This is a genomic window from Natronomonas salinimetallica, assembly GCF_013839515.1.
In the GTDB taxonomy this organism is placed as follows: Archaea; Halobacteriota; Halobacteria; order Halobacteriales; family Haloarculaceae; genus Natronomonas.
In genome coordinates, this window is record NZ_JACDNQ010000016.1 from 1 (window position 1) to 57072 (window position 57072).

Annotated in this window: 56 protein-coding genes and 1 tRNA gene (1 of these 57 only partly in view); 26 read left to right on the plus strand and 31 right to left on the minus strand. The window is 66.7% G+C overall.

Annotation, left to right across the window (positions count from 1 at the left end; genetic code table 11):
* Positions 1-258 precede the first annotated feature (258 nt).
* The 5 genes from HZR14_RS11945 (at position 259) to HZR14_RS11965 (ending at position 6811) form a co-directional block, all read left to right on the plus strand.
* A complete protein-coding gene (locus tag HZR14_RS11945; protein WP_181693100.1) occupies positions 259-726 on the plus strand; it encodes a pyridoxamine 5'-phosphate oxidase family protein in 468 nt (155 codons plus the stop codon).
* Between the two features lie 203 nt (positions 727-929).
* Positions 930-2135 carry a DUF418 domain-containing protein gene (locus HZR14_RS11950; protein ID WP_181693101.1) on the plus strand — a complete coding sequence of 402 codons (1206 nt, stop codon included), beginning with the start codon at positions 930-932 and terminating at the stop codon, positions 2133-2135.
* Between the two features lie 452 nt (positions 2136-2587).
* Positions 2588-3694 carry a sensor histidine kinase gene (locus HZR14_RS11955; protein WP_181693102.1) on the plus strand — a complete coding sequence of 369 codons (1107 nt, stop codon included), beginning with the start codon at positions 2588-2590 and terminating at the stop codon, positions 3692-3694.
* 132 nt (positions 3695-3826) lie between these two features.
* Positions 3827-4717, plus strand: a complete 891-nt coding sequence (locus HZR14_RS11960) for an NAD(P)H-binding protein (RefSeq protein ID WP_181693103.1) — start codon at positions 3827-3829, stop codon at positions 4715-4717.
* A 225-nt stretch (positions 4718-4942) separates the two neighbouring features.
* A complete protein-coding gene (locus HZR14_RS11965) occupies positions 4943-6811 on the plus strand; it encodes an ATP-binding protein (protein ID WP_181693104.1) in 1869 nt (622 codons plus the stop codon).
* Positions 6812-7015: 204 nt separating this feature from the next.
* Here the strand turns inward: HZR14_RS11965 and HZR14_RS11970 are convergent, their stop codons facing one another.
* Complete coding sequence (locus HZR14_RS11970; protein ID WP_181693105.1) at positions 7016-7978, minus strand: KaiC domain-containing protein; 963 nt, start codon at positions 7976-7978, stop codon at positions 7016-7018.
* A 225-nt stretch (positions 7979-8203) separates the two neighbouring features.
* Between HZR14_RS11970 and HZR14_RS11975 the strand changes: the two genes are divergently transcribed.
* Both HZR14_RS11975 and mptA read left to right on the plus strand, forming a co-directional pair.
* Positions 8204-9016, plus strand: coding sequence for an NAD(+)/NADH kinase (locus HZR14_RS11975; protein ID WP_181693106.1), 813 nt, complete (start codon positions 8204-8206; stop codon positions 9014-9016).
* Positions 9017-9090: 74 nt separating this feature from the next.
* A complete protein-coding gene (gene mptA / locus HZR14_RS11980) occupies positions 9091-10032 on the plus strand; it encodes a GTP cyclohydrolase MptA (protein ID WP_181693107.1) in 942 nt (313 codons plus the stop codon).
* 73 nt (positions 10033-10105) lie between these two features.
* Here the strand turns inward: mptA and HZR14_RS11985 are convergent, their stop codons facing one another.
* From HZR14_RS11985 to HZR14_RS12000, 4 genes are all read right to left on the minus strand, one after another.
* Complete coding sequence (locus HZR14_RS11985; protein WP_181693108.1) at positions 10106-11722, minus strand: DUF255 domain-containing protein; 1617 nt, start codon at positions 11720-11722, stop codon at positions 10106-10108.
* Between the two features lie 101 nt (positions 11723-11823).
* Positions 11824-13422: a preprotein translocase subunit SecD gene (locus HZR14_RS11990; RefSeq protein ID WP_181693109.1), complete on the minus strand. Its 1599-nt coding sequence runs from the start codon at positions 13420-13422 to the stop codon at positions 11824-11826.
* Entirely contained in the window at positions 13419-14276 is an 858-nt protein-coding gene (gene secF / locus HZR14_RS11995; protein ID WP_181693110.1) for a protein translocase subunit SecF, read from the minus strand. Before secF ends, HZR14_RS11990 begins: the two co-directional genes overlap by 4 nt.
* A gap of 100 nt (positions 14277-14376) precedes the next feature.
* The gene (locus tag HZR14_RS12000; protein ID WP_181693111.1) at positions 14377-14793 is read right to left on the minus strand and encodes a plastocyanin/azurin family copper-binding protein; all 417 of its coding nucleotides are present in this window, start codon (positions 14791-14793) and stop codon (positions 14377-14379) included.
* A 162-nt stretch (positions 14794-14955) separates the two neighbouring features.
* Between HZR14_RS12000 and HZR14_RS12005 the strand changes: the two genes are divergently transcribed.
* A complete protein-coding gene (locus tag HZR14_RS12005) occupies positions 14956-15660 on the plus strand; it encodes a protein sorting system archaetidylserine synthase (RefSeq protein ID WP_181693112.1) in 705 nt (234 codons plus the stop codon).
* A 110-nt stretch (positions 15661-15770) separates the two neighbouring features.
* Here the strand turns inward: HZR14_RS12005 and HZR14_RS12010 are convergent.
* The 3 genes from HZR14_RS12010 to HZR14_RS12020 form a co-directional block, all read right to left on the minus strand.
* Positions 15771-15845 (minus strand) — tRNA-Met (locus tag HZR14_RS12010).
* Between the two features lie 84 nt (positions 15846-15929).
* Positions 15930-16379: a GtrA family protein gene (locus HZR14_RS12015; RefSeq protein WP_181693113.1), complete on the minus strand. Its 450-nt coding sequence runs from the start codon at positions 16377-16379 to the stop codon at positions 15930-15932.
* Positions 16376-17143 (minus strand): glycosyltransferase, encoded by a 768-nt coding sequence (locus HZR14_RS12020; protein ID WP_181693114.1) that lies wholly within the window; start codon positions 17141-17143, stop codon positions 16376-16378. Before HZR14_RS12020 ends, HZR14_RS12015 begins: the two co-directional genes overlap by 4 nt.
* A 151-nt stretch (positions 17144-17294) precedes the next feature.
* Here HZR14_RS12020 and HZR14_RS12025 point away from each other — a divergent pair, with 151 nt between their 5' ends.
* Positions 17295-19535, plus strand: a complete 2241-nt coding sequence (locus tag HZR14_RS12025) for a DUF2298 domain-containing protein (RefSeq protein ID WP_181693115.1) — start codon at positions 17295-17297, stop codon at positions 19533-19535.
* 122 nt (positions 19536-19657) lie between these two features.
* Here the strand turns inward: HZR14_RS12025 and HZR14_RS12030 are convergent, their stop codons facing one another.
* From HZR14_RS12030 to truD, 5 genes are all read right to left on the minus strand, one after another.
* On the minus strand, positions 19658-19915 hold the full coding sequence (locus HZR14_RS12030) for a KEOPS complex subunit Pcc1 (protein ID WP_370464984.1): 258 nt from the start codon (positions 19913-19915) through the stop codon (positions 19658-19660).
* A 1-nt stretch (position 19916) separates the two neighbouring features.
* Positions 19917-20051 carry a DNA-directed RNA polymerase subunit P gene (locus HZR14_RS12035; RefSeq protein WP_181693116.1) on the minus strand — a complete coding sequence of 45 codons (135 nt, stop codon included), beginning with the start codon at positions 20049-20051 and terminating at the stop codon, positions 19917-19919.
* A gap of 4 nt (positions 20052-20055) precedes the next feature.
* The gene (locus HZR14_RS12040; protein WP_181693117.1) at positions 20056-20316 is read right to left on the minus strand and encodes an eL43 family ribosomal protein; all 261 of its coding nucleotides are present in this window, start codon (positions 20314-20316) and stop codon (positions 20056-20058) included.
* 83 nt (positions 20317-20399) lie between these two features.
* A complete protein-coding gene (locus HZR14_RS12045; RefSeq protein ID WP_181693176.1) occupies positions 20400-21122 on the minus strand; it encodes a DUF2103 domain-containing protein in 723 nt (240 codons plus the stop codon).
* A 152-nt stretch (positions 21123-21274) separates the two neighbouring features.
* Positions 21275-22600, minus strand: coding sequence for a tRNA pseudouridine(13) synthase TruD (gene truD, locus HZR14_RS12050; protein WP_181693118.1), 1326 nt, complete (start codon positions 22598-22600; stop codon positions 21275-21277).
* An 89-nt stretch (positions 22601-22689) separates the two neighbouring features.
* On the opposite strand from truD, the gene HZR14_RS12055 reads away from it, so the two are divergent.
* On the plus strand, positions 22690-23766 hold the full coding sequence (locus HZR14_RS12055; protein ID WP_181693177.1) for an NADH:flavin oxidoreductase/NADH oxidase: 1077 nt from the start codon (positions 22690-22692) through the stop codon (positions 23764-23766).
* 18 nt (positions 23767-23784) lie between these two features.
* Here HZR14_RS12055 and pth2 read toward each other — a convergent pair whose 3' ends face one another.
* From pth2 to HZR14_RS12130, 15 genes are all read right to left on the minus strand, one after another.
* Positions 23785-24123: a peptidyl-tRNA hydrolase Pth2 gene (gene pth2 / locus HZR14_RS12060; protein ID WP_181693119.1), complete on the minus strand. Its 339-nt coding sequence runs from the start codon at positions 24121-24123 to the stop codon at positions 23785-23787.
* Positions 24124-24164: 41 nt separating this feature from the next.
* On the minus strand, positions 24165-25292 hold the full coding sequence (locus tag HZR14_RS12065) for a glycosyltransferase family protein (RefSeq protein WP_181693120.1): 1128 nt from the start codon (positions 25290-25292) through the stop codon (positions 24165-24167).
* 97 nt (positions 25293-25389) lie between these two features.
* Positions 25390-26274 (minus strand): SDR family oxidoreductase, encoded by an 885-nt coding sequence (locus HZR14_RS12070; RefSeq protein ID WP_181693121.1) that lies wholly within the window; start codon positions 26272-26274, stop codon positions 25390-25392.
* A gap of 2 nt (positions 26275-26276) precedes the next feature.
* Positions 26277-26702: a DUF5791 family protein gene (locus HZR14_RS12075; protein ID WP_181693122.1), complete on the minus strand. Its 426-nt coding sequence runs from the start codon at positions 26700-26702 to the stop codon at positions 26277-26279.
* A 42-nt stretch (positions 26703-26744) separates the two neighbouring features.
* Positions 26745-29648, minus strand: a complete 2904-nt coding sequence (locus tag HZR14_RS12080) for a DUF7286 family protein (protein WP_181693123.1) — start codon at positions 29646-29648, stop codon at positions 26745-26747.
* Positions 29636-30409, minus strand: a complete 774-nt coding sequence (locus HZR14_RS12085) for a DUF7284 family protein (protein WP_181693124.1) — start codon at positions 30407-30409, stop codon at positions 29636-29638. Before HZR14_RS12085 ends, HZR14_RS12080 begins: the two co-directional genes overlap by 13 nt.
* Positions 30406-30801, minus strand: a complete 396-nt coding sequence (locus HZR14_RS12090) for a DUF7285 family protein (RefSeq protein ID WP_181693125.1) — start codon at positions 30799-30801, stop codon at positions 30406-30408. The genes HZR14_RS12085 and HZR14_RS12090 overlap by 4 nt, the downstream gene beginning before the upstream one ends.
* Entirely contained in the window at positions 30785-31252 is a 468-nt protein-coding gene (locus HZR14_RS12095) for a DUF7283 family protein (RefSeq protein WP_181693126.1), read from the minus strand. The genes HZR14_RS12090 and HZR14_RS12095 overlap by 17 nt, the downstream gene beginning before the upstream one ends.
* Positions 31253-31275: 23 nt before the next feature.
* Positions 31276-32973, minus strand: a complete 1698-nt coding sequence (locus HZR14_RS12100) for a type II secretion system F family protein (protein WP_181693127.1) — start codon at positions 32971-32973, stop codon at positions 31276-31278.
* Complete coding sequence (locus HZR14_RS12105) at positions 32970-34751, minus strand: ATPase, T2SS/T4P/T4SS family (protein WP_181693128.1); 1782 nt, start codon at positions 34749-34751, stop codon at positions 32970-32972. Before HZR14_RS12105 ends, HZR14_RS12100 begins: the two co-directional genes overlap by 4 nt.
* A gap of 25 nt (positions 34752-34776) precedes the next feature.
* Positions 34777-35205 (minus strand): DUF7311 family protein, encoded by a 429-nt coding sequence (locus HZR14_RS12110; RefSeq protein WP_181693129.1) that lies wholly within the window; start codon positions 35203-35205, stop codon positions 34777-34779.
* Positions 35202-35768 carry a DUF7310 family coiled-coil domain-containing protein gene (locus HZR14_RS12115; protein WP_181693179.1) on the minus strand — a complete coding sequence of 189 codons (567 nt, stop codon included), beginning with the start codon at positions 35766-35768 and terminating at the stop codon, positions 35202-35204. The genes HZR14_RS12110 and HZR14_RS12115 overlap by 4 nt, the downstream gene beginning before the upstream one ends.
* Positions 35769-35836: 68 nt before the next feature.
* Positions 35837-36619, minus strand: coding sequence for an NAD(P)/FAD-dependent oxidoreductase (locus HZR14_RS12120; protein WP_181693130.1), 783 nt, complete (start codon positions 36617-36619; stop codon positions 35837-35839).
* 159 nt (positions 36620-36778) lie between these two features.
* Positions 36779-38074: an MFS transporter gene (locus tag HZR14_RS12125; RefSeq protein WP_181693131.1), complete on the minus strand. Its 1296-nt coding sequence runs from the start codon at positions 38072-38074 to the stop codon at positions 36779-36781.
* A 314-nt stretch (positions 38075-38388) separates the two neighbouring features.
* Positions 38389-39459: an NAD(P)/FAD-dependent oxidoreductase gene (locus HZR14_RS12130; protein ID WP_181693132.1), complete on the minus strand. Its 1071-nt coding sequence runs from the start codon at positions 39457-39459 to the stop codon at positions 38389-38391.
* A 228-nt stretch (positions 39460-39687) separates the two neighbouring features.
* Here HZR14_RS12130 and HZR14_RS12135 point away from each other — a divergent pair, with 228 nt between their 5' ends.
* The 14 genes from HZR14_RS12135 (at position 39688) to HZR14_RS12200 (ending at position 54170) form a co-directional block, all read left to right on the plus strand.
* Positions 39688-40317: a DUF7110 family protein gene (locus HZR14_RS12135; RefSeq protein ID WP_181693133.1), complete on the plus strand. Its 630-nt coding sequence runs from the start codon at positions 39688-39690 to the stop codon at positions 40315-40317.
* A 90-nt stretch (positions 40318-40407) separates the two neighbouring features.
* The gene (locus HZR14_RS14650) at positions 40408-41355 is read left to right on the plus strand and encodes an AEC family transporter (RefSeq protein ID WP_181693134.1); all 948 of its coding nucleotides are present in this window, start codon (positions 40408-40410) and stop codon (positions 41353-41355) included.
* 254 nt (positions 41356-41609) lie between these two features.
* Positions 41610-42194, plus strand: a complete 585-nt coding sequence (locus HZR14_RS12145) for a biotin transporter BioY (RefSeq protein WP_181693135.1) — start codon at positions 41610-41612, stop codon at positions 42192-42194.
* Positions 42191-42886, plus strand: a complete 696-nt coding sequence (locus HZR14_RS12150) for an energy-coupling factor ABC transporter ATP-binding protein (RefSeq protein ID WP_181693136.1) — start codon at positions 42191-42193, stop codon at positions 42884-42886. Before HZR14_RS12145 ends, HZR14_RS12150 begins: the two co-directional genes overlap by 4 nt.
* A complete protein-coding gene (locus HZR14_RS12155; RefSeq protein WP_181693137.1) occupies positions 42880-43644 on the plus strand; it encodes an energy-coupling factor transporter transmembrane component T family protein in 765 nt (254 codons plus the stop codon). The genes HZR14_RS12150 and HZR14_RS12155 overlap by 7 nt, the downstream gene beginning before the upstream one ends.
* Before the next feature lie 62 nt (positions 43645-43706).
* Entirely contained in the window at positions 43707-45887 is a 2181-nt protein-coding gene (locus tag HZR14_RS12160) for a heterodisulfide reductase-related iron-sulfur binding cluster (protein WP_181693138.1), read from the plus strand.
* Between the two features lie 71 nt (positions 45888-45958).
* Positions 45959-47158: a LeuA family protein gene (locus HZR14_RS12165; RefSeq protein ID WP_181693178.1), complete on the plus strand. Its 1200-nt coding sequence runs from the start codon at positions 45959-45961 to the stop codon at positions 47156-47158.
* A gap of 334 nt (positions 47159-47492) precedes the next feature.
* Positions 47493-49235, plus strand: coding sequence for a biosynthetic-type acetolactate synthase large subunit (gene ilvB / locus HZR14_RS12170; protein WP_181693139.1), 1743 nt, complete (start codon positions 47493-47495; stop codon positions 49233-49235).
* A complete protein-coding gene (ilvN, locus tag HZR14_RS12175; protein ID WP_181693140.1) occupies positions 49232-49864 on the plus strand; it encodes an acetolactate synthase small subunit in 633 nt (210 codons plus the stop codon). The genes ilvB and ilvN overlap by 4 nt, the downstream gene beginning before the upstream one ends.
* Before the next feature lie 5 nt (positions 49865-49869).
* Positions 49870-50868 carry a ketol-acid reductoisomerase gene (gene ilvC, locus HZR14_RS12180; RefSeq protein WP_181693141.1) on the plus strand — a complete coding sequence of 333 codons (999 nt, stop codon included), beginning with the start codon at positions 49870-49872 and terminating at the stop codon, positions 50866-50868.
* Between the two features lie 12 nt (positions 50869-50880).
* Positions 50881-51135 (plus strand): DUF7989 family protein, encoded by a 255-nt coding sequence (locus HZR14_RS12185; protein WP_181693142.1) that lies wholly within the window; start codon positions 50881-50883, stop codon positions 51133-51135.
* Positions 51132-52556 carry a 3-isopropylmalate dehydratase large subunit gene (gene leuC, locus HZR14_RS12190; protein WP_181693143.1) on the plus strand — a complete coding sequence of 475 codons (1425 nt, stop codon included), beginning with the start codon at positions 51132-51134 and terminating at the stop codon, positions 52554-52556. Before HZR14_RS12185 ends, leuC begins: the two co-directional genes overlap by 4 nt.
* Entirely contained in the window at positions 52553-53197 is a 645-nt protein-coding gene (gene leuD / locus HZR14_RS12195) for a 3-isopropylmalate dehydratase small subunit (RefSeq protein WP_181693144.1), read from the plus strand. Before leuC ends, leuD begins: the two co-directional genes overlap by 4 nt.
* On the plus strand, positions 53190-54170 hold the full coding sequence (locus HZR14_RS12200; RefSeq protein ID WP_181693145.1) for an isocitrate/isopropylmalate family dehydrogenase: 981 nt from the start codon (positions 53190-53192) through the stop codon (positions 54168-54170). Before leuD ends, HZR14_RS12200 begins: the two co-directional genes overlap by 8 nt.
* On the opposite strand, the gene HZR14_RS12205 is transcribed toward HZR14_RS12200, so the two are convergent.
* The 3 genes from HZR14_RS12205 to HZR14_RS12215 form a co-directional block, all read right to left on the minus strand.
* Positions 54171-54626, minus strand: a complete 456-nt coding sequence (locus tag HZR14_RS12205) for a DUF5799 family protein (RefSeq protein ID WP_181693146.1) — start codon at positions 54624-54626, stop codon at positions 54171-54173. It abuts the gene before it with no gap.
* A 339-nt stretch (positions 54627-54965) separates the two neighbouring features.
* Positions 54966-55364, minus strand: a complete 399-nt coding sequence (locus tag HZR14_RS12210) for an OsmC family protein (protein ID WP_181693147.1) — start codon at positions 55362-55364, stop codon at positions 54966-54968.
* Positions 55365-55438: 74 nt separating this feature from the next.
* The gene (locus HZR14_RS12215; RefSeq protein WP_181693148.1) at positions 55439-56164 is read right to left on the minus strand and encodes a metal-dependent hydrolase; all 726 of its coding nucleotides are present in this window, start codon (positions 56162-56164) and stop codon (positions 55439-55441) included.
* Between the two features lie 93 nt (positions 56165-56257).
* Here HZR14_RS12215 and HZR14_RS12220 point away from each other — a divergent pair, with 93 nt between their 5' ends.
* Together HZR14_RS12220 and HZR14_RS12225 are read left to right on the plus strand one after the other, a co-directional pair.
* Positions 56258-56755, plus strand: a complete 498-nt coding sequence (locus HZR14_RS12220) for a GNAT family N-acetyltransferase (RefSeq protein WP_181693149.1) — start codon at positions 56258-56260, stop codon at positions 56753-56755.
* Between the two features lie 171 nt (positions 56756-56926).
* Positions 56927-57072, plus strand: partial view of a fumarylacetoacetate hydrolase family protein gene (locus HZR14_RS12225; RefSeq protein WP_181693150.1) — the 5' portion only. Its footprint extends 619 nt past the window's final position; the window shows 146 of its 765 coding nt (coding positions 1-146); the start codon lies at positions 56927-56929; the stop codon falls past the right edge of the window.

Consider the following 57072-nt stretch of genomic DNA (forward strand, 5'->3'; position numbering starts at 1 on the left):
ACGAAGAGACTTGGATTTGCTAAATCTTGGATCGACAAATTCCTGGGTCCCTATTTGCAAAAATTATCTTGACCATTACGCTCTGCCAGTGGCCCCTCCCTCAACGAGCGAGGTCGCAAGACCGAGCGAAGTAGGGAGGGGTCGGTTACTCAGTACTCTGTCAATCGCTGTCCTCAACACACACACAACGCGCCATGCGTGTCGTTTCGTTCGTTCTGGGCCAGTATCTTTTTGCACGCCCCGTCCGGATTGCCGTCGATGAGTACCGACCGATTCGGGATCGAAATGACGAATGCGGAGATCGAGGCGTTTCTGGCGGAACGGGGGCACGGCGTCCTTTCGTTCGGTGGAGCGGCCCCGTACGGGATCCCGCTCTCGTTCGGCTACGACGACCCGCAGAACCGCTGTATCTTTCAGTTGTTCTCCGGGTCCGAGAGCAAAAAGCGCTCGTCACTCGCGGCGACCGATGCGGTGAGCCTCGTCGCCTACGAGTGGGCGGGCGTCGATGACTGGCGAAGCGTCGTCGTTGACGGACAGCTAGGTGTCACCGATCCCGGCATGCCGGAGGCACAGGCGGTGAGCGAAATCTTCGCCGAACACGGGTCTGTCGTCGGTACGGAGGTGTTCAACCGCCCGCTCGAGGAGCTAGAGTCCGAATGGTACGAACTGGACATCGAACGGATGAGTGGATACGAGTCCCCGATACCGGGGTACCGTTCCGGATGAGCGGATCGAGGGCGGGACCGGGACGGGCGAGCCAATACATCCTTTTTCATTGCCCCGCTACGTGAACCCGAACCGATGGGGACGAACCACGGGGGACCGACGGGGACGAACCACGGGGGACCGACGGGGACGAACCACGGGGGACCGACGGGGACGAGCCGCGGAGCCCCCACAACACGGGCGAACGAGGCGGGGCATCACGGATGACTCGGGAGAGCGCTCCGACCCCGCCGTCGGAACGAATCGTTAGCCTCGACGTTCTCCGGGGGTTCGCGCTCCTCGGCATCCTGATCATCAACATCCGACTGTTCTCGATGCCGGAGTTGGCGCTTCTCAATCCGCACGCGTACGGCGATTTGACGGGGGCGAACTACTGGGTCTGGCTCCTCGGTCACGTCCTCGCCGAGGGGAAGTTCATCACGCTTTTCACCTTTCTGTTCGGGGCCGGCGTCGTGTTGTTCACCGGCGGTTCCGAGCGAAACGGGCGGTCCGTCCGGCGGCTGTACTACCGGCGCTCGGCCCTGCTCGTCGCCTTCGGCCTCGGGCACGCCTACCTGCTCTGGTACGGCGACGTCCTCTTTGCGTACGGCGTGTGTGCGTTCGTGGTCGTCGCCTTCCGGGATCGGTCGGTCCGATCGCTCCTCGTGATCGGCACGCTGTTGTACGCCGTTCCCTCGGTCATCGAGGTACTCTCGGGGCTGACGGCGGGGGCGGCCGCCATCTCTGACTCCTGGCAGCCGGCCGAATCGGTCATCCGAGCGGAGATCGAGGCCTACCGTGGCGGCTGGCTGGCCCAAATGGAGCATCGGGTCCCGTCCTCCTTCCGTCGGCAGACTGCGGGGCTTTTGGGCTACACGGGCTGGCGCGTCAGCGGCGCGATGCTGTTCGGCATGGCGCTTTTCAAATCGGGCGTGTTGGGAAACGATCGATCCTCGGGGTTCTATACCCGGCTGATCGTCGGCGGCGCTGTCGTCGGGCTCGGGACGGTTCTGGCGGGCGTAGCGTACATCCGAGCCAACGACTGGAGTGCCGGGGCGGCGCTGTTTTGGCGGCAGTTCAACTACTGGGGCGCGCTCCCGCTCGCCGCGGCCTACAGCGGGGCGATCGTTCGCTACTGCCGGTGGCGGCCCGACGGCACCGAGACGAAGGCGCTGGCGGCGGTGGGCCGGACAGCGTTCAGCAACTACCTCCTGCAGACGGTCCTCGCCACGTCGGTGTTTTACGGCCACGGCCTCGGCCTGTTCGGATCGGTAAGCCGGACGGAGGCGCTCGCCGTCGTCGTGGGGATCTGGGCGCTCCAGATCCCGCTGTCGGTGGCGTGGCTGCGACGCTTCCGGTTCGGCCCCATGGAGTGGCTCTGGCGCGTGCTGACCTACGGACGACGCCAGCCGCTCCGCTCCGAGGGGTGATACGGACTGGTACAGAACGGGCCAGCGCGCGCCGGGCCGGATCGGCGCGCGCCGGTGGCCGACGACGACAGTCCGCACGAGCAAGACCGACGTCGCTTGATCCCGTTCGGACGCCTTCGGCCGATATCGGGAAGCGAAACGGTGCCCGAGTTTCACCAAACGACGGTGGAGTTCGATGTGGTATGTCGGGTATGGGAGTCCACGGACTCGACTGGACATCGATCCGACAACGGGGCGGCAGCCGGATATCGATCCGACAACGGGGCGGCAGCCGGATATCGATCCGACAACGGGGCGGCAGCCGGATATCGATCCGACAACGGGGCGCGGAGAGCGCGTCCAACGACGGATGCCAGTTATAACAGTCCGGATGCCGGTTATAACCGTCCAGATGTCGTCCCGTCACTGCTCGGCGCACCGGGCGGGTGCCCCCCGAAGAGCGGTATCCGGGGATGTCTGAGGCGACTCGCCGGCGACGTGTCGGGCTGTTGCTCGGCTCGTTCGGGGTCGCGTTTGCCGTCTTCGGGTTGGTACTGTGGTTCGTGTCGGTCCGTCCCCGGACGGCCGAACTCAACCGGGCCGTGTTGGGGATCGTCGCCCACGTGCTCTTCGGCTACGTGGTCGTGACGTCCGGACTCGTCTTCCTCGGAGAGGAGTCCGCCGCCACACGGGAGTTCCTCGCCACGAAGTGGTGTCTCGGCGGGGCGACGTTTCTGGGTGGGCTCGTCATCTGGGGTGCGCTCCCCGAGTTCCGTTCGGGAGCGATCACCCTCGGCACGCTCCAGGGGTTCGCCATCGTCGGTACCGTCGGCGCGGCCGCGGGCATTCTGATCGGGCTGAACCGCGGGCGGACCGGACGGAACGGACGGTTCGCCGACCGGACGGACGATCGCGAGGAGACGCTCGTCTTCCTCCTGCGATTGCTCGAACACGACGTCCGAAACCACGTGATCGCGATCTCGAACCACGCCGATTCGATCCGCCCTTCGACGTTCGACCCGTCACCGACCCCCTCCGAAGCGATCGACGACCGGGCCGCGAGCATCGAACGGCTGCTCGATACGGCGAGCGTCGTAATCGAGTCCGAAGCCGACGACGGGGGATTCGACGCGATCGACGTCGGCGCTGTGCTCCGCGAGCAACTCGCCGTCGTCCGGTCGGACTCGCCGGCGGTCGAGATCGAGGTCGACCTCGAAGATCACCTCTACGTCGAGTGCGATCGCTTCGTCGGCGAGCTGTTCGGGAACATCCTCGAGAACGCGGTCGTTCACAACGCGCCGGCGGAGCTCACGGTATCGGTCACCGCGACCGAACTCGGCGATGCGGTCGAAATCGAGATCGCCGACGACGGCGGCGGGATCCCGCCCGAAATCCGCGAGGAGCTCTTCGAGCCGGGCGTTCACGCTCACGGAAGCCCGGGTGACGGCATCGGGCTGTATCTCGTCGGGCGGCTCGTCGACGCGTACGGCGGCCACATTTCGGTCTCGGACCGATCCCCGAGCGGGACGCGGTTTCGGATCCGGTTTCCCCGCGCCCGGCCGGATACGGAAACGCGGTAGGAACGACGCGGCCGGATACGGAAACGCGGTAGGAACGACGCGGCCGGATACGGAAACGCGGTAGGAACGACGCGGCCGGACCCCGGTGATCGTACCCAACGATCTTATCCATGGGAGATGTAGACACGACAAATGCGGGCATTAGTTGTCGGAGCCACGGGGTTCGTCGGCGAGCGGCTGGTTCGATCGCTCGACGAACGGGGCCACGACGTCGTCGCGTTCTCGCGAAGCGCCGACGGCGAGTCGTTTCCGGACGGCGTCGAACCGTTTAGCGGCGACCTCGGCGCTCCCGAGTCCCTCGAGGGGCTGTGTGAGGACGTCGACGTCGCGTACTACCTGATTCACTCGCTCACCTCGGAGAACTTCGCGGAACTGGATCGCGAGTACGCGGCCCGGTTCCGGGAGCTCGCCTCGGCGGCTGGCGTCGATCGGGTCGTCTACCTGAGCGGGATAAGCGGCGACGAGACGGACCTCTCGCCGCATCTCGCCTCCCGTCGCGAAGTCGAGACCGTCCTCTCCGAGGGGACCTTCGATCTGACTGTCCTCCGGGCGGCGGTGATCATCGGTCCGGAGAGTGCGAGTTTCCGCATCGTCGACGATCTGACCGACCGGCTGCCGATACTGGTGGTCCCGCAGTGGGTTCGGACGCCGTGTCAGCCGATCGGTATCAGGGACGCGATCGCGTATCTCACCGGGCTGTTGGACGTCGGAGAAACCCGGGGCGAAACGTACGATATCGGCGGTCCATCGGTGTGTTCCTACGAGACGCTGCTTCGACTGACGGCCGAGGAGAAGGGGCGGCGGATACGCATCATCCCGGTCCCGGTGATGACGCCGAAGCTCTCCTCACACTGGCTGCGGTTCACGACGGACGTCCAGTACGCGATCGCGCGTCCGCTGGCCGAGAGCATGCGACATCCGGTAACCGTACGCGAGACCCACGATCTCCAGGACGTGCTCCCGATCGATCGGACGTCGATCAAGACGGCCATCGCGGAGTCGCTCTCCGAGTCCGCCAGATAACAGCGACCGGCGCGTCATCGCCCACACGGGTCAACGACGGTCGGTACCGGACGACACCAGCCCGGTCCGTTCCCCGAGCCGGTTCGGATCGGTCCGCAGTGGAATAAAGACGTCCACAGCACGGAGCGTTCCGTCGACCCTGCCGGTGGATCCGGAGGGCGACCGGGATGACCGCCCCCCGGCGGCACGCGTGGGTTTTTATCCGACCGCGACGAGAGTCATCGTATGTCCGATCTGGGCGATTTCACGAACTACGACCCCGACGACGGGGGCAGGGGGAACCAGGGGGCCGATGCCGACCCCGGTTCGGGGGCGACGGCGGGAGGCGGCGGCAGGGTGGATGAGGACAGCGGAGCGGACGAACACGACGGTGGGACCGAGGTCGACGACGACTTCGAGCCGATGTCGGTCTCGCCCGTCGGAAGCGACCGCGGCATCGGGACGCTGTCGGCCTCGGACGGGCTCGTCGTCAGCGAGACCGACGACGACACCCGCCTCCGGGCGTACGTCACCGTCGCGAACCGGTCGGCGGTCCGCATCGGAAGCTACGTCGTCGCCGCCTACCCGGACGGCGAACGCCTCTTTTGTCGTATCGTCGCCCTGGAGTACGCCCAGGAGTTCCGCTCGGACGACGCGACGGAGATCCACGCCAGACGGGCGATGCGCCGCGACGGGATCGACGAACAGGACTACAAGTTCATGGCGACGCTCGAACCGGTCGCCGTGCTGTATTCGGAGGGCGGCGAGCTCAAACGCCGCATGACCGACCGGGTGCCGAAACCCGAGACCGTCGTCCGGCAGGCAAAGGACAGCACGGAGATCAAGACGGGGCTAAAGATCCCCGAGACGGGCGTCTTTCTCGGCCACCTCGCCGTCGGCGGCGAGAAGGTCCGGACCGCTGCCACCCCGCCGACCATCGACTATCGGCTGAAAGACGACTACGAGGCGGGCGATCCCCTCGTGTTCAGACACACCCTCGTCGCCGGCGGGACGGGATCGGGCAAGACCCACGGCGCGAAGAACGTCCTCCGGCAGTATCTCGCCGACGGACGTCGGTACCCGACCGAGGACGGACGGACGGTCGCCCCGGCGCTCGTCCAGTTCGACCCACAGGACGAGTACGCCCAGCTACACGACGACAACCCCGAGATCGACGCCGATTACGAGCGCCGACTGGAGCGGGAGGGGATCGCCCACGGCGGGATCGAGGACACGAAAGCGTTCGTCCCGAACGTCGGCGAGGCGACCTACGCGGCGGCCCACCACGGCGCGGAGCAAGTCGAGTTCACGATCCCCTTCTCTATGGTCTTCGAGAACCCCTGGCTCGTCGCCGGGAGCGGCCTCAACGACAACCAATACGGTGCGCTGGTCGGCGTGTTGCTCCCGACGTTCAAACGCCAGTACGGCTCCGGAGCCACCTACGAGCAGTTCCGGACGTTTCTGGACGACCCCGCGCTCAGAGAGGAACTCGACGAATCCGGACGCGTCCACGAGGCGACCTTCGATGCGATCCGACGGCGGATCCGGGGGTTCGGGTCGGTGTTCGACGGGGACGCACGCCCGATCACCGACCTCGTCGACGCGTTCGTCCGCCCCGGCGGCGTGACGACGGTTCCGACGTACCACATCAACGATTCGCGGGCGACGACGACGGTCGTACTCGCGCTCGCCTCGCTTCTGGTCGACGAGAAGCTCTCGAACGACCCGACCTACGACCGGATCAAGGAGACGCCGCTCGTGTTGGGGATGGACGAGGCCCACACCTTCTTGACCGACGCCGACAGCGTCCAGGCCGACCGGGTGATCGGCAAGTTCGCGGAAGCGGCGAAACAGGGCCGCAAGGAACGGCTCGGCCTCTTTCTCATCACACAGGACCCACAGGACATCGCCGACCCGATCTTCAAACAGATCAACACCACCGTCGTGTTGAATCTCGGCGACGAGGACGCGATCAAGGCGGTCAACATCCCCTCGAATCTGGAGGGGAAAGTCCCCTACATGGAGAAGGGGCAGATGGTCGTCTACTCGCCGGACAACTCAGAGCCCGTCGAGTTGATCGGCCTCCCGCGATGTCTGACGAAGCACGGCCGGTGACGGGTGTCATACCGTCGGCGGGAGGCGTCGAGACTGTCGGCTTGAAACGGCACGGGGCCCCGCCGAGCGTAGCCGCCGTCCCGTCCGACGGTAGCCACGGTGGTCGCTGCGGTGTGGCACGGACGCGGTCGCGGAGTCGGGCGAGCCCGCGCTGAGGCGGGTGAAACAGGGGTACACAGACACACAGCTGCCCGGCCGCGTCGCTCAGAAGATGTCGGCTTGCCGGTACACGGAGATCCCCTCGTCCGTGATCTCGTAGGGCTTCGTCTCCCGGGAGTGGTTGGCGTTTCGGATCTTCTGAATCTCGACGGCCAGCCGCGTCTCGCCGAACTCCGAGCGGACGTACTGCAGGACGAACACGGCGTCCGTGAGGTACTCGATGATGCCGTGTTTCGACGTGTAGGGGTCTTGGTCGCTCGCCTCGCTCGTCAGCATGGTCGTGACGCCGGCCCGCTTGAGCGACTTCGTGAAGTCGAATATCTCGGTCCGTCGTTTGGCCTGGCTGTCGTACATCATCTCGAGCAGGGAGACGGAGTCGAGCACGAGGCGGTCGGCCCCGAACTCCGAGATGAGCCGCGGGAGATCTCCACGGATCGAGGTGAGGCTGTTAGCCATCTCGATCGGGTCGAGGTCGACGATTGCCAGCCGGTCCTCGTCGAGATACTCCCGGAAGCTCCAGTCTTTCTCCTCGGCCGCCCGTTCGACGGCCTGGGCGCTCTCCTCGAGGGTGATATAAACCCCTTTTTCCCCCTCGGCGAGCCCGTGGTCGAGAAACTGCAGTCCGAACGTCGTCTTCCCGGTCCCGGCCGACCCCATCGCGACCATGAGCGACCGCTCGGGGACCCCACCTTGGATCATCTGATCGAGGCCCTGAACCCCGAGTTCGATGCGCGGAATCTGCGAGTCGAGCTCCTCCTCGAACTCGTCGTCGCCACCCTCGGGTCCCGAACCGAAGGCGGCCTCGAAGTCGTCGGCGGTCGGCTCGTCGTCCTCGGATTCCGAACCGAAGGCGGCCTCGAAGTCGTCGGCGGTCGGCTCGTCGTCCTCGGATTCCGAACCGAAGGCGGCCTCGAAGTCGTCGGTGGTCGGCTCGTCGCCTTCGGAGTCGTCATCGGAGTCGTCATCGACGGGGGCGCGATCGCGCTCGAACCAGTCGTCGTCGCTCATCCCGCACCCCCGATGGACTCGTCCATGGCCAGCGTTCGGGGTCCGGGGACTTATACTGACGGCTCTGTGCCCGTGTGCGCTGTCGACGCCCCGCGGCCGGCTCTCCTCACGTCGGCATAGCCGTCAGTATTATGCCACCGATCCCGAGGCGGATCCCGGCTACGGCCCTCGATCGCTGCCGGGTAGTCGGGGGGCTTTTGTCGTCGGCTGTCGAACGTCGATCCGATGCACATCGGCGTTATCGCGAAGCGGGACACCCCTCGCGCCGTCGAGCTCGCCGACCGGATCAGCCGGCACATCGACGCGGACGTGACGCTCGACGCGTTGACCGCCGACGCGCTGGGAACGGAGGGACGCTCCGTCGGGGAGCTGTCGGCGTGTGATCTCGTCGTCTCGATCGGCGGCGACGGCACGTTTTTGTTCGCCGCTCGGGAGGTCTCGCCGACGCCGATCGTGGGCGTCAACCTCGGAGAGGTCGGATTTTTGAACGCCGTCTCGCCGACGGACTGCGTCGAGGCCGTCCGCTCGGCCGTCGGTCGGATCGAGGCCGGCGAGGCGACGTTCCAGGAACTGCCGCAGATCCGCGTCGAGGGCGACGGCTGGGAGCTTCCGGCCGCGGTCAACGAGATCGTCGTTCTCAGCCCCCAGCGCGGTCGGGACAACGGGATCGGCTTCGAGATCCGCGTCGACGGAGAGCGTTACTCCGCCGGAAACGGCGACGGCGTTTTGATCTCGACGCCAACGGGGTCGACGGCGTACAACCTCAGCGAGGGTGGACCGCTCGTACACCCGGACCTCCACGCGTTCGTCGTCACCGAGATGTGTCCGAGCGAGCCGATGCCGTCGCTCGCCGTCCCGACCGCGGCGGAGTTGACGGTGTCGATCGAGGATGCCGGATACGCGTTCGTCGTCGCCGACGGCCGAAGCCGCGAGCGCGTCGATCCGCCGACCTCCGTGGCCCTTCGGCTCGCCGAGACTCCCGTCCGGATCGCCGGACCGCCCCTGGAGTTCTTTACCGCGCTCGGGAAACTAGAGTGAGGTCTCCCGCCCGAGCGAGCCGCCCCCTGCCCCTTCCGAAAGCGATAATGGGTACAAGGCCTTTTAAATAGCCAATGAGTCAGCAGCTGCCGGACGTCCAGGCGTCCAGTCCCGAAGTCAGCGTCGGGCTCAACCGCGTCGGTGTCACCGGTGTCGAAAAGCTCGTCAAACTCCACCGGCCCGGAGATCGGCCCATCGTCCTGATGGCGGAGTTCGAGGTCTTCGTCGACCTTCCGGGCTGGCGGAAGGGCGCGGACATGAGCCGAAACATGGAGGTCGTCGACGAGATGCTCGAGGAAGCCGTCTCCGAGCCCGCCCTCCGTGTCGAGGACGTCTGCGGTGACGTCGCCGAACGCCTGATCGACAAACACGAGTACACGACGCAAGCCGAGGTCCGCATGGAAGCGGAGTACATGATCCGCGAGGCGACGCCGGCGACCGACCGGCCGACGCAGGCGACGGCCGACATCATCGCCTCCGCGACCGCCAGCGAGGACGGTACCACGCGCGAGGAGATCGGCTGTCACGTCGTGGGTATGACGGTCTGTCCCTGCTCGCAGGGGATGAGCGAGTCCCGGGCACGGGACGTCCTCGAGGATCTCGACGTCGACCGCGGGACGATCGACGAGTTCCTCTCCGAGGTGCCCCAGCCCGGACACTCCCAGCGCGGGCACGCGACGCTGACCGTCGAAACGGCCGGGCAGCCCCAGGTCGACCTCAACGAACTCATCGATGTCGCCCGGGACTCGATGAGTGCGCGGATCTACAACCTCGCGAAGCGGCCCGACGAGGACCACATGACCTTCGAAAGCCACAGCGACGCGAAATTCGTCGAGGACTGCGTTCGGGCGATGGCCGAAGGACTCGTCGAGGCGTACCCCGACCTGCCCGACGATACGGTCGTCCGCATGGAACAGTCGAACGACGAGTCGATCCACCAACACAACGCCCACGCCGAGCGCGTCGCCGAGTTCGGACGGCTCAAATCCGAACTCGACAGGGATACCGATTCCTGAGTGACATTCTACCGCGTTCGACGGGGGCGTGAGAACGGACCCCGACGGCCCGACGGCCGATCGAACGCCGGGGTTACGGTGTCGGCCCCTCGGCGGCGCGTTCGAGCAGTTCGTCGGGCGTCTCGGCCGGTACCGTCTCCTCACCGCCCCGAACGACGACGGCGTCCGTACGATCCTCGGGAACGACGACCTTTTCGTGGTCGGCGATACGGAGGGCCGCACGGTGGAGGTCCGTCCCCGCGGTCGGGGTTCGAACGACGAGGGGGTCGTAGTGGGCACGCGTACAAGCCGCGGCGTAGTCCGCCGCCTCCACGCCCATCCGGTCGTAGGCACCGGCGAAGGAGGCGAGCGCGGCCTCGGCGACCTCGTCGTAGCGTGTCTCGCCCGTGAGCGCCCCGAGGTCGAGGAGCGCATCGGCCATCTCCGCGTTCGTCCCGAGGGGATAGAGGGGCCGATCGAGTAGCCCCGGACCCACCGGATCGCCGTCGCGGAACGAGCCGTCGGCGGCGACGAGACGATCGATCGCGTCGTCGGCGACCGCCCGCGCCGGAGTGAGCCACCCGTCTGGACCGGTCACCTGCGCCGCGGCGGTCATCCCGGCGAGGAGCCGCGCGTGATCGGCGAGGAGGCCGGATTCGCTTCGCTCGTCGTCGAAGTGTTTGACCCGGCCCTCCGTGACGAGCGTATCGAGGACGGCTTCGAGTGCGCGCTCGGCACGTCGGGTCGCACCCTCGTGGTCGGTGAGGGCGGCGAACCGAAACAGCGCGTCGGCGGCGATCCCGTTCCTGTCGGCGAAGACCGTCCGATCGACCTGTGGGGGGTCGGCGTCCTCGCGTTCGGTCGGTTCGAGCGTATAATATTCGCTCGCCGCCTGGCTGGCGGCGAACGCGTCGCCGGTCCAGGCGGTCGTCGTCAGATATTCGACCGCCTGTTCGGCGGTTTGTCGGTACGACTCCTCGCCCGTGTAGAGATAGCCGGCGGTGAACGCCCGGACCAGCGCCGCGTTCTCGTCGACCAGCTTTTCGCGGTGGGGCTCTCCCCAGCGTCGCGTCTCGGCGAAGCGGTAGAACCCGCCGTCGTAGGTGTCGAACAGATGCGCCCGAACGGCCTCGAGCGTCCGGGTGCCGCGGTTGCGATCCCGCTTGAGCGCGAACTCGATCGTACGGGGAAGCGGGAACTTCGCGTCAGTGCCCCACCCGCCGTACTCCTCGTCGAACGCCGCCGCGATCTGTTCGACCATGTGGGCCTCGACGTCGGCGGTCACCTCGCCGGCGGGGCGGTCGGTACTCGAGACCGACCGGGGGACGCGGCCGGCGGAGCGGCCTTTCGCGTCCCAGGAGGCCCGGACGCTGTCGAGGACCTGCCGAAGGCCGTCGGAGCCCAGATACGTCGCCCCCGAGAGCACCTCCCCGTCGGGGGTGAGAAAGACGGTCGTCGGGAACCCACCCATGTTGTACCGCTCCCGAATACGGGGGCGTCTGTCGACGTCGACCCGGACCGGGACGAAGCGCTCGCCGATGTTGGCGGCGAGTTTCGGATCGCTGTAGGACTCCTCGTCCATCCGGTGACACCACTCACACCACGGCGCGGTCAACGAACACAGTACGGGCTTGCCGGTACGTTCGGCGGTCTCGAAGGCCTCGGACCCCCACTCGTGCCAGTCGACGAGCGTCCCGTCACGGAAAGTCATACGTCGGATTTCGGGGGCAACGACGAAAGGGCTTCGAACCGACGCCGCGAGCCGGCGGGTCCGCTGTCGGTTCCGCCCGATCGACACGCGAACGCCCTGGACTATCCCCGATCACCCAACACGAGGATCCGGAGGATGTCGCCGTAGGCGGGCCGTGTGATCAACACGCCGATCAACACGCCGACGATCGTCACGATCGCAAAGCCCTGCAGATCGCCGAGCGAGAGGACGGCAAGCGGCGACATCGCGACGATCGTCGTCGCCGCCGCGGCCCCGATGACCCAGAAGGCCTTCCGGAACCGCGATTCGAACACCCTCGACGTGTTGACGTCGCCCTGTTGCATGATCTCGTCGGCGATTATCACGAGGTCGTCGACCCCGGTCCCGATCACCGCGATGAAGCCGGCGATGTGCGAGAGGTCCAACGGCAAACTCACCGCGGCCGCGAAGCCGAGAAGGATATACACCTCCGCCGCCGCCGTGAGCAACATCGGCGCGGCGACCTCGGCGCGCCGATACCGCAGGAAGATCATGAGCGAGACGGCGAGCACCGCAGTGACACCGGTCACGAGCGACAGCGGCTTGAACTGCTCGGCGAGACTCGGCAGCAAAAAGAACGTCGTCCCGCGGTTCTCGATGTCGAGATTGGTTCGGAGCGCGCCGGCACGCATGTTGATTTCGAGTTCGCGGGCGTCGTCGAACGACGTCGTCGTCGTCCGATAGGAGGGGTCCTCGTCGAAGGCACCGCTTGCGAACGACGAGGAGAGACTCGGCGCGATGCCGGCCGCAAAGACCACCTCACCGTCGAGGACGGTCAACAGACACCGGCCGGGGTCGTCGGCGGTGTTCGCCTCGAGGGAGGCGTTCAAATCGTAGGTACACCGCGTACCGCCCTGCTGGTCGAAGCCGTTGGCCCGCATCGATTCGCCGAAGCGCTCGCCAGCCTCGTCGCTCAGCCGGATGGGAACGTACGTCTCGCCTTGCTCTTGTTGGGCCCCGCCGATGTCGGCGAGGTCCTCCTGGTCGAGCAGCGAATCGGTCTCGTAGGTCCCGTTCTCGTCCGGGTACAGCGCCACGATCTCGACCTGTCCGCGGTCCCCGATGAGATCTATGACCTCCGTCCGATTCGCGCCGGGAACCTCGACGACCATGAACTGCTGGCCGGGGGCGGAGACCTGCGTGGCCGACCCCCCACCGAGGCCCCGCTCGCGGAGCCGTTCGTTCAAGACGTCCTCGGAGTTGTCACGGGTATCGGAGGTGACGCCCATCCGGACGTCACCTTCCTCGGTCGGGTAGCCGGCCGCCGAGAGCGCGTCGGCGAACTCGGCTTGGGTCGTGTTCCCGACGACGTCGTCGTCGAACACCTCGACCGCCCCCGCCTCGGCGTCGGCCCGGACATCGCTCGCGCCCAGTTCGAGTTCGTCCTGCAACGTCGATTCGATCGCCCGCTCGTCGTCCGGCCCGATCTCGAGCCCCGAGACGGTCATCCCGACGAACGGCGCTCGCACCTGTGTGCCGCCGGAGAGTTCCAGCCCGAACTGCAGGTTGGTGTACTGTGAGCCCGACGCCGTATCGACGTCGTCGCCCGGACCCAAGATGCCGCCGCTGCCGCCGAAGGGCGCGAAGACGGCGACCGTACTCACGAGCAAGAAGACGGTGAGCAGCCAGACGCGCCAGTGTTTCTTGATATGGAGTTTCATTTGGCAATCCCCTCGTATTTATAATAACGAAGCAGGCTCACGTTGAGCAGGTACGTGTTCATCAGATCGGTCAGCAGGCCGAAAACGAGTATCAGTCCGACGTCGGGCAAGAGCGGAATCCCGAGCAGATAGGAGACGACCGTCATCACGATCATCGCGGCGATCGAGGTCGTCGTCATCGTTATGCCGGTCCGCATCGCGCGGAACGTCGAGGTGTAGAAATCACCGCGGCGTCTGAGAACGTGGTTGTTCAACAGCAGATCCGAGTCGACGGAGTACCCGACAAGCATCAAGAGCGCAGCGACCGTCCCGAGCGTCAACTCGATGTCGAATAGCCGCATCAACGCCAGCGGGATCACGATATCGGAGAACGCCGAAGCGATGACGGCGATCGATGGGATGAACGTCCGAAACATCAACGCGACGAGGGCTGCCATCCCGCCGAAGGCGACCATCAGCCCGAAGATCGCCTGCCGCTGTGAGTCGGAGGCGAAACTCGCAGAGCGCTCGCCGACCGATTCGATCTCGTAGCCGGCGGCCTCGGCCTGCTCGAGCAGCGGGTCAGCGTCGTCCGCCTGGAAGGTCAACTGGTAGGTGTCCGTCTGGCCGGCGATCGGCGTGATCGAATCGACGTCCTCATCGAAGGTCGACGTGATCTCCGCTGGGGAATCGTCGGTGACGACCTGCATCTCGGTGCCACCGGTGAACTCGATGCCAAGCGCCACCGGGAGGCCCGTAAGCGCTGTCGCGACCGTGAGAACGACGATCGCGACGGCCAACAGCGCGATCGGGATCGCCACCAGTTGGCGGTTGGTGTACTCCGTGTAATCGACGTCCGGTACCGACGCATCCATGCCTCCCGATGTGAATCCCCTGCGAATAAGGGTTGTCGTTCGCCTCTCGGGGAGCCGTGATCCGGGAGGGATATCCTCACAAGGCGTCGCCGGACGGGACCTAGTCGGTGACGACTATCGCACCGATCATGCCGCTCGGCTCGTGGGGAATACAGAGGTAGTTGTGTCGACCGGGAACCTCGAAGGTGTATTCGTACATCTCGCCGGGGGGGATGTTGCCGCCGCCGGTTGCGTGCCACTCTTGACGGGCGGTTTCGAGGTCATCGTAGCCGCCGGAAGCGAAGTATTCGGCCTCGTCCGGGATCGTTTCTTCGTAGGCGGTGACGGTGTGACCGCGCGAACCGTTGTTTCCCCAGACGACGGTTTCGCCCACTGAGACCTCGTAGGTCTCGGGGAGGAAGGCGTTTTGAGACATCCCGATATCGAAATCGTCGTCACTGAGTCCGCCGTCGAGACAGCCCGAAAGCGAGAGTGCCGTCGCGGTTCCGGCGGCTGCGATGAACGCCCGTCTGTCCATATCCCCATTTGCGATCGGACAGTGATATGTACCCCGATTCCGGACGGACGTGTCCCTCGTACTCCCGACAGCGGGCCGTCCGCGGTCGACGGTACCGACCGGCCGATTGCGGACGGAAACGAACCTACTAAGTCGGCAGTCGCCTACCGCCGAGGTAGAGTTATGCAGCCGCGGTTCCTCGGGCGATTGGGAGTCGCCGACCTGGTGACGGCCACGAACGCCGCGATCGGCTTCGCCGCCGTTGTGATCGCCATCGCCGACCCGGGCCTCGCGGCGAGACTGATCTTACTCGCGGCCATCGCCGACGGACTCGACGGCATCATCGCCCGCCGCCGTGGCGGAACCGCCGTCGGCCCGATTCTCGATTCACTCGCCGACGTCGCCTCCTTCGGTGTCGCCCCCGCGACCCTGGTGTACGTAGTCGTCACGGGCGACAGCGCGCTCGCCGTCGGCACTGGTGGGGGCGACGTCCTCGCCGCCGGCGTGGCTATCGCCGTCCCGGCGATATACGTCTCTATGGCGGTCATCCGGCTCGCGTTCTATATGCTCCACGACGGCGACCGCGCCGAGACGGAAGGCGTCCAGACGACGCTGGCTGCGACGGTACTCGCCGTGGCGTATCTGGCCGGGATCGCGGGGCCGGCGGCGCTGATCGGTCTGCTCGCGTTGTTTACGTATCTGATGGTCGCGCCGATAACGTACCCTGACCTGTACGCCCGCGACGCGGTGATCCTCGGCGGCTTACAGGCGCTTACGGTGGCCTTCCCGACGGCACTCAACAGGACGTTTCCGCGCTCGCTTTTGCTCTTTGCAGTCGGGTATCTCGTCCTCGCGCCGTTTATATACTGGCGGGAGACAGAGACCTGACGGAGCCGTACGGGCCCGAACTGCCGGAAGCCCCCGCGGCGTTCGATGCGTCGTTTTCGCTGCCGTCAGACGGATCGCCTCGGCTCACGTCACAGAGCCCTCGAAGAACATAGCGGGAGGACGATTTGAACGTCCGATCTCCGGGTTATGAGCCCGGCGGAATCTCCTGGCTATCCCATCCCGCTATCATCCTGTAGTCCACTCCAACCATTAAGGGTTGTGATTGACCTGCCGTCTGTGGAATCCACCCGTGGCAACTCCACTCGCTATCACTCGTGGACCCGCCAAGTAAACAGGCTCTCCGTGACGTAGTTGACGACCATCCCACAGCAGATCCCCGCACCGCTCGCGACGAGAAGCCACAAATCGAGGCCGAGCACGGACAGGTCGACGTGAAGCCACCGGTAGACGGCCGAAAAGACGACGAGCTGGACGGCGATGCCGCCGATCCGGACGACGTTCGAGGTCGCCAGCCGCCGCATCGTGGGGAGCACTCCGGGCCGCCCCGCCCCGGCGAACGTCCAGCGCTCGTTGAGCAAGAACATCACGACGATCGCCGACTCGATACCCACGAACTTGGCCGTCTCCGGCGTGAGCCCAGCCGTCGCGAGCGTGAGTAAGATGGCGTTGTCACAGAGCGCGCCGACGGCCCCGACGCCGGCGAACCGACCGAACCGAAACGGGGCATACAGCGTCTCGCCGAGCTCCTTGGCGTTCATTGTCGGTGTCGTTCTATCAGCGCGGTTGGGCCGTCCTCGCGCCCAGGAGTACGATAGAACGGATCCCCCGTGAGGTGCTTCGCCCGACGCCGGGTCACCACGAGGGCTTTCGCCATCGACAGCGTCGTCTTGATCGGGTCGACCGTCGAACCGGGGCGGTCCTCCCAGACGATCGGAACCTCACGGACCGACAGTCCGAGGGCTCCGGCCACCGCGATGAGTTCGAGATCCCAGGCGAACCCGGGCTCGTATAGGTGATGTCGGACGGTTCCCCAGGCGTCGGCGGTGAGCGCCTTCGCCCCGCATTGGTAGTCGTATAACGCCGAATCGAGCGACTGACGCGCGAACCACGCGAACCCATCGCCGAGCAGCCGACGGACGAGCGTCCGGTTCCCGACGACAGTCGAGTCGGGGTGCCGTCTCGATCCGGCCGCGACGTCGGCGTCACGGAGCCCCTCGACAACACGTACGAACTCCGAAGCTGGCGTACTGCCGTCGGCGTCGGCAAAGGCGAGGCGGTCGGTCGAGAGCGTCTCGAATCCGGCCGTGATGGCCGCGCCTTTTCCCCGCCGGTACGGGACCGCGTTCACTGCCACGGACGGAAGGTCGGCGGCCGAAACCGCCCGTGTGACCCCTGCGCTCGGGTCGTCGATCTCGACGCGGATCACCTCGGGATCGAGTTCGGCATCCAGATCCCGGAGATACGTCGTTAGCCGCTCGACGTCCGGCCGGAACGCCGGAATCACGATCCCGAGGCTGCTCATAGGACGTCCTGACGCCGCCGTGCGCAAAAACGATTCGACTCGCGTCGCTTCCCGACGGCCCATACCGGCCACCAGCGGTCCGCGTAGACCCACACCAGCGGTCCGCGTGGACCCACAAGCAATATACGGCCACACGTCGGCGATACGCGTGATGGAGTACGGGCTGGTCGTCGTCTGGCTCGCCGCCTATCTCGCGATCGGAGCGCTCGCGCTCCCGTTCGTCGCTACGGTCTTTTCGGGAATTCACGACCGCGGCGTCGCCTTCGCGGTTCCGAGCGGACTCGCCACGATCACTCTCGTCGGCTACCTCGTCGGCCACGTCGCCTTCGGGCTTCCGGCGCTGTCCGCCGGCGTCGCCGTCCTCGCCGTTTTGAGCTTTCGATCCGGGGGAGTCGGTCGGCGTGTCTGGCGCGCATACGCCGAAGTCGCGGCGGTCTTCGCCGTCGCGTTCCTGTTCATGCTTTCGATTCGGGCCGCTTCGCCGGCAATCGCGCCGCTGCCGCTCTCGGCCGGCGAGAAGTTCCTCGATTACGGGCTGCTCCGGTCGCTGCTCCGCAGTCCAACGCTTCCGCCCGAGGACATGTGGTTCGCGGGCGAATCGGTCCAGTATTACTACGGCGGACAGATGTTGACCGCGCTTTTGGCGACACTCACCGGGACGGCTCCGCGGTTCGCGTACAACCTCTCGTTGGCCGGCGTCTACGCGACCCTCCTCACCACCGCATACGGGCTGGCTGGTGCGATCGCGTTCGACCACGGCGTACCGCGGCGTACCGCCGCGGGCCTCGGAGCGTTCTTCGTCGGGCTCGCCGGAAACCTCCACACTGCGGTCCGGGTCGTGGCCTGGGTACTCCCCTCGGGGGCCATCACCGCACTTCCCGGTCTCCGTTCGGATCACGGACTCCTCTCGTGGACGCCGTCGGCGTTTTCATACTGGGATGCGAGCCGGGTCGTCGACGGGGCGATCAACGAGTTCCCGCTGTTTGCGTGGCTCAACGGTGATCTTCACGCCCACATGATCACGACGCCGTTTACGCTGCTCGTTGCCGGGCTGTGTTACAGTTACTGGCGGACCCCCGACGACGACCGAACGCGACGGCGGCGACTACTGCTCGCGACAGCGCCGGTCGCGGGCGTACTCGCGATCACGAACACGTGGGATTTCCCCGTCGCCGGCGGACTGGTCTTTTTGACGATCGCCTTTGGGCCGGCCGACCCGGCGACGTTGCTGCCGGGATCTACCGGTCGTCCGGGACCGACAGAAAACCGGCTCGCCGAGGAACTCCGCCGGGACGGGCTGGCACTCCTCGGTGCGGTCACGGTGCTCGTCGTCGGGGGGCTGCTCGTCGCCCCGTTTTGGCTCTCGAGTGCGAGCACCCGGAGCCTCGGCGTGTTCCCACCGAGAAGCGATATGTGGCCGCTGTTGATCGTACACGGTGGCTTCCTGTTGCTCTTTGTTCCGTATCTTGGGGGGGGGATCGCCGGCTCCCTCGAGGGCCGGCCGATCGCTGTCGGCGCTGCGGGCACGATCGGGGCAGCCCTCGCGTGGTTCGCCGGCTTCGCCGCTTTCGCGTTGTTCGGCCCCCTGTTGCTCGCCGCGTGGCTGTTGCTCCGGACCCGGACCGACATCGGCTTCGAGACCCTGTTGGTGATCGGCGGGCTCGGACTCGCTCTCGTCGTCGAGGTCGCCTACGTGGTCGAACCGCATCAGCAGGGCACGGGACTGGATCGGCTGAACACCGTATTCAAGGTCTATTCACAGGTGTGGGTCCTCTGGGCACCGGCGGCTGGCGTCGTTGCCGCACGGCTACTTGATCCCTCCAGTTGGCCCGGTGTGGTCGACACCGTGCGATGGCGACGGATCGGGATCGCCATCGTCTGTGTCACGATCGCAGCGAGCGGACTCTACGCGGGTTTCGCCGTGCCGGCACACCTCGGCGGCGATCCGGTTGGGAGCGACGGGGCGACACTCGACGGGGAAGCCTACGTCGCTGCGACGTATCCCGAAGAGGCTGCGGCGATCGCGTGGCTCGACGACCGTGAGGGACAGCCGACGATCGTGACCGCCGCGCCCGGCGGCTATCGATGGGCGCCGGACGAGGGCGAAGGCGCGGCCGCGCCGGCGAGTTTGACTGGAATCCCGACCGTACTCGGCTGGATGCACGAGAAGCAATACCGGGGCAATGACCCCTATGAGACGCGACTCCGGGACGTGAACACGATCTACGAAGGTGATCCCGACCGACAGTCGGAACTGCTCGATCGCTACGACGTCGAGTACGTCTACGTCGGGCCGGCCGAACGGGCGAGATACGACCTCACGATCCAGGGACATCGGCGGCTCACCCCGTCGTTCGAGGGCGGTGACGTCGTCATCTACGAGGTCCGATGAGGGACGGCCGTGTTTGTATCGAACAGGCGGTGGGGGCTCCCGACGACGATCCGTCCACCGCGCTCCCGCTCGCGGATCGTCGGTACCCGGTCAGCGCATACGCCGGTTGGCCCCGTCATCACTTATAAAATATCGCCCGGTTGGCCGGCTTCGGCCGATCGCTCGGCGACCTCGATGAGCGTCTCCCAGGTATTCACTCCGGCCCGGAGGGAGACGAGGTCGGCCGCGTCGATCCCGACCCGAACCACAGAGCCGTCGACGGCCAGCGTCGCCGTCGCTCGGTCGCCGTCGATCTCGCCCAGCTCCCCGCCCACCGCGTCGGCGACGAGCGCGGCGGCTTCAGGGGAACGGTACTGAAAACGCAAGTCGGCGGTGTGCACGTTAGTTGACGTTGACTTCCTTGATATCGCGACTCCGCTCTTTCAACAGAACGCGATGACCGCAGTACGGACAACGGACGCCGCCGTACTCGTCGAGTTCGACGTCTCGCTTACAGCGGGAACACTTGTAGCTCATCTATCTATTCGTCGTCGCCGATCGCAGCCCGGATGGATCGCTTGACGGTCTTTCCGGCCGGCGTCTGGGGACGGTAGGCACCGCCCGTGAACGTCTCGCCGGTCTCCTCGTTGACCCAGATTCCGGTGCCGACGCGCGTGACGTCGTCACCATCGACGGTCGCGCTCTCCGCATCGCCTTCGATCTCCGCGACGCGGCGGCGTGCGACCCGTCCATAGCGTGCGCCGAACCGGCCGGCGCTTCCTGTCGTATCGTCGGTAGCCATAGTATCGTTACATCACCACAGCGAAGTGATAAACCCCACGTTTCGCGGCGGCCAGTACGGCCACGACGTCCGGCACGGATGGATTAGCCTTTCAGTTCCGACTCCGAGAGCGCGTCGTTGAGGTCCGCACGGACGTGCTCGCCGAGCTCCCGGTCGCCGGCCGTCGTGACGATCCGATTCTCCTGGACGCTCGATCCGTCTCGGATCAGTAACCGGACGTTGCCGTGTTGGTCGGCGCGGGTGGCTTTCGCCCGGACGCCCGTCCGGGAACTCGACCCGCCCGCGTCGATCGGTCCCGGGATGATCTTTTTGACGTGCGGGTGTTCCGCGACGGTTTCGAGCGCGCGACGGCCGTCCCGGCCACCGATGAGCGTGCTGTGGCTGCCGCCGAGTTTTTCGGCGACGGTGGCCTCGACGACCTCCAATGCGGGGTCACCGCGCTTTCGTCTGACCGCGTCGACCGGGTCGTCGTCCTCGACCCGATAAAAGGGGTGATGAAGCTCCCCGCGGACCGCGGCGATTACCTCTCTGTCCCCGGTCGCGTACACCTCTTCCGGGCGCTTTCGTCGGGCTTCGTCGGCGATCCGCCCCGCGAAGTTCCGGAGTTCGGTCGGTGCCCACCGCTGATCGGCCTCGCGTTTCGTCGTCACCGTCCGCTGGCCAACGATCTCGTCGTCGAAAAGCGACGTGACCGTCGCCCGTTCGCGGTCGCACTCGAGTACGACGACGTCGGTGTTTCGGCTCCGACAGACCAGACAGTAATCGCCTGGTCGGTCGAGCGGCGACGCACAGCACCGACACTCCATGTCCGACGGAACGCGGTCGAGCCCGATAAGCAGGGCGGTTCCAGTGTTCACGCTCGGTGTGCGCCGCGAGTGCGTGTGTAGCCGAGCCGTAGCTCCTACCCCCGGTCCACGCTCGCAATGATCGATCCCGTCCACGCGCGGCATCGTCCCGCTCAGGCGAGATTGCCCGGATCGCCCTTCAGGAACTCACGGGCGAGAACCGTCGCGTAGCTTCCGTTCGGTAGCGAAAACCGAAGCGTAAGCGGATCGAGTTCGACGACGAGATCCGTTTCCACCCGGATCGCCCGCCGTGTCCCCTCGGAGCCGAACTCACCCGGTCGGTCGAAATCCCCGCGTTCGAGGCCGAGATCCGCCAATACGCTCCAGGCGATCTCCGCCGGCTCCCCCGTCCCGAACTCGGTCCCGGTACCGACGAGCGGGGCGGTGACGAACGCCCGCCCCCGCTTACAGTGACGGCGGATCGTTTCCAGTTGGGATGTCTCGACGGTTTGTGATCGCCCCGGGTCGGGAAGCCCGTCGTCATCGGCGAAGCAGACGACGTCACCCACAACCGGCTGTCCGAACGGGAGTCCCCTGCGGAGCCGCTCCGAAAGCATTCGGTTGAACGCGTACGACTGGGCGGCGTTCGTGAACATCCGCTGGAGGTTCGTCGGCAGGGTTTCGAGGGCGGCGCGGTAGTCCTCCGGTCCAGTCGCCCCCTCGGCTAACCGTCCGGCGATCGCTCGCTCGAACCGGAGTCCGCCGGGGAGGAGTTCGTTCGCGTCCGCCCACTCGCGTTCCTCGGCGAGTCTGGTCCGTGCGGCCTGTGTCCGCTCGGGTTCGCGTTCGCTGGACTCACAGACGTATCGGACCGCGGCGGACTCCCAGTCGCCGCGGACGACGTCGAGTCCGACGCGGTGGGTGATCGACCGCATCGATCCGAAGCGCTGTTGGCCGAAGTAGTTCGGGACGGCGGCCCCGTCGGACGCATCCCCGTCGTCCGCCCCAAACCGGCGGAGTTCGTCCGCGATTCGCTCGGCGTTTTCGGGGCGTTCGGCGTCGCGGACTATCACCTCGAATTCGTTGCCCGCGAGGTCCCCGAACAACACCGGCCGGCCGGCCCGCCCCAGGGGTTCGATCTCCGCTCCGTCGACTGACGGTAACTCGTTGTCCCCGTATTTGATCGAAAACAGCTGCGTCGTAATGGCGTGTTTGTCCTTCGTTCCGGCCCACGAGACGCGTTCGCGACTGACCCCTAGCCGTTTCGAGAGCGCCGACGCGAAGTCGTTCGTATCCCACCGTCGCAGCGTCGCCCGGAAGACGAGATGCGGGTACGAACCGACGTCGGCGTCGAGATCACGGAGGTCCGCGCCGAACGACTCCCGTTCGTCGACCCGGAAGTCCTCGGGACGATCACGGAGACGACCGCCGGTCCCGTCGGTTTCGGAGACGTAATACTCGATCCCGACAGCCGCCTCGATCGGGGAGGAGTCGCGCATGTGATACTGCGTCTCCGGGAGGTGGGCGTTTTACGATACCGATTCGGGCCAGAGAAGCCAAGCTTCTTCATAATACCATCCGAACTGCGATCGTGCATCTCTTTACCCCGTTCGAGTGCCGGGACGTAACGGCGAGAAATCGCGTGACGGTCTCGCCGATGTGTCAGTACGCCTGTGAAGACGAGGACGGACTCGCGGACGATTGGCATCTCGTCCATCTCGGCAGTCGAGCGACCGGCGGTGCCGGGATCGTGATGACGGAAGCGACCGCGGTCACCCCTCGAGGACGCATCTCCCCGCAGGACCTCGGCATCTGGAGCGACGAACACGCGGCGGCACTCGAGTCGGTCACCGAATATATCGCCTCCCAGGGTGCGCTCTCGGCCATCCAACTCGCCCACGCCGGTCGGAAGGCGTCGACGTCCCGGCCCTCCGAGGGCGGCGACCCGGTCCACGGGGATTCGGGATGGACGCCGGTCGGGCCGACCGACGAGCCGTGGCCCCACGGGGACTCGATCGCGACCGAACGGCTCGATTCGGCGGGGATCGAACGCGTAAAGCGGGCGTTCGTCGACGCCGCCGTCCGGGCTCTCGACGCCGGGTTCGACATCCTCGAGATCCATGCGGCACACGGCTACCTGCTTCACGAGTTCCTCTCACCGGTGACGAACACCCGCGAGGACGAGTACGGCGGCGATTTCGAGGGTCGGACCCGACTCCTCAAGGACGTCGTCACGGACGTCCGGGAGGCAGTTCCCGACGGAACGCCCGTCTTCGTCCGCCTCTCGGCGACGGACTGGCTCTCGGACCGCCGGTCCTGGACTGTGGAGGCCTCGAGCCGCCTCGCCGGGGAACTACAGCCGCTCGGCGTCGATCTCGTCGACGTGAGCGCGGGTGGGATCCACCCCGATCAGCAAGTCCCCGATACCGGCCCGCACTATCAAGTGCCCTACGCCGAGCGGATCGGAGAGAGCGGAACGCCGGTCGGCGCGGTCGGCGGAATCACGACCCCGGAGGGAGCTGACGAGGTGATCAGAAACGACCGTGCCGACCTCGCGGTCGTCGGCCGCGAACATCTCCGTGACCCGTACTTCGCGATCCGGGCCGCGGAGGCGTTAGGCTACGACGCGCCGGTCCCGAGACAATACGAGAGAGGGTTCGAGTAACGAGTGCGCCACGGACCGTCAATAGAGGCTCAGGTCCCCGGTCACGTTATCGACGACGTGTTCCGGACCGGGACCGACGGCGAGGGCCGTCACCGTCCCCGGCTCCAGTTGTGTGTGGCCGGCGTCGCTGACGATCGCGTGCGGGAGCCGTTCTTGGCGCGCCCGATCGGCGAGGCGACGCAACTGCTTCTCGCCGGAACCCTTCAGGACGATCTTCTTTTGACCGCCGGATTTCCACGCCTTCCGGGCATCCGGATCGGCGTCCTCGTACGCCTTCAGCGAGGCGTGTGCGACCTGCGCGGCGAGCTTTCCGGTTCCCATTCCGACGTCCGTCCGAGCCACGATCGCCTGTTTCATACGAGCCCTCTCGGGTGTCCCGGCCCTGAACGTTCCGGACGCTACGTCGGCCGAAGCGTCAGTTCGTCCGGTTCCATCCCCGTCTCGTCAGCGAGGTCATCGAGCGCAGCCGCGGTGACCGAGCCCGGCGAAATATCCGCATCCTTCCACGCCGGAAGGCGGGTGTCCGCTCCCGGTCGCCCGACGGTATCGGCGTAGGCGTCGATCTGCGTCAACTCGGCCTCGTGGTCGTACTCGAGGTCGTTGAAGCCGGCATCGAGCGCGTAGGCGTCCGCGAGCCGTTCGGCCGCCTCCCGATACCGTGCGTCGAGCGTGTCATACACCGGTTCGCAGCCGTTGTCCTCGACGGCCCGAAGCAACGCCTCCCCGACCTGCTCGGACATGTCCGAGAGCCCGCTCGGCCCGGAGACGGACCGGTGATCGTGCTCGTGGATCCCCAGATCGACCTGTGCGGACCCCGCCGCGCCGACCAGCCGGAACGCCTCACCGAGCGTCCCGACCTCCAGGCCCCACCCACGCTGGATTCGGAGCCGGCGCGCAAGCCATCCGGTCGTCGCGAACTCACCGGCCAGGGCGTACCGAAACGAGCCGAGATACCGGAGGATCGAATCGTCGCGGTCGGCCGCGAGCGCCTCGATCATCGGCCGATAGAACAGTCGGAAGAGCCGGCCGTACAGCCGGTCGTTCTCGACGCGGGCGTAGTAGCCCTTCGAGAACGCCGCCCCGTGTGCGAGCGGAAAGAGCAGTTTGGCGACGTGACGCTCGTCGTAGCTCTTCGTGTCCGCGTCGTGGACGACGACGTATTCGCTGTCGCTTGCGAGTCCGAGCGCGAGCCACACGTCTCGGCCTTTACCCCGCGGCCCGTCGAGCCCTGCCTCCGAGAGGCGCTCCGAAAGGCGCGGGCCGTCACACCAAAGAACCGATAACGGGAGGTCGAACCCCGAGAGCCACTGGACGACCGAGCCGACGTGCTCCTCGGAGGCCCGGAGTGAGACGACGACGCGCTCCGGGGAGACCGCCTCGAGCGCGGAGAAGACGCGCTCCGTGGCCAAGCCCGTGTGTTCTCGCTCCGTCATCGGGACGACGACGGTCGCGCTGTCGGTCGGCGCGTTCGGGCGAGCGTCCCCGAAGTCGTGAAGCGTCGTAACCGGCTCCTGTACGTATTCCATCGCCCGTACACAGGGTTCCGACGTCGAAAAAGGGTCTGCTTGCGGCATCGTCTGTCGGCTGGTACGGCTCCAGCCGCGACGCTGTCGGACGTAAGCGTCAGTTCGCGTTACTGTGGGCGTCGATCGCTGGCCGGTAGCCCTCCCGGTAGGTCGGATACCGGAACTCGTAGCCGAGTTCACGGACACGATCGTTCGAGCACCGCTTGCTCGTCAGGATTCGCCGCCGGGCCGCCTCCGGGAGCCCATCGTCGTCTAGGCGGTCAGCTTTGGTCCGTTTCGGCGGGCGTCCGACGCCGCATTCGTCGGCGAGCCAGTCGGCAAACGCCCACTTGTCGACCGGTTCGTCGTCGACCGCAACGAGTACCTCCTCGGGGGTCGATTCGAGCATGAACCGGACGATCCCGGCCGCATCGTCGCGGTGAATCATGTTCAGATAGCCCTCCGTTACGGGGCCATCGAGGTACCGTTCGAGGCGGTAGCGATCCGGGCCGTAGAGACCGGCAAACCGGGCGACACTCCCGTCGATACCGTATTCCGGGGCGATCTCGCGGGCGATCCGTTCGGCTTCCGTGAGTACCCGCGTCTTTTCGGTCGTCGGGGTGAGCGGCGTGTCCTCGTCGACGAACTCGCCGCCGTGATCACCGTAGACGCCCGTACTCGAGGTATACACCAGCCGGTTCGGCGGCGACGCGCGCGATCCGAACGTCTCGATCGCCGTCCGGAGGCCGTCGACGTAGACGCGCTCGGCCGCCTCCGCCCCCCGGCCACCGGAGGACGCCGCGAAGACGAGCGCGTCGACGTCCGGAACCGCCTCGAGGGCGTCCGGATCCGTCGCGTCGGCTCGGACGGCGTCGGCGCCGGTCGCCTCGACGGCCTCGATGCCGGCGTCGGATCGCCGAACCCCGACGACCTCGTGGTCCTCGAGGAGCTGGCGAGCGAGCTCGAGTCCGACGTATCCACATCCGAGGATACCGACTCGCATCGCTATCGGGCCCCTTCGATGTACTGATACAGCAACACGAACTCCTCGAGGGTCATGGGGAATCTCCCCTCGACCTTCGATTGTATCTCGCGGGCCTCGAGTTCGCCCTCGATCCCCGATTCGACGGCCTCGACGTCTAAAACCGCGGTCGTCATCCCCATGAGGAGTTCGTCCCTGGCGATGGCGGCGATCGTCTCGCTGTCCGGTGTATCGTCCGAAACCGCGAGTATCGAGGCGACCTCCTCGAGCGTCAGTTCGGGAGCCTCCCCGTCGAGCAGAGATCGCAGTACGGCTGGATCGACCCTGGACGCTTCGGCGACCGAGTCGACACCGTACTCGTCGACCTGCGTTGCGAGCGCGTCGAGATATCGATCGTGGATTTCCGAGGGAGCCAGATCACCGGGCGTGTCCGCGATTTCGTGGAGCATATCGCCCGTTCGGCCTCCCCGTTCAAGTAGCGTTCGGGCCGCCTACGAACCCCACCCCGGCGACCGTTTGATCGGTTTGCCGTCGGTATCGCCGACGCCTCGGGGTCCCGGTGGGACGACGACGACGACCGCGGTCCGGGTCCGAACGGTGACCCGTTCGGCCGTTCCGAGGCGCTCGATGTCGCCGTCGTGTGTCACCCAGGCGGTCCGGCCATCCCGGAGATACGCCATCGTCGCGGCCCCGTCGCCCCGGTTCGTCCTGACCGCGAACCGTTCGTACTGCCCCGAGAGGCTGACATACCACACGTTCGCGGTAGCGAACCAATAGCCCGGGACCGGTAGGATCGGTAATCCGGCCGGAACCGCCCCGAGTCGGTCGCCGAGCAGGCGAACCCGGGCACGCTCGGCCCCGCTCTCGATTCCGTCCGCGAGGACGTCCTCGAGTTCCTCGCCGTATTCGTTCTTTGCCCCTCGCTGTGCCGCGGTCGTCGTCGGTTCCGGTGGACGGGCGGCGTCGTCCTCCAGCGTAGAATCGAGCGTCGTCTCCAATCGGAGCTCGATCCGCTCGCGGGTCGGTGGCCCGTCGATCGAGGCCGCGGCCCGTTCGATCGTCGTGCCGTTCGTGAGCATGAGCGCCTCCTCGGCGGCCGGAGCGTGGACACGGAGCGCCGCCTCGGCCTCGTGTTCGGGAACGCCCGAATCGACGAGGTCGGCGACCAGCTCTCCGCGAACGTGATCGGTCGCGTCTTCGACCTCCGTCTCCAGTTCGTCGTATTTCGACATGCCAGGACGCATCGCATCGAGCGTCCGCGCCGCCGTCGACAGCGAAACGCGGCCAGTGCTGAGAAACGGGATCCGATCGAAGATCCCGCTCGCCACCTGGCTGTGCGGCGACGAAAAGACGCTGACGGTCTTCGTCGAGAGCGGGTAGACGCTGCCGCCGCCGCGGGCGTCGATCCGATCGCGGGTCACGCCACTCGTCGTGAGATACGAGGGCGCGGTCTCGACCGCGAGCGAGAGGTTTCCGGCAGGATCGGCTATCGGTTCCGCATCCGGCCTCGATGCCCCTCGGTGGGCGGCCAGCGCGCCGTCGAGGCGGTCGGTACCGAGATACTCGCCCAGGGCGTCCTCGATGCCGGCGTTGGTACCGTCCGAAGCCGAGACTCTCCGGTCGAGTTCCGAGTCGAGAGCCCCCATATACGTGAGTCGACCCGCCTGGATCGTCCGCTCGTGTGCCGACCGGTCGGCTTCGATCAGCAACTCACCGCGCATTCCGTCGAACTCGTCGCGGAGCCGTTCTGCGGGATCCGCCCGACCGGTTCCGACTGACGGGGCCGGAAGCGTGAGCGAAACGTCGCTAACACGGTCCCGGACGGTGCCGATGTCGGCTTCGACGGTCGAGCGGTCGATCGACCACCCCGCCGTTGCGGTCGCCGTCGCCCGAACCGACTCCCCTGTCGCTGCCGCTTTCGCTGCGTCCTCGAACCCGCCTACATCCCTGATCGCACGCCGGCCGGCTCGGTCGGCGGCACGGCTGAGATGCCCGTCGACCCGGCCGTCGGGCACCCCTTTCATCGGCACCGTTCGCGCCTGCGCCGCGATCCGGACGCGGTAGCTCCGCTCGGTAACCGACGTCGTGGACTCCGTCTCGTTGTCCTTCTCCCAGTCCCGGATCGTCGTTCTCGTCACCGTTACGTCGTACCGGCCGGTATCGACGGTCGTCCATCCGGTCGCGCTCGGCCCGCCGCTACCGGCCCGGTCGGCGTCGACGGATTCGTCGGTATCGACGGACGTGAGCGTCCAGCCGTATCCGGGCGATCTGTCCCCTCGGCGTGATCGATCCCGGAACGCCGTCGTCGTCGCGATGCGCGCTTCGACCGTGTGGACTCGATCGATGCGTTCTTCGAGCCGATCGGGACCGGTCACGCCGATCGTATCGGCGAATGCGCGGTCGGCCGAAGTATCGATGTCGGCGGTCACCACGGGGGTATCGGGCTCCTCGCGCCAGGTCCCGACCGGCTGTTCGGGCGGCGGAGCCGGACCCAGCGCGTCGGCACCTTTGAGTACTGTGTCGGTCCACTCTTTGTCCCCACCGACCCCGACGAGGGCGTCCGTCGTCGCGATTCGCCGGCCTGCGGCCGCAACGCCGCGGTGGCCGTTCGGGTCCGCCTCACCGAACGTCGCCCGCTGTTCGGCGAGCAACGCGTCGTTCGTCGCCAACTCGACGTGTCGCGTGCCGAGCACCGTCGATATCGGTGCGCCACCGTATTGGGCGTATCCGCGGACCCACGCGATCGGGTAGAGCCGAGCGGTGACTCGCCGCCCGAGTCCGCGCTGGAGCACCGGTGCGTTCGCTCGCGTCTCGAAGCGCTCGGTTCGATCGTGTAACAGCAAGGCGGGATTGGAGACGACGAACGTCGGGGATCGCTCGACGCTCCTCAGCGCCCGGCCGTCCCTCGTCGCGGCGAAGTTTACGCCGTCGATCTCGACGGCCATCGCGGCCTCGTCCTCGCCCGCCCGTCCGATATCGACCCGTTCGATCGCGGCCCGATACCCCTTTGTCGTCGGTTCGACGGCCGGCAGTGAGGCCGAGACCGTGACCGCCCCCCGTGTCGCTTCGACGCCGTCGAGTCGGTCGGCGGCGCGCAAATAGAGCCGCAGTCGGAGCGCGTCCCGGAACGGCTTGCTCCCGTTTAGCGCCCGTCCGGCGGGCGTGTCGGCCGGCTCCGTGACGGGATCGATCGCGGCGTTCGTTGCGGCGGTATCTGCCGCACCGCGTAGCTCCGTCAGGGCGGCGGCGGCCGCACCGTCCATCGCGTCCTCGATGGCGGGGGTCCCGTCCGAGGGCTGTACCACGGTCGTCGCTGCCAGCGTCGTGCTCGTGAGGAGCAACAGAACCCCGACGAGCGCGAACGGGACGCGACCGCGGTCGTTCACGGCTCCCACCGCCGAACGACGATCTCGACGCGCCCGGACGCCGTGCCGTCCGGCACGGTCTCGGACGCGCTGCTGTCCGAACGCAGGTCGGCTTCGAGGCGGCCGGCGAGTCCGGCGGCGAGCCGCTCGTTCGCCAGCCTCGGCGATGCGTCGACGATCGCGTCGTCGACGTCGACGGCCAGGAGTTCGGCGATCGAACGGTACCGGTCCGCGCCCTGGGCCGCAGTCCGGGGATCGACGAGCCGGAGTCTGGTCCGTTCCGGCGGGAAGAGCCGACGTATGTACGCCTCGGCGACTGCCGTGGCGAACGATTCGGTCGATTCAGGGGACTCGGGGGTCGACAGACCGCTGTCGACCGTCAATCGCGTCGCGGCCACGTCGGCCGTCGAGGGTGGTATCGGGCCGACCGTGATCTCCCCTTCGAGTGGTGCCTCGGGGTACGGTACCCACCGGGTGGTGATCCGAACCCGGTCGGCCGTCCGGTACCCGACCACGCGGCGGGTCGCGGCGGGATACGACGACGGGACGAGTCGATCGCCATCGAGCACAGCAGCGAGCACCGTTGCACGCGTGAGGTGCTGTGCGAGCGTCCCGTGGGATTCGTGGCCGTCTTCGACCGGAACGGTCGCCGTCACGGTCCCGACCGACACCGCGCTCGGATCGCTGTCGACCGTCGATCGCCAGCCCTCCTCGGGGACAGCAACAGCGAGCGTACCGATGGCAACGCCGACCAACACGAGACAGATCGTGACGTCGAGTACGGTACTCACACCTCGGGCCACGTACACACCTCCAGCGTCCCCGGCCGAACTATCCCCGGAGCGGTGCGAACACGTACCGTTCGCCGAACACAGCCGCCGGTCGACGACCGCCTCGGGCCGCCGTGCCACACGTCGGATCCACTCCGAAGGGTAGCGTTCATCCCGTACCCGTTGGGGCTGGCGGCGTCGGCCGACCCCTCGATCGGCGGCTGGAGGACTCCCAGCGAGGACGCCTCGTCGACGAACCGGTCTGCGGCGACCGGTGCCATCTCGGATTCGATCGTCAGCGAGGGGAGCGTCGAATCCAGTGCCCCGACGTACAGCGAGAGGCCGACACCGAGCGCAAACACCGCTACGAGCGCGGCGAGCGGTTCGGTCTGACCCCTACCCGACGAGGACAACGTCGGTTCCCTCCCATCGAACCCGGCGGGCCAGGAGTCGGTCGGTTCCCTGCCACTGCGGTTCGGTCTCTCTCGCCCGTTGTACGGCTCGTTCGAACTCGTCGGGCGTCCGGAAGGCCCGCTCGGGAGGCTCGCCGAGAAGCGCCGCTCGGAGTGCATTGTCCCTAACGACCGGGACGACCGGACCGTAGCCGAACCGGGCGTGTTCGGTGCCACCCGGGCCGCGGAGGGAGATCGAGTCGGCCCCGACACGCGCGGTTTCGGCGTTCGAGAGCGGGTGTTTTCCCACCGCGGCGTGCTCGCTCGCGGCGACGCTGTCGACCGTCCGTGCCGCCCCGGATGCGTCCGGCGGGACCGCCGATGGAAGAGCACTCACCATCCCGACCGCGGTCCCGCTGACTATCGTCAGCCCGATCCAGACGTACCACGCGTCCAAGGGCATCTCGAACATGGGCGGTCTGGCCCCGTCTTGGGTTATAAACCTCCGGAGACGCCCGACGTGACAAAAACCGCCAGCAGGTACGTCGCCGTCGCGGTACAGAGCGCGATCCCGACCCGGTAGCCGACGGTCGCCCGGTCGAGCCCGCGCTGTAGCCCCGTCGAAAGTCCCGTCAGGACCGCGGCCATGAGGAGCACATAGACGCCGACGGCGATTCCGAGGCCGGCTGTCTCGGGAGCGCTCCCGTTCAGCGCATCCGTCGTTCCGACACTGTCCGCGAGCGCGACGGTGGCACCGCCAACGAGCGGCCCGAAGAACGCAGCGGTGTTCGAAAGCGTCGACGTCACGCGGGCGAGATCCTGTCTGGCGTCCCGCTCGACGCGACCGAGTTCGTCGAGGTGATCCGCCGTCTCGACGAGCGCCCTGCCGGCTGGAGCCCCGGTTCCCGCTGCCATCCCGAGCAGCCGGGCCATGCTCTCGGCCCGCTGGCTCGGAAGTCCGTCGAGCGCGCCGTGTTCGCCGACGAACGCGACTTCGACACCGACGCGGAGTTGGCGTTGGCGCCTGGCCGCGGCCCGGAAGGTATCACCCGCGATCCCGTCGAGTTCTCCGGCCGCATCGGCGACCGCCTGCTCGACGGCGATCCCATCGGAGACACGGCGACCGACGAGATAGAGCGCGTCGGAAAGCGCCGATTCGAGCGTATCCGCTCGCTTCCTGACGGCGACGACTGGGTGATATCGGACGAACAGGGCGACGCCGACGGCGAACCCAACGACGGTAAGCGGCACGGTCCACCGGGGGAGAAACGTCCGGGCTGTGAGCCCACCGGCGAGTCCCGCACCAGCACCCGCCCCGAGGTAGATGGCGGGGTGGGTCGCCACCTCGGCGTCGATGGGGGCCGGTGGGAACGCGACTGGACGGTTCGCGAGCAGCCAGCCGCTCCCACAGAGCAATCCGGCGGGGAGGGCGAGGTCGTATATCGCAACGATCGCGGGCAGCGTCGCCTCGACACCGGCCGCACCTGCCGCCGGCAACACGCTGACCAGCGCGAGGGGAAGCAGGACGCCGAAGGCATACATCGCCGTCGACGGTCCCCGAAGCGAGTCTGCGGCCTCCGTCGCCCGGTCCCGTGTGCCGTCCAGGATTGTCCTCATTGCACGGTCGAGCGTCCTGTCGCGTTCGGCGGCGGGGGCATCTGCGGCGGCTTCGACGAGCGTCAGCGAGCGATACAGCGCCGGAAACCGCCCCCGCCAGGCCTCGGCGAACGCGCCGAGTCCGGACAGCGGCGTTCCGCGGGCACGCCCGACGTGATCGGCGAGGCGGCCACCGAGGCGCCCCTCCGTTTCGGCGGCGAAAGCGGCGGCCTCCTCGGCCGCCGGCGCGATCCGCATCCGCAGGACGGCACGGCTAACCACCGTCGGCGCGGTGCCGAGCGTCCGGCTTCGGCGGGCGCTGGCGACCGCGAGGATACCGCCGCGTGCGAGGACCGCCGCTCCGGAGCCGAGACCCGCGGCGGCGACGAGCAGCGACGGCCGACCGAGGCCGATCGCGATCGCCCCGAGACACAGGCCGACGGCGATACCGGTCCCGTCGGCCGCGGCGGCGAGCGCCTCGGGATCGCCATCGAGGAAGGGGGCGAGCGCCCGGATCGACGCCGGCGTCGAGGATCGCGGTGACAGCGCCGCGAACGTCCGGAGCAGCCGGGAGCGGCCGGATGACACCGTACTCATCCCCCCAGTTGAGCGGTCCGTTTCCGGATCGCCGCCTCGACGTCGGCGGCGGTCTCTGTCGGCGTCGACAGGTCTTCGACGAGGCGGGCATCAGCCAGTTGAACGGTCTCCGAGTCGGCGTCGTACAGCGACTCGAAGTCGATGCCATCGCGGGCCCGTCGGACCGCCTCGATCGACCGAACCCGCCGCCGCCGTGAGCCGCTGTCCTCGTAGGCTTCGACCGCGACGACCAGATCCGTGTCGGCGAACGCCGACTCCGCGACGCCGAGGTCGGTGACGACGCGCTCTCTGACGGACTCGCCGTCGCCGCCGTGGATCGTTCCGAGGACCGTCCCGTCGGCCGCACCGACCCGCATGGCCTCGTATAACACCTGGGCCTCCTCGCCGCGGACTTCGCCGACGACCAGCGCCCCGTCACCGAGCCGAAGCGCCGTCCTGAGCGCCTCGGTGGCGGTGATAGACGCGCCGTCCCCCGTCGTCACCCGGAGCGGCTGGACGTCTCGGCCGTCACGTTGAAGCTCCGAGACCGGGAGCTCGGGCGTGTCCTCGATGGCGACCGTCCGGACGTCGGGTGGGATCTCCCACAGCAACGCCCCGAGAAGCGTCGTCTTGCCGGCTCCCCGCGACCCGGCCAGAAGCGTCGCCGCGCCGCGTTTCGTCGCCACGGAGAGGAACGCCGCGACCTCCGCAGAGAGCGTCCCGTTGTCGACGAGATCAGCGATCCGGAACGCCTCCTCGTCGTGTGCCCGGAAGGTAAACCCGGTGCCGTCGCTCACGGGGTCCGTCACCCCGGCAATCCGTACCCGCCGGCCGCCGGCGTCGGCGGTCGCATCGAGTGTCGGGCTGGCCTGTGAAAACGCCCGCCCGCTCGATCGTCGGAACCGCGACGCCAGCGCCGCGACGCCGTCCTCGGTGAGCCTGACGTTCGTCCGAAACGTCTCGCCGTCACAGCGGACCCGGATGCGGTTGTCGGCGACGGGGGCCGTAACGAACGCGTCAGTCACGCCCGGATCGGCAAAACAGTCCTCGAGGACCCCGAGTCCGCGCGTGTGCTTGGTGAGTGCGGCGGACAGCGTTCCGACCGGTTGATCCGGGCCGGCGACGGATCGGACTGCACGAGTAGGTGCCCGCTGGCCGCCTCCGATCGCGCCGCGGGCCAGTCGGCCGTGTGCCTCGGCGAGCGTCGCGGTGTCCTCGGGGTCGAGGCGGTGTTCGGCGGGTGTGAGATGGTACGTTGCCATCTCGCCGCCGTCGTACCGGCGGACGATCGCGCCCGTATCGAGCTCGTATCGATCCCGGAGCGTCGCGTCCGCCGGAGGGCGGGTGGCGACTCGGGATCTGGCGACCGTGGGGCCGATCTGTGGCCGCAACGCCGTCGGGTAGTCGCTCCCGAGGAACGCAGCCAGCCCGGTCTCCGCGACCAGCCCAGCGACGGGGCCGGTTCGCCCGGCCGCCGCGGTCGCCGCCCCGAGAGGATCCTCCCGCGCCCGCTCGGCGAGCGCCCCGTCGTGAAACGTCGCGGCGTCGGCGAACCGGCCGGCAGCGACGAGGAATCCGGCAGCCCCGTCCTCATAGGCCCGTTCGAACCCGGCCGACCGCGTCCGAACGGACGCTATGTCTCGGCGTTCGAGCGCCTCGATGACGGTTCGCCGGCAGGCCGGTTCCTCACTGAGACGCCCGCCGCCGGGGCACTCGTCGCTTTCGACGGAGAGGCAGTCGGCCTCGAACGTCGGCTCACAGCGACACTCGGCCTCCGATGACAGCAGTCGGGCGAACACGGGGTGCCTGGCTGCGGGTTCGTATTTAAACCCTTCCCGGACTGATCCGCAGCCGAACGACGGCCCCGTCGCCGGTCCGAACGAGCGACAGTCGGATATGCGTCCGCTCGCTGACGGTCGCCGGCGAGTCGATACGGACCGGAACCGCGGGCGTCACGGTTTCGTTCCGCCCGGTCGGCGACTCCCACCGCAGGGCACCGTCCGTAATCCGGAACCTCCCGGAGTCTACGAACGTCGGCTCCGGCGGGCGTAACGTGACGGTCGTCGCGGCCGGCTTCCGCACCGGATCGACGGGGTCGTTTTCCGCGGCGAGCCGTTCTGCGGCGTCGGACAGGCGTTGGAGTTCCTCGAGTGCGAGCGTAGTACTCCGATCGCTGTCGGCGCGTTCCGCGCTCGGCATCACGAGGCCGAATATCGCGGCGGCCAACGCGACGGCGAGGACGACGCGGATCACAGCCGCTCTCGAAGCCGGGCCAGCGGCGTCGATCGCCCCCCGGATCGTCCGTCCGCCGGTGGCTCCGCCCCCGATGCCGGGTCGTGATGGGGATCCGAGACGAGGTCGGCGTCGCGGCCGGCGTCAGGACCGAAGGCGGAACCGGATCCGCGGCCCGGCTCGGATTCGGAGGGGGGATCGGCCGTCGGATCGCGTCGGGGCGGAGCGACGTTTCTCTCGACGGCCTCCGCCTTCCGGAGCGCGCGGTCGGCCCGTAGTTCGACCTCCTCGTTGACCGCCCGAACCGAGCCGACGTAGCCACGAAGCGCCTGCACCGCGGCTTCGAGTTCGGCGATGCGGGTCTCCAGCTCGTCGAGTCGGTCAGCCCGTTCGAGCGGTTCTTCCTCCGAAAGCGCCCGTTCGACGGCTTCGAGCCGCCGGTCGATGGTCTCACGATCGTGGGTACGGTCGTGGTTACGATCGTGGGTGCGGTCGTGGGTACGATCGTGGGTACGGTCGTGGGTACGATCGTGGGTGCGGTCGTGGGTACGATCGTGGGTGCGGTCGGCCTCGGTCGGGGACATAGAGCCAGCTGGCTCGCTCTCGGTTATAAATCACCGGCAGTATCACGGCCGGCCGAGCGTCGTCTCGATCAGTCGCCTCCGTCCTCACGGTGGCTCGGATGCGTCGTCGGCTCGTCCGAATGCGGCGTCTCGAACGCCTCGGCCATCAGCGCCATCGACTCCCGCTCGCGCCGTCGGCGTTCCTCGGTATCGATCTCCTCGCATCCGGGCGGCACGTCCCGACCCCGATCGGTGAAGTACCCCTCCGGGGCGACCCAGTCGTGATAGAAGGGTACGTCGGAGTCCCCGATCAGCGTCAACGCGACGTCGGCCCCATGGCCCGCACAGACGACTGTCTGGTGGGCCTCACCGGCGATCCGGCCGGCGGCGTAGAGCCCCTCGAGGCCGGTTCGGCCCCCATCGTCGACGTCAACGTAGGTCTTCGAGCCCCGATCGACGAGGTCGACCGATTCGAGATCCCGGAGGTACTCGGGGTCGCTCCAGGATGCCGCGAGGACGTAGTCGGCTGTGAGCGCGGACGGGCCGTCCATCGCGTCGTCGTCGGCCTCGATCCGGACTCGGAACCGGCCATCCTCCGGGACGACGTCCCTCGCGCGTCCCTCCTCGAGGAGACAGCCGTTGCGCTCCGCACCGCGTTCGAGCAGGTCGGCGAACAGCCGAGGGTTGACGCCGGCGGGAAATCCCGGTACGTTTTCGAGGTGTGCGTTCCGCCGGAGGATCGACTCGCCGCCACCGAGAACGGCGGCATCGAACCCCGCGCGGGCGAGGAAGGTGCCAGCGGTCAGGCCGGCGACGCCGCCGCCGATGACGACGACTCGCGGGGCGTTGCACTTCGGATCCGGATCGCTCATACCGGGGGATCGGCGGGGCCCCCTACAAGCGTCCCGGTTTCGACGGGCGGATCTTTGACGAACGTCGCAGTACGGCCGTGAGCGAGCATGGACCCTACGATGTCGACGTAGACGACCTGCGCGGCTGCGACAGGTCGATGGCTCGATCCGGACCCGCGTTTATAAACTATCTCGGGCGGATCGGCGGCGTTCGCGGACGTACAACAGAAGCGTGCTGCCGAACGCGAGGAGGACCGCCCCGGTCGTGATCGCGAACGCGACCCGGTAGCCGAACTCGGTGTAGGTGACCGTCCCGGCGACCACGTCACCGGTCCGGTACCGGTCGACGGCGATCCCCATAAGCGTCGGCAGAACGGTCGCGCCGAAAAAGCCCGCGCCGTTGACGGTCCCGGTCGCAACGCCGCTGGCCTCGGCGGGATATCGCTCCTTGATCACCGGCAACGCGAGGATGGACACGCCGATACCGCTCCCGATACAGAAGTAGGCGGCGGCGACGACGAATAGCGGCGGTGATCCGAAAACGGGAATCACCGCCAAGACGAGCGCAAAGAGCCCGAAGCCGACGACCATCGGCAGGAGCCGCCGTCCGATCCGATCGGATATCCATCCGACGCCGGGACCGCCGACGAGGATTCCGACCGAGCCTAACAGGGTGAAATACGACGCCGTCGTGACGTCGAGACCGTACACCGCGACCAGATACGGGACGCCCCAGAGGCCGATCACCGTCAGAATCGTCCCCATCCCCGAAAAGAACGCGAGCGAGAGCAGCCACTGGTCGGGGTCACCCAGCAACTCCCGGAGGTAGCCGCCGGTCTCGGAGAGCGACACGGTGGACTGCTCGGGGACGTTTTCGATCGGATCGAGGCCCGCTGCCGCGGGTGACTGACGCGCCAGTACGAAGACCGCGGCGGCCGATACGAACCCGATAACGGCGAGCGCAAACACCGTCGGCCGCCAGCCGAACCGCCCCACGGCGACCGCGAGTGGCGTCGTCGCGAAGATCGCCCCGACGCCCGCGATCCCCGAGGTCAGTCCGGCCATCGTCGCGAACTCGTCGACCCGATACCAGTTGGCACAAAACCGGAGGATGGAGACGAAAATGACGCCGCTGCCGAGGCCGATCACTGCCCGCGAGAGGGCCGCCGAGAGGTAGCCCCCGCTGGCGGTGAAACCGATCGCACCGAGGCTGAGGACGAACGCGCCGATCGAACCGACGTATCGCGGGCCGTATCGGTCCGCAAGCACCCCGGTCGGGACCTGGATGAACGCGTAGATCACGAAAAACGAGGCGTGAAGCGTCCCGAGTTGGGCCGCCGTGATCCCGAAATCGGCGCTCAGTTGCTCGGAGAGTACGGCTGTCGACAGTCGGTGGACGTTGACCAACAGAAAGACCAGGGCCAACGCCCCCCACGCGAGCCAGCGTCGCCTGGTCGGGTCCCTACACAGGTTCACGCCGGACGTTTACCGCATCCTTTGGTAAACGTTGTGATGTGACTTCCGCCACGGGTTGTGTTGCGATTTCCCTCCTCGGGGGATGAAACCGGGGGCGGACGGCCACGGACGTGGAAGGGTGCCGAAACGCGACGGTCGCCCTCCCTTGTTGACCATCATCCGTACGGTTCGGCGATGGCCGGCACGCCGGCACGGCGATCCGTCCCATACTGCCGGACGTCCGTTCGTGAACATCTGAACCGTTGCATGTCCGAACCGCCGGTCGAACGTGCGTGTCGACTGCCCCGCGATTCGAGTCGGTACGTCCGGCAGTATCAGTCGTCGCCCGGAGCCGACTGTTCCTCGCGCGGTCCGCCGGGATGGCCCTCGTGGGTGACGGCGTGGGACAACAGCCGCTCCGAGATCGCGGGGACGTCCGATTCGCTAACGGGTCCGCGCTCCTCGATCTCTTCGGGGGTGCGGGGGAACGACCGGAGGTCGTAGTGGTTGCCGATCCCACAGCGGGCTCCCTCGCCCATCGCGGTCGGGATCTGGTTGTGCCCGGGCGTGACGTCGCCGACGGCGTAGACGCCGTCGACGCTCGTACGGCCGTGGTCGTCGACCGCGATCGTGCCGTCGTCGTTCAATTCGACGCCGAGCGACCCGGCGAGGCCGGTGTTGTAATCGGAGCCGTACATCGGGAATCCGCCGCGGTACGCCCGAACGGTCCCGTCCTCGAACTCGAATGCCGAGAGCCAGCCGTCGTCGTCTTTTTCCATACCGACGACCTCGTCGTGGACGACGTCGACCGGGTGGTTTTCGAGCATCGTCGCGGACTCCTCGGACCACTCGACGTCGTCGCCGCGGGTGAGGAGGTCCACGTCGGGCGTGAAATTCAACATGATCATCGCGACGTGGGCGGCGGCGTCGTTGGTCCCCATCACGTACACCGGTTCGTCGACGAACATGTACGCATCGCAGTGTAGACACCAGTGGAGCCCCTTGCCGGTTCGTGGCAGAGGGGGTTCGGGGCGCTCGTCAGAGAACCCGGTCGCGAGGACGACGTGGTCGGTCGTTATCTCGACGCTGCCGGCCGTCACACGGAATCCGGTCCCGTCCGCGTTTCCGTCACCCTCCCCGGCGCCGAGCGGGTCGACGTCGGTGACGCGGTCCTGTACGTAATCGGCACCGTACTCCTCGACCTGCTCGATCGCCGTCGAGAGGAACTCGTTGCCGGAGACGTCCTCCGTGACGCCGATGACGTTGTGCGTATCGAGCATCATCGCCGCCCGGCCGCCACCGCGGTTGATGACCGCCGTGTCGTGTCCGAGTCGGGTCGCATACAACGCCGCCGTCAGCCCGGCCGGACCGCCGCCGACAACCGTCACCTGGTAGTGGTCCATCATCGAACTTCTCTACAGAGCCCAACGGGTTAACTTTCCGGCCGGTGTGTCCCGGCGGTGAACGATCGGAGGACGGACCACAGCGGGCCGCCGAAGCGCCGATCCGACCGCCCGGCTGCGGTATGGGACAGCCAAACATGGCGAAGGACAGGTGATATAAGTAATGAACTCCTATATTCGGACGGACCACTCGCGTCAGGGGAGAGACCCCCGCTGTGGGACAGGGATACTATGACCAGTCGCGTATACAGACTTCATTCGACGCTGGAACTGCAACTCGAAGACGTCCACGAGTTCTTCGACGAGTACGACCTGCCGGTCGAAATCGAGGACGTCGACGTAACGAGACGGAACAACACGCTCATCGTCAGCGCGATCGCCGCCGAGGACAACATCTCGAAATACACCCCGACGGCGCAGCTGAAGGCGAGCATCACCGAAAACCGGCTTTACGAGACCGAGGACGGGTGGCAGGAGACGCCGCCCGAACCGGACAACGGCGCGTCGGTCGGCGATGACGACGGCCCGCAGTGGGGGAGCTTCGGCGACGGCGATCAGACACAGGAGGAGCCCGAAATCAACTCGAAGCTCGTCGAATACGCGTGTTTCAAAGGCGACCGCGAGACCGTCCTCCAGAACACCGCTTTGCAGTACCCGATGTTCGAGGTACTGTGTTCGCTCGCGGAGTACGCCGAAAAGGGGACGTTGACCGCCATCGCGGCCGTCGACGACGAACTGGAGGCGATCCGGATCGTCGACGGCGAGGAGCGATCGGCGAGCGTCGAGGTCGTCGACGATCCCAGAGACCACGAATCCGAGAACACGGTCGACTGGCGCGACAACAAGTTCATCAGCAGCTGATCCGTTTTCCCGCGGCTTCTTCCATCTGACCGAGAGCGGTCTCTCGACCCGACCGGTACGTTCTAGTAGGGCGACGGGCGAACTCCGACCGTGTCGCTCGTCGCCGCACTCACCGAGTCGATCCTCCCCGTGCTCTCGATCGCCGGGGTCGGCTACGTCCTCGGACGGGGTCGCGAAATAAACGTCGACGCGATCGCGACGGTGACGATTTACGTGCTGACGCCGGCGCTGGTGTTTCATAGCCTGGTGACGACCCCGATCGGAGAGCGGACCGCGTTCGTCCTCGGTGCCGGCGTAACCGCCTATACGTTCGGAATGCTCGCGCTCGCCGCCGGCGTCGGATCCGCACTCGGCGAGTCCGGGGCGACGTACGGCGGCCTGTTGCTTTCGAGCTCGTTTCCCAACGCCGGGAACTACGGGATTCCACTGGCGGCGTTCGCCTTCGGGGCGGTCGGCCGGTCGACCGCGGTCCTTTATATCGTGTTTCAGAGCGTGTTGATGTACACCGTCGGGGTATCGATCGCCTCACGCGGATCCTCGACGTCGACGAAGGGGGCCGCCTTGGAAATCTTCCGGCTCCCGCTCGTCTATGCGGTCGTTGCCGCGCCGCTCGTCCGGCTGTTGGGTGCTGTTCCCGCCGACGGGAGTCCGGCGATGGACGTCCTCCGGCTGACGGGGGATGCCGCGATCCCGGTCATGTTGCTCCTGCTCGGGATCCAGTTGGCGAACACGACGTACGGCAGCGCCGTCCGCCAGACGGTTCCCGCGTTCGTCCTCAAACTCGTCGTCTCGCCCGCCCTCGCGATCGGGGTCGCGCTCGCGTTCGGACTCGGCGGGGACGTCGGGCGGGTGTTCGTTCTCGCGTGTGCGATGCCCGCCGCCGTGACGCCGCTGCTTTTGACGATCGAGTACGACACCGGCGGCGAGGGGATAACCGCCCCCGAATACGTGAGCACGGCGATCCTGTTGACGACCGTCGGAAGCATCGGCACGTTGACCGTCCTGTTGTTCGTGTTGCGGTCTGGACTGCTCATTTGACGGAGGCGGTGCGGTGCGGGGGCGGAGGCGGAGGCAGTACGGGTGCGGAGGCGGTGCGGGGGCGGAGGCGGTGCGGTGCGGGTACGGAGGCAGTACGGTACGGGGCGGGGGCGGAGGCGGTGCGGTGCGGGGGCGGAGGCGGTGCGGGTGCGGAGGCGGTGCGGTGCGGGGGCGGAGGCGGAGGCGGGGCGGGGGCGGACCGGTCCCCGTCTGTCAACCGATATAATGAATACAGTTGACGAAAATGCCATTACATGAGCAACTCGACATCGACCGACGTGGACCTTGTGGGCGATGAGACCGCCCAAAACGTCGCGCGTGCAGCGCTCTTTGCCGCTCTCATGGGCGCGTTCTCGTACGTCTCGTTCCCGTATCCGCTCTCCCCCGCTCCGGTCACCTTACAGGTGCTCGGCGTCTTCCTCGCCGGGCTGTTTCTCGGCCCACTGTGGGGGGGCGCATCGATGGTACTGTACCTGCTCGCCGGCGCGCTCGGTGCCCCCGTCTTCGCGGGCGGCGGTGCCGGGATCGGCGTGTTGCTCGGCCCGACGGGCGGGTATCTCTTTTCGTATGCGGTCGCGGCGGTCGTCGTCGGCGCGATCGCCCACGGCAACGGCGGGCTTCGGCCGCTCGCCGAGACCTCGACCGCCCGTCTGCTCGTGGGTATGGCCGCCGCCACCATCGTCATCTACGGGATCGGCGTCCCGTTCCTGTGGTGGAACCTCGATATGACGCTGCGTACCGCCGTGATCACCGGGGCGGCCGTCTTCGTCCCGGCCGAAGCGGTGAAGATGGCCGCGGCGGTCGGGATCGTCAGAAGCGATGCGATCCGCGCCGGATGATCGCCGTCCGGGACCTCCGCGCTCGGCGCGGCGGAACGGTGGTTCTCGACGGGCTCTCGCTGCGGATCGAGGACGGCGAATTCCTCGTCGTCGCCGGGGCGAACGGTTCCGGAAAGACGACGCTCGTTCGGCATTTCAACGGCCTTCTCGAACCGGAATCGGGCTCCGTCTCCGTCGACGGAACCGACGCCTCGGAGGATCCACTCGCCGCCCGTACGGCCGTCGGAATGGTGTTTCAGAACCCCCGTGACTGCTTCGTCGCCGCGACCGTCGGCGCGGACGTCGCATTCGGCCCCGAAAACCTCGGGCTCGCCCGCGGGGAGATCGACCGGCGGGTAACGGACGCCCTCGACGCGGTGGACATGACCGACCACCGTGGGGCCCGTATCGATCGGCTTTCGGGGGGCCAACAGGCGCGGGTCGCCATCGCGGGAGCGCTCGCGATGGAGCCGAACCACCTCGTCCTCGACGAGCCGTTCGCGGGCCTCGACCACCCGGCACGGCGGTCGATCCGCCGACGGCTCGAGGCCCTCTCGGCCGACCGGACGAGCGTGATCGTCGTCACACACGACCTCCAGGCGTTCGGCGACATCGCCGACCGGATCGTCGTCGTCTCGGAGGGGACGGTCGCACTCGAACCCGACTCCCCGAGGGACGAACGGCTCGAAGCGTTCGGCATCCGACCGTGCTGAGCTACGAACCGGGCGATTCGCTCGCCCACCGGCTCGACCCGCGATCGAAACTCGCCGTCCAGATCGGGTTCGCGGCGGCGGCGTTCGCCCACACGACGCCCCGCGGGCTGGCGGCTCTGACCGTCGTGACGCTCGCCGTGTTGTATCTCGCTCGGACCGATCCCCGGCGGGTGGTGTGGGCGTTTCGGTTCGTCGTGCCGTTTCTCATCGCCGCTCCGCTTCTCGACGGGTTCGCCTGGGGCGTGTGGTTCGTCCCCGCCGAAGCGGTCGGGCCCGCCCTCGCCGGCTACCGCGTTCTGCTCGTGTTGGGCGTCGCCGCCGCGTACGTCCGGACCACGCCCGTCCGGGACTCCCGGGCGGCCATTCAGTGGGCGGTCCCCGGTCGGGTCGGACAGTTCCTCGGGATGGGTGTCGCGTTCGTCTTCCGGTTTCTGCCGGTCTTACGGGCCGACGTCGGCCGGATCCGGGACGCCCACCGGGCGCGGCTCGGGACCGAACGGTCGGTCCCGGATCGGATGGGGATGCTCGTGACCGCGGCGTTCAATCGGGCCTTCGAACGGGCCGATCGCTTCGCCGTGGCGCTGCGGGCACGGTGTTTCTCGTGGAACCCGACGCTGCCGGAACTGCGCTTCTCACGGCTCGACGCCGCCGCGCTCGCCGTTGCGGCGACGTTCGTCGTACTCTCGCTCGTGACCGTGGTTCCCCCTCGGACCGTTCTCTCGATGTCCGTCGGTTTCGTCCCGGTCGGCACCCGCTGACGCACACCGTCACGAACGTCCGTGTAACAAAACTTAAGCGGGTCCGATCCTCCCTCAATTGTATGCTCCCCGTGGCTCCATTGCAGGCCGACGAGGTTACCCGCAAGACCTTCTGGCTCATCTCCACGCACGAAAAGGCCCTGTTTTATTTCCTCGCGACCGTCACTGTGGTCGTCTTCGCCTACGGTACTTACGGCCGCTTTGCCCGCTATGCCCGCGGCTCCGACGATCCCTTCGACCGCCTCGACAACCTCCCCGCCCGCATTGCCGCCGCAGCCAAAACCGTCGCCTCCAACGAAAAACAGTTCAACCGCGATCTGGTCGGCGGCCTCATGCACGCCTTTATCCTCTGGGGCTTTCTCGCGCTGTTGATCGCCACCACCATCCTCTTTATCGACGAGTGGTACCGCGTGCTCACCATCGCACTCGGCGACCGACAGTCCTTCTGGGTCGGCGACTTCTATCTCTCCTACCAGCTCGTCGTCGACGCCCTCGGGCTGCTCTTCGTCGTCGGCCTCGGCGTCGCCATCTGGCGGCGCTATGTCGTCCGCACCGACCGCCTTCACGGCAAACACACCGACTGGGAGGACGACTTCCTCGTGTGGTCGCTGTTCGCCCTCGGGGTGGGTGGCTTCCTGTTGGAAGGGCTGCGCATCCTCGGGTCCGGCGCGGCGATTCCCACCGTCGAACCCGTCAGTTTCGTCGGGACCGCGACCGCGCTTGGACTCGCCGGCCTCGGTATGGACGCCTCCATGGCGGCCGCCGTCTACCCCCTCGCCTGGTGGTCCCACGCGCTGATCGCGTTCCTCTTTATCGCCATCATCCCCTACGCGAAGCCGTTCCACATGCTCTCGTCGTTCGCCAACGTCGTCGCCAGAGACGACACCGCCGGTGCCCGTCTCCCCGGTATCCCTGCCGACCTCGACGCCACCAACGCCGAATCCATCGACGATTTCTCCTGGAAAGAACTGCTCGATCAGGACGCCTGCACGAAGTGTGGCCGCTGTTCGTCCGTCTGCCCCGCGAAGGCCTCGGGCCGGCCGCTCGATCCCCGCGACGTCATTCTCGATCTGAAGGCGTATCGCGAATCGCTCGAACGCGACGGCGGCGACACCGAGGAGATCGTCGCCGACGGCGGCGTCATCGACCGCTCGACGATGGAGTCGTGTATGTCCTGTATGGCCTGTATGGACGCCTGTCCGGTCGAGATCGAACACCTCACGAGCTTCACCCGGCTGAACCGCCAACTGACCGACCAGGGCGACATCCAGCCGAGCCTCCAGGAGGTCTTCCAGAACGTGATGACGAAGGGCAACACCTTCGGTGAGTCGCCGACCGCCCGGGGCGAGTGGACCGACGCCCTCGAATTCGAGGTGGCGGACGCCCGCGAGACGGAGGTGGAGTATCTGTGGTACGTCGGCGACTATCCGTCCTACGACGACCGCAACAAGAAGGTCGCCCGGTCGCTGGCGAAGATCTTCGAGGCGGCGGACGTCGAGGTCGGGATTCTGTACGACGAGGAGGTATACGACGGCAACGACATCCGCCGCGTGGGCGAGGAGTTTCTCTACATCGAGCAGGCGGGGACGCTGATCGACTCCTTCGAGGCGTGTGCGTTCGAGACGATCGTCTGTACGGACCCGCACTCGTACAACACGTTCGCAAACGAGTACCCGGAGGTCGACTTCGAGGAGTTCGCCGACGATCCCATGATGGAGTTCGACGTCGAGGGGTCGTGGAACGCCGACGGTGAGATCGGGGTATATCACTGGACGCAGGCGATCGAGGAGTTAGTGGAGGCGGGCGCGCTCGGGCTGGAGGGGACGGAGTTGGACCACACGGTGACGTACCACGACCCGTGTCATCTGGGGCGGTACAACGACGAGTACGAGGCACCGCGGGAGCTGATCCGGGCGACGGGGTGTGACCTCGAGGAGATGCCGCGGAACCGGGCGAACAGTTTCTGCTGTGGCGGCGGTGGCGGGGGGCTGTGGATGGAGTTAGAGGAGGAGGAGAAACCGAGCGAGGAGCGTCTGCGTGAGGCCCTGGAGGACACCGACGCCGGCGGGGCAGTCGAGAAGTTCGTCGTTGCCTGTCCGATGTGTATGACGATGTACGAGGACGGGCGGAAGACGGGCGGGTTCGAGGACGACATCGAGATCGTCGACGTCGCCGAGTTGCTCGTCGAGGCCCTCGAAGCCGACGGTGCGGATGGTTTCCCGACGGATACCACGGGGCCGTGACGGGTATCCAGTACGGGCAAGTTTAAATAGGACGAAGACGGTTAGTCAAACTGCAATGACACAGCACGAGGATACGTCGGCTTCGCCGGCGGATCGAGTTCTTCCAGGGCACACTAGATAGTACCTCAGAGATAAGTGAGGCCCGAATTTTCGATACGACGCTGCGCGACGGCGAACAATCCCCTCGAACATCGTTCTCCTACGAGGACAAACGGGAGATCGCCTCCATCCTCGATGACATGGGGACCCACGTCATCGAAGCCGGCTTCCCGGTGAACTCCGAGGCGGAGTTCGAAGCCGTCAGGGACATCGCCGAGGCGACGTCCGCCACGGTCTGTGGGCTCGCCCGCGTCGTGGACAAGGACATCGACGCCGCCCTCGATTCAGGCGTCGAGATGGTGCACGTGTTCGCATCGACGAGCGACGTACAGCTACAGGATTCGATGCACGCTACCCGCCAGGAAGCGCTCGAACGGTCCGTCGAGGCCGTCGAGCGTGTCACTGACGCCGGCGCCACCTGTATGTTCTCTCCGATGGACGTCACGCGCACCGAGGAATCGTTCGTAATTGACGTCGTCGAGGCCGTCTCCGACGCCGGGACGGACTGGATCAACCTCCCCGATACCTGCGGGGTCGCAACGCCGCGACGGTTCTACGACATGGTCGAGACCGTCGTCTCACACACCGATGCGCGCGTCGACGTCCACACCCACGACGACTTCGGGTTGGCCTCGGCGAACGCCCTCTCGGGCTACGAGGCCGGCGCCTCGCAGGCGCAGGTGTCGGTCAACGGGATCGGCGAGCGCGCCGGCAACGCGGCCTACGAGGAGGTCGTCATGGCGCTTGAATCGCTGTACGACGTCGATACCGGCATCGGTACCCGCCGGATCACCGAACTGGCACAGGTCGTCGAGGCGAAAAGCGACATGCCGATCCCGGCGAACAAGCCGGTCGTGGGGAGCAACGCCTTCTCTCACGAGTCCGGTATCCACGCCGCCGGGGTCATCGAGAACTCCGACACCTTCGAACCGGGCGTGATGACGCCGGAGATGGTCGGCGCGACCCGACAGTTGGTGTTGGGCAAACACACCGGCACCCACTCGGTCCGCGAACGGCTCGAGGACGCCGGATTCGAGCCGACCGAAGCGGAGGTCCGCGAAGTGACCCGGATGGTCAAAGACCGCGGCGCGGAACAAGAAGAGATCACCTTCGAGCGGCTCAAGGAGTTCGCCAAGGAGATCGGCGTCCGACGCGAGGAGGTTCGAATCTAAGAATGAGCCCGCCGGCCGTTCGCTCCCGTCCGGAGCGACCGGTACCCGCGAGCGGTGCGGCGGTCGGCGGAACCGCGACGCGGAACGCTTATAAATATCCGCGATACAACACACGTAGTGATGACGGGTACGATGGCCGGTACGGCTGCTCAAGCGGGCACCGTCAGCCTCGTGTCCGGTATTGTAGGGGCTTGCTAGCCCCTCACTCACACTTCTTACGATCGCGGTTCGTATCGGACACAGACCACTCCACAGCCGGAACAATGCATACACGAGACACCAATCGGCGGTATCGGACGACTAATATCGACGCGGAGCGAGCGGAGGACACACGATGAGCAAAGAACAACCGCGACCTGCCCCGGATACGGAGGAGGAATCGATCACGGAGGAAATCGAAACGGGGGCCGACGCGGTCGTTCGCGCCCTCGAGAACGCGGGGGTCGAACACCTCTTCGGCGTTCAGGGCGGCGCGATCATGCCGGTGTACGACGCCCTCTACTACTCCGATATGACGCACGTCACGATGGCACACGAACAGGGCGCAGCCCACGCGGCCGATGCCTACGGCATCGTCACCGGGGACCCGGGCGTCTGTATGGCGACGTCGGGACCGGGTGCGACGAACCTGGTGACCGGCATCGCCGACGCCAGCATGGATTCGGACCCGCTGATCGCGCTGACCGGACAGGTGCCGACGGATTTCGTCGGCAACGACGCGTTCCAGGAGACGGATACGATCGGCGTCACTGCCCCGATCACGAAGGCCAATACCTTCGCCGACGACGCCGAGTCGGTCGGCACCGACGTCGGCACGGCGTTCGCGCTCGCCGAGAGCGGCCGCCAGGGACCGACGCTCGTCGACCTCCCGAAGGACGTGACCAACGCCTCTGCGAGGGACGACCCCGGATCGCCGATGCTCCCCGAGACGTACGACCCGCCGGAGACGGCGGAACCGGACGCGGTTTCGGAGGCGGCAGACACGCTGTCACAGGCGGAGAAACCGGTGATCCTCGCCGGCGGCGGCGTCATCAAGGCCGACGCGAGCGACGAGCTCCGGCGGTTCGCGATGGAACACGAGATCCCGGTCATCACGACGATGCCGGGGACCGGCTCCTTCCCCGAGGACCACGAACTCTCCCTCGAAATCGCGGGCATGCACGGTACCGGCTATGCCAACATGGCGATCACCGTGACCGACTGCATGCTGGCTGTCGGGACCCGCTTCGACGACCGGCTCACGGGCGACGTCGAGACGTTCGCACCCGATGCGGAGGTCATCCACGTCGATATCGATCCCGCCGAGATATCGAAGAACATCGAGGCGGACCACCCGCTCATCGGTGACGCCAAGGCGGTGCTCGATCAGCTCGCTGACGCGATGGTCCGATCGCCGTCGACGGAGGCGTGGCTCGAGCAGTGCGACACGTGGAAGGACGAGTACCCGATGGACTATGCGGCTCCCGAGGACGACCCCGTCAAGCCCCAGTACGTCGTCGAAATCTTCGATGAAAAGACCGACGACGACACGGTCGTCACGACGGGTGTCGGCCAACACCAGATGTGGGCCTGGCAGTACTGGACGTGGACCGAGCCCCGGACGTGGGTGACCTCTCACGGCCTCGGAACGATGGGCTATGGACTGCCCTCGGCGATCGGTGCGAAGTTCGCGGCCCCCGATCGGGACGTCGTCTGTTTCGACGGCGACGGCTCGTTCCTCATGACGTGTCAGGAGCTGTCGGTCGCCGTCCGGGAGAACCTCGACATCGTGGTCGTGATTCTCAACAACGACGCGATCGGGATGGTCCGCCAGTGGCAGGACGCCTTCTTCGGCGAGCGCCACATGGCCTCGGAGTACCCGTGGATCCCCGAGTTCGATACGCTGGCCGAGGCGTTCGGCGCGCGCGGCTTCCGGATCGACACCTATGGCGAGGTCGAAAACGTCGTCGAGGAGGCCCTCGAATACGATGGTCCGAGCGTGGTCGACGTCCACATCGACCCCGAGGAGAACGTCTATCCGATGGTCCCAAGCGGCGGGGACAACGGACTGTTTGCCCTGACGGAGGACCAGCTATGAGCCGCCGACAGGACGTTCGCCGGACCGGCCTCGAAGGGCCGCCGCCGGAGGAACGGACCCGACCGGTCGGCCGGCGAAACTCACAGGGCATCCGCATCGATCCCGAAATCGAAGCCGAACACGAATCCCGACGGACGACGATTTCGGCGTACGTGAAAGACGAACCCGGCGTCCTAGCGCGTGTCTCGGGGCTGTTCCACAGACGCCAGTTTAACATCGAATCGCTCACCGTCGGTCCGACCCAAAACGAAGGGTACTCACGGATCACCCTCGTCGTCGAGGAACCCGATCCGGGGATCGACCAGATCAAAAAGCAGCTGAACAAGGTGATCCCGGTCGTCCACGTCCGGGAACTGGATTCGGATCCGGTGGCCGTCGAGCTCGTCATCCTCAAAGTCGACGGCGACGAACCGGACAAAGTGCAGGCGATCACGGAGATGTACGGCGGCGAGACGCTCGACGCCGGCCCCCGGACCGTTACCGTCCAGATCACCGGCTCGGAGGGCAAAATCGACGACGCGATCGACGCCTACAAGCAGTTCGGCATTCGCGAAATCGCACGGACGGGGCAGGCAGCGCTGGCCCGCGGTGAGGAGGAGACGGCGATGGTCGAGGAGAAACACACCTGATCACGATGACAGACAATACCGATATTTACTACGACGACGACGCGGACAGCACCGTATTAGACGACAGGACCGTAGCCGTCCTCGGCTACGGAAGCCAGGGCCACGCCCACGCACAGAACCTCGACGACTCCGGCGTCGACGTGGTCGTCGGCCTTCGGGAGACGTCCTCCTCGCGCGAGGCGGCGGAATCGGATGGCCTCGACGTAGCGACGCCGCGGAACGCGGCCGAACAGGCCGACGTGGTGAGCGTGTTAGTCCCTGATACCGTCCAACCGGACGTCTACGACGAGATCCGCGACGTCGTCACCGAGGGCGACACCCTGCAGTTCGCTCACGGCTTCAACATCCACTACGGCCAGATCGACCCCGAGGACGGAATCAACGTCACGATGGTCGCGCCGAAATCACCCGGCCACCTCGTCCGCCGCAACTACGAACACAACGAGGGGACACCCGGACTGCTTGCCGTCTACCGGGACGCGACCGGTGACGCACACGATATCGGGCTTGCGTACGCGAAAGCCATCGGCTGTACGCGGGCCGGCGTCATCGAGACCAGCTTCCAAGAGGAGACTGAATCCGACCTCTTCGGCGAGCAGGCGGTGCTCTGTGGCGGCGTCACGTCGCTCGTCAAGACGGGCTACGAAACGCTCGTCGACAACGGGTACAGCCGCGAGATGGCGTACTTCGAGTGTCTGAACGAGCTGAAGCTAATCGTCGATCTGATGTACGAAGGCGGGAACAGCGAGATGTGGGATTCCGTCTCCGACACCGCGGAGTACGGCGGGCTGACCCGGGGTGACCGGGTCGTCGACGACCACGCTCGCGAGCGGATGGAGGAGGTCTTAGAGGAGGTCCAAGACGGGACCTTCGCCCGCGAGTGGATCTCCGAGAACCAGGCTGGTCGGCCGAGCTACAAACAGCTCCGGGCGGCCGAAAAGAACCACGACATCGAGGACGTCGGCGAGGACCTGCGCGCGCTGTTCTCGTGGGGGGAGGAGTAAAACCGACCGACAATGACAGACGAATCCGAGACACTGGGAGGGATCAGCCACACCAACCCCTACACGGGGCGGGTGTTCGGCGAGACACAGACGTATAGCCGAGGAAAGACGATCGCGGCGGACGGCGGCGGAGCCGACACTGACGACGGAACAGATACGGAGGCGGACGGCGACTCCCGAACGCTCTCGGATGTCTCCCACGCCGTGGGGGACGATCCGGACGCCACACAGCGGACCTTCGATCGCGGGAGGGGTGAGAGCGAGTGAGCGAGAGAACGCTGTACGACAAGGTCTGGGAGAACCACAAGGTAACCACGTTGCCGAACGGACAGGATCAGCTGTTCGTCGGGCTACATCTCATCCACGAAGTGACGAGCCCACAGGCGTTCGGGATGCTCCAGGAACGCGACCTCGAGGTCGCACGCCCGGATCTGACGCACGCGACGGTCGATCACATCGTGCCGACGAGCGACCGTGATCGCCCCTTCGAGAACGAGGCGGCCGAGGAGATGATGGCCGAACTGGAGGAGAACGTCCGTTCGGTGGGCATCGAGTTCGACGATCCGACGACGGGCAAACAGGGAATCGTCCACGTCATCGGGCCGGAGCAGGGGATCACCCAACCCGGCATGACGATCGTCTGTGGCGATAGCCACACCTCGACGCACGGTGCGTTCGGTGCGTTGGCCTTCGGCATCGGCACCTCTCAGATCCGTGATGTGTTGGCGACACAGACCGTCGCCATGGAAAAAAAGAAGGTTCGGAAGATCGAGGTCACGGGCGAACTCGGCGACGACGTCACGGCAAAGGACGTCATTTTGACGATCATTCGCCGTCTGGGAACCGACGGCGGCGTCGGATACGTCTACGAGTACGCCGGCGAAGCGATCGAGAGCCTCGGCATGGAGGGTCGGATGTCGATCTGTAACATGTCAATCGAGGGCGGCGCCCGCGCGGGGTACGTCAATCCCGACGAGACGACCTACGAGTGGCTCGAAGGGACCGACGAGTTCGAGGACGATCCCGAGCGCTTCGAGGAGCTGAAATCCTACTGGGAGTCCATCGGCTCCGACGAGGACGCCGAGTACGACGACGTGGTTACGATCGACGGATCGGAGATCGAGCCGGTCGTCACGTGGGGGACGACCCCCGGCCAGGGGATCGGCATCACCGAGGAGATCCCCGACCCCGAGTCGCTCCCGGATGACAAACAGGACACCGCCCGGCGAGCACAAGAGCACATGCGCGTCGCCCCCGGCGATACGATGGAGGGATACGACATCGACGTCGCGTTCCTCGGTTCCTGTACGAATGCCAGGCTGCCCGATCTCCGGGCGGCCGCGGAGATCATACGGGGACGAGCGGTCGACGACTCGGTACGTGCGATGGTCGTCCCGGGCAGCCAACGCGTCAAGGCGGCCGCCGAGCGTGAAGGACTCGACGAAATCTTCACCGAGGCCGGCTTCGATTGGCGTGATGCCGGCTGTTCGATGTGTCTCGGCATGAACGACGACCAACTCGTCGGCGACGAAGCATCGGCGTCCTCGTCGAACCGGAACTTCGTCGGCCGACAGGGTTCCAAGGACGGCCGGACCGTTCTGATGAGCCCCCAGATGGTCGCCGCCGCGGCGGTCACCGGCGAGGTGACGGACGTCCGCGAACTGCCGAAAGTGGAGGTGAAAGCATGAGCGACCCCAAGGAAATCCCGAGCGTAGCGCACGTCGAAGGCAGTGGGATACCGGTCCACGGGAACGACATCGATACGGACCAGATCATCCCGGCACGCTTCATGAAGGTCGTTACGTTCGACGGGCTGGGCGAGTTTGCCTTCTTCGATCAGCGCTTCGACGACGAGGACAACGAGAAAGAACACCCGTTCAACGAGGAGCAGTATCAGGATGCGAACGTCCTCGTCGTCAACGCCAACTTCGGCTGCGGCTCCTCGCGCGAGCACGCCCCGCAGGCGCTCGTCCGCTGGGGCATCGACGCTATTATCGGCGAATCGTTCGCCGAGATCTTCGCCGGGAACTGCCTCGCACTCGGCGTTCCCACGGCGACCGCCGACAGCGAGACGATCGAGACGCTACAGTCGTGGATCGAGGACAACCCCGACGGCGATATCGAGATCGACGTCGCAGCCGAAACCGTGACCTACGACGGAAGGACGATCGACGTGGACGTCGACGAAGCCCAGCGGAAGGCGCTCGTCGACGGGATCTGGGATACGACCGCGTTGATGAACTCCAACACGGAGTCGATCGAACGGACGGCGGCGGCGCTGCCCTACGTCGAGAACCCGAAAGTCCAGACGGGACGGTCGGATGACTGAGGAGATCGCGGTCATCCCCGGCGACGGAATCGGAGGCGAGGTCGTACCGGCAGCCATCGAGGTCCTCGAAGCGCTCGATCCCGACTTCGAGTTCGTCGAGGGCGAAGCCGGCGACCACGTCCTCGAATCGCGTGGTGAGGCGCTCCCCGATGAGACCTACGAGTTGGCGGCCGACGCCGATGCGACGCTTTTCGGTGCGGCGGGTGAGACTGCGGCGGACGTCATCCTCCCGCTCCGCGAGGCCGTCGGCTCCTTCGCGAACGTCCGGCCCGCACGAGCGTATCCGGGCGTCGACTCGCTTCGCCCGGAGACGGATCTCGTCTTCGTCCGCGAGAACACCGAAGGCGTCTACAGCGGCATCGAAAACGAGATCGCCGACGGCGTGACGACGCTGACCCGCGTGGTCACCGACGAGGCGTCCCGAAAGATCGCCCAGTACGGTTTCGAGTACGCGGAGGCGAACGGCTACGGTGACGTGACCGTCGCTCACAAGGCCAACGTGATGCGGACGACCGATGGACGGTTCCTCGAAAGCGTCGAACGCGTCGCCGAGGAGGGCGGCTACGAGCACGACGAGGCGCTCATGGATGCGCTGGCGATGCATCTACTTCTCCGGCCGGAGGAGTACGGCGTCGTGATCTGTCCGAACCTCGCCGGCGATGTGCTCTCGGATCTCGCCGCCGGGTTGGTTGGCGGACTCGGGCTGTTGCCGAGCGCCAACGTCGGCGAGGGGAACGCCCTCTTCGAGCCGGTTCACGGATCGGCACCGGACATCGCCGGACAGGGGATCGCAAACCCCGCCGCGACGGTGCTGTCTGCGGCGATGTTGCTCGATCACCTCGGCTACGATGGTGAGGCCGAGCGGGTCAGGACCGCGGTCGAAGCCGTCCTCAAGGAGGGACCCCGGACGCCGGACCTCGGCGGCCACGCGTCGACGGCCGACGTGACCGCAGCGATCGTCGACCGGGTGTAGCTACTCGTCGGCCGCCTCGCCCCTGATTTTTTCCCACCGACCCTCGGATTCGAGATGAGCCTGCAGCTCGACGGCATACTCGGCGACAAGCGCCTCGGCGGCCTCCAGTTTCCCCTCGTCAACGCCACCTGGGCCGCCGCTTTCGCTCCCCATCCCGATCGCGTCGAGGACGGTCTCGAATATTCCGCCGCCGGCGTCGGCGTCGTCTTGCGGAGCTCCCCCCATCGGATCCATCTCGGCGATCTTTTCGATCTCGGGCATCATCCCGCGGAGCTCGTCGGTGTTCGCGACGAGTTCGGCGGTCGCCCCGTCGTCGGGGTTTTTGATCTCGAACGTCGTCGCGGTCATGATGAGTCCCCACTCCTGTCGGGTGAAGCGGGAGTCCTCGACGCGGGCGGAGAACTCGCCGTCGACGGTCATCCGGTCGCCGACGATCATGTCCTGCCAATCGGTCATGCGTCCGTGTAGGGACTCCACCGTCTTATATACGGGTGCGTGTGATCGAAGGATCCGGATCGCGTGGCGAACAGGCGGCAACGATACTGTCCGGCGGCCGCGCTATATCCGACGCCGAACAGCGGTCGATTCGGGCATACGGGCTCTGGCCGCGTCTTGGTATATAAACAGCCGGATGAGACCGGTCGGGACGTACGGTCGGAGGGGTACCGCAAAAAAAGCGCTGGCGAAGGGGATCGTTCGGGAATGTCGACGAGAAAGACGACTCATACTGTCGGCGATACCGATCTCAAGATATCTGCGCCCCCAGGGGAACAGTTCGTCACTATAACAGAAAGATCAGAACGCGTTCGGTGTGACGTCGATTTCAGCATGTAGCGACTCTTTCATCGCCGCGTGAACGTGACAGATGCCCTCGCCGAGCTCGACGACGTCGTCGATCTCTTCGTCGGTGAGCTCCGCCTCGACGTAGAGATGAAACCGAACTCCGGTGAGGTCGTCGCTGTCGTCGAGGTCGGCTTCGGCCTCCGTTTCGACCTTCCCGAGGTCGATACCGAGTTGCCGGTTCGCGCCGGCCCGGCAGGCGAAGCTGAAACAGGACGCGTAGTCGGCGACGAGCACTTCGTTCGGCGTCGGCCCCTCCGAGCCAGTCGCGTCGATGCTGAGTTCGAAATCGCCCGCACGGCTCAGGGAGTGATACGCGTCCTCGTTGACGGTCGTCGTCTCGATGTCAGCCATACTACCCATACTGTCTCGGGCCGAGTACAAAAATCCTGGAGTCCGACGAACGGACGGGCGGATCGGCGACCCGGCTACTCGAGGACGAACGACTCGTCGCCCTCGAGGATCACCGGTTCGGCTACGGCACCGGTGGCTTTCAGTTCGCGTTCGAACTCGTCGGTGTCGAGCTCGATGGGTGCGAACGTATCGTAGTGCATCGGTGCGGCGTAGTCGGCCCCGACCCAGTCGGCCGCAACGGCGGCTTGGGCCGGCCCCATCGTGAAGTGATCGCCCGCCGGCAGCGCGGCGAAGTCGGGTTTGAGGAACGGGCCGATGACCTCTCGCATCTCGACCATGAGACTTGTATCACCCGCGTGATAAAATGCCGTGCTGTCGGTGTCGGACTGTTGGGTCGGCTTCGCATCCGAGATCACGAACCCGGCCGGCATTCCCGCCGACGTCTCGTATCCCGTCTCGATGCCGTTCGAGTGATCGGCCCGGACCATCGTCACCCACGCGTCGCCGCACTCGACGGTCCCGCCGAGGTTCATCCCCATGCCGCCAACGGCGTCCTCGAAGCCGTAGTTGTCCTCGGCATAGGCGACGAGCTCGGGCGTCGCAACGAGGGTGGCATCGCTGAACGCGCCCGCGTGGGCGACGTGGTCCTCGTGGCCGTGGGTCAACAGAACGTAGTCGGGGTCGTCGACGTCCTCGGGATCGAGGGCCGTCTGGGGGTTCCCGAAGAACGGATCGACGAGCAGGTCGGTACCGGCAACGGTAACGTACCAAGTGGAGTGGCCATGCCAAGTGAGTTCCATTGCAGGCGGACGTATTCGGCTCATCGTCTTAAAAATGGGGTGTCTCTCCAGCCCGACCGACGGCGTTAGGGGGAGCGATACGTACGGTAGCGTATGGAGATCCGACGGATCGATGGTGGGGTCCCGACCGATGCCATCGCGGTGCGGCGGGCGGTGTTCATCGACGAACAGGGTGTCCCCGAGGCGCGCGAACTCGACGGAAAAGACAGGGAGTCGACCCACTTCGTGGCCTACGACGACGGGGAGCCGATCGGGACCGCTCGCTTTCGGGAGTACGAGTACGTCGGGGAGGCGGAACGAACGGGGGGAACGGACGGCGAGGGGACATCCGACAGCGGCGGGACGTCCGACAGCGGCGGGACCGTAAAAATCGAACGCGTCGCGGTCGTCGCCGATCGTCGGGGCGAGGGGATCGGTCGCGAACTGATGCTCGCGATCGAACGCGCCGTCGCGGCGGCGGGCTACGACCGGATCGTCCTCCACGCACAGGTCCCGGTGATCGATTTTTATGAATCCCTCGGCTACGATACCGTCGGTGACCGCTTCGAGGAGGCCGAAATTCCACACCAGAGGATGACGAAGGTGCTGTGATCGAAAGATGCGAGACCGGTGGGCGGAAAAGACCGAATCGGAATTGGATCGGGGATTGGAGTGGGGATTGGGATCGGATTGGATCGGGGATTGGAGTGGGGATTGGGATCGGATTGGATCGGGGATTGGGGTCCGGGAACGCTTATAATCGCGGCGGGCGTGATGCAGGCAATGCGACAGATACGGTTCCGCGACTCCGATGGCGACGTCCGCTACGGCGAGTTGACCGACGACGGAACGATCCGCGCCGATCCGAAACGCGAAGGGCGGGTCACGGACGTGGTCGAGGCGTTCGACGTCGACGCCGTGGACGTCCT

Coding starts and splice junctions, on each gene's coding strand:
- secF (WP_181693110.1), bottom strand. CDS start 14,276: ATGGATGCGTCGGTACCGGACGTCGATTACACGGAGTACACCAACCGC.
- HZR14_RS12065 (WP_181693120.1), bottom strand. CDS start 25,292: ATGGAATACGTACAGGAGCCGGTTACGACGCTTCACGACTTCGGGGAC.
- HZR14_RS11945 (WP_181693100.1), top strand. CDS start 259: ATGAGTACCGACCGATTCGGGATCGAAATGACGAATGCGGAGATCGAG.
- HZR14_RS11970 (WP_181693105.1), bottom strand. CDS start 7,978: ATGAGCGACGACGACTGGTTCGAGCGCGATCGCGCCCCCGTCGATGAC.
- HZR14_RS11960 (WP_181693103.1), top strand. CDS start 3,827: ATGCGGGCATTAGTTGTCGGAGCCACGGGGTTCGTCGGCGAGCGGCTG.
- HZR14_RS12220 (WP_181693149.1), top strand. CDS start 56,258: ATGGAGATCCGACGGATCGATGGTGGGGTCCCGACCGATGCCATCGCG.
- HZR14_RS12210 (WP_181693147.1), bottom strand. CDS start 55,364: ATGGCTGACATCGAGACGACGACCGTCAACGAGGACGCGTATCACTCC.
- HZR14_RS11985 (WP_181693108.1), bottom strand. CDS start 11,722: ATGACTTTCCGTGACGGGACGCTCGTCGACTGGCACGAGTGGGGGTCC.
- HZR14_RS12120 (WP_181693130.1), bottom strand. CDS start 36,619: ATGAGCGATCCGGATCCGAAGTGCAACGCCCCGCGAGTCGTCGTCATC.
- HZR14_RS12215 (WP_181693148.1), bottom strand. CDS start 56,164: ATGGAACTCACTTGGCATGGCCACTCCACTTGGTACGTTACCGTTGCC.
- HZR14_RS12145 (WP_181693135.1), top strand. CDS start 41,610: ATGAGCAACTCGACATCGACCGACGTGGACCTTGTGGGCGATGAGACC.
- HZR14_RS12000 (WP_181693111.1), bottom strand. CDS start 14,793: ATGGACAGACGGGCGTTCATCGCAGCCGCCGGAACCGCGACGGCACTC.
- leuD (WP_181693144.1), top strand. CDS start 52,553: ATGAGCGACCCCAAGGAAATCCCGAGCGTAGCGCACGTCGAAGGCAGT.
- mptA (WP_181693107.1), top strand. CDS start 9,091: ATGAGTCAGCAGCTGCCGGACGTCCAGGCGTCCAGTCCCGAAGTCAGC.
- HZR14_RS12185 (WP_181693142.1), top strand. CDS start 50,881: ATGACAGACGAATCCGAGACACTGGGAGGGATCAGCCACACCAACCCC.
- truD (WP_181693118.1), bottom strand. CDS start 22,600: ATGCGCGACTCCTCCCCGATCGAGGCGGCTGTCGGGATCGAGTATTAC.
- HZR14_RS11975 (WP_181693106.1), top strand. CDS start 8,204: ATGCACATCGGCGTTATCGCGAAGCGGGACACCCCTCGCGCCGTCGAG.
- ilvC (WP_181693141.1), top strand. CDS start 49,870: ATGACAGACAATACCGATATTTACTACGACGACGACGCGGACAGCACC.
- HZR14_RS12100 (WP_181693127.1), bottom strand. CDS start 32,973: ATGAGTACGGTGTCATCCGGCCGCTCCCGGCTGCTCCGGACGTTCGCG.
- HZR14_RS12040 (WP_181693117.1), bottom strand. CDS start 20,316: ATGGCTACCGACGATACGACAGGAAGCGCCGGCCGGTTCGGCGCACGC.
- HZR14_RS12025 (WP_181693115.1), top strand. CDS start 17,295: ATGGAGTACGGGCTGGTCGTCGTCTGGCTCGCCGCCTATCTCGCGATC.
- HZR14_RS12020 (WP_181693114.1), bottom strand. CDS start 17,143: ATGAGCAGCCTCGGGATCGTGATTCCGGCGTTCCGGCCGGACGTCGAG.
- HZR14_RS12130 (WP_181693132.1), bottom strand. CDS start 39,459: ATGATGGACCACTACCAGGTGACGGTTGTCGGCGGCGGTCCGGCCGGG.
- HZR14_RS12095 (WP_181693126.1), bottom strand. CDS start 31,252: ATGTTCGAGATGCCCTTGGACGCGTGGTACGTCTGGATCGGGCTGACG.
- HZR14_RS12015 (WP_181693113.1), bottom strand. CDS start 16,379: ATGAACGCCAAGGAGCTCGGCGAGACGCTGTATGCCCCGTTTCGGTTC.
- HZR14_RS12160 (WP_181693138.1), top strand. CDS start 43,707: ATGCTCCCCGTGGCTCCATTGCAGGCCGACGAGGTTACCCGCAAGACC.
- HZR14_RS11990 (WP_181693109.1), bottom strand. CDS start 13,422: ATGAAACTCCATATCAAGAAACACTGGCGCGTCTGGCTGCTCACCGTC.
- HZR14_RS12005 (WP_181693112.1), top strand. CDS start 14,956: ATGCAGCCGCGGTTCCTCGGGCGATTGGGAGTCGCCGACCTGGTGACG.
- HZR14_RS12035 (WP_181693116.1), bottom strand. CDS start 20,051: ATGAGCTACAAGTGTTCCCGCTGTAAGCGAGACGTCGAACTCGACGAG.
- ilvN (WP_181693140.1), top strand. CDS start 49,232: ATGAGCCGCCGACAGGACGTTCGCCGGACCGGCCTCGAAGGGCCGCCG.
- HZR14_RS12045 (WP_181693176.1), bottom strand. CDS start 21,122: ATGGAGTGTCGGTGCTGTGCGTCGCCGCTCGACCGACCAGGCGATTAC.
- pth2 (WP_181693119.1), bottom strand. CDS start 24,123: ATGAAACAGGCGATCGTGGCTCGGACGGACGTCGGAATGGGAACCGGA.
- HZR14_RS11965 (WP_181693104.1), top strand. CDS start 4,943: ATGTCCGATCTGGGCGATTTCACGAACTACGACCCCGACGACGGGGGC.
- HZR14_RS12075 (WP_181693122.1), bottom strand. CDS start 26,702: ATGCTCCACGAAATCGCGGACACGCCCGGTGATCTGGCTCCCTCGGAA.
- HZR14_RS12135 (WP_181693133.1), top strand. CDS start 39,688: ATGACCAGTCGCGTATACAGACTTCATTCGACGCTGGAACTGCAACTC.
- HZR14_RS11955 (WP_181693102.1), top strand. CDS start 2,588: ATGTCTGAGGCGACTCGCCGGCGACGTGTCGGGCTGTTGCTCGGCTCG.
- HZR14_RS12150 (WP_181693136.1), top strand. CDS start 42,191: ATGATCGCCGTCCGGGACCTCCGCGCTCGGCGCGGCGGAACGGTGGTT.
- HZR14_RS12200 (WP_181693145.1), top strand. CDS start 53,190: ATGACTGAGGAGATCGCGGTCATCCCCGGCGACGGAATCGGAGGCGAG.
- ilvB (WP_181693139.1), top strand. CDS start 47,493: ATGAGCAAAGAACAACCGCGACCTGCCCCGGATACGGAGGAGGAATCG.
- HZR14_RS12115 (WP_181693179.1), bottom strand. CDS start 35,768: ATGTCCCCGACCGAGGCCGACCGCACCCACGATCGTACCCACGACCGC.
- HZR14_RS12205 (WP_181693146.1), bottom strand. CDS start 54,626: ATGACCGATTGGCAGGACATGATCGTCGGCGACCGGATGACCGTCGAC.
- HZR14_RS12070 (WP_181693121.1), bottom strand. CDS start 26,274: ATGCGAGTCGGTATCCTCGGATGTGGATACGTCGGACTCGAGCTCGCT.
- HZR14_RS11950 (WP_181693101.1), top strand. CDS start 930: ATGACTCGGGAGAGCGCTCCGACCCCGCCGTCGGAACGAATCGTTAGC.